The 57,671-nt window shown below is 62.1% G+C and carries 47 protein-coding genes and 1 pseudogene (1 of these 48 running past the window's edge); 17 read left to right on the forward strand and 31 right to left on the reverse strand.

Annotation, left to right across the window (positions count from 1 at the left end):
• Positions 1-12,711, reverse strand: a 12,711-nt coding sequence (locus A7D21_RS22005; RefSeq protein ID WP_069552686.1) for a non-ribosomal peptide synthase/polyketide synthase, incomplete at its 3' end; no start/stop codon positions are given.
• A gap of 210 nt (positions 12,712-12,921) precedes the next feature.
• Between A7D21_RS22005 and A7D21_RS22010 the strand changes: the two are divergent.
• Positions 12,922-13,172: pseudogene (locus A7D21_RS22010) on the forward strand (type II toxin-antitoxin system HicA family toxin).
• Positions 13,169-13,534 carry a type II toxin-antitoxin system HicB family antitoxin gene (locus A7D21_RS22015; RefSeq protein ID WP_053256595.1) on the forward strand — a complete coding sequence of 122 codons (366 nt, stop codon included), beginning with the start codon at positions 13,169-13,171 and terminating at the stop codon, positions 13,532-13,534. The pseudogene A7D21_RS22010 and the gene A7D21_RS22015 overlap by 4 nt, the downstream one beginning before the upstream one ends.
• On the opposite strand, the gene A7D21_RS22020 is transcribed toward A7D21_RS22015, so the two are convergent.
• Positions 13,517-14,707 (reverse strand): MFS transporter, encoded by a 1,191-nt coding sequence (locus tag A7D21_RS22020; protein WP_069552687.1) that lies wholly within the window; start codon positions 14,705-14,707, stop codon positions 13,517-13,519. The two genes, A7D21_RS22015 and A7D21_RS22020, sit on opposite strands and share 18 nt — an antisense overlap.
• 142 nt (positions 14,708-14,849) lie before the next feature.
• Here A7D21_RS22020 and A7D21_RS22025 point away from each other — a divergent pair, with 142 nt between their 5' ends.
• The gene (locus A7D21_RS22025; protein ID WP_069552688.1) at positions 14,850-15,443 is read left to right on the forward strand and encodes a TetR/AcrR family transcriptional regulator; all 594 of its coding nucleotides are present in this window, start codon (positions 14,850-14,852) and stop codon (positions 15,441-15,443) included.
• Here the strand turns inward: A7D21_RS22025 and A7D21_RS22030 are convergent.
• The 11 genes from A7D21_RS22030 to urtA all read right to left on the reverse strand — a co-directional run bounded on the left by A7D21_RS22030 (position 15,427) and on the right by urtA (position 26,153).
• Positions 15,427-16,782, reverse strand: coding sequence for an MATE family efflux transporter (locus A7D21_RS22030; protein WP_053256598.1), 1,356 nt, complete (start codon positions 16,780-16,782; stop codon positions 15,427-15,429). The two genes, A7D21_RS22025 and A7D21_RS22030, sit on opposite strands and share 17 nt — an antisense overlap.
• A gap of 25 nt (positions 16,783-16,807) precedes the next feature.
• Positions 16,808-17,380 carry a DUF2239 family protein gene (locus A7D21_RS22035; RefSeq protein ID WP_053256599.1) on the reverse strand — a complete coding sequence of 191 codons (573 nt, stop codon included), beginning with the start codon at positions 17,378-17,380 and terminating at the stop codon, positions 16,808-16,810.
• A gap of 40 nt (positions 17,381-17,420) precedes the next feature.
• Entirely contained in the window at positions 17,421-18,404 is a 984-nt protein-coding gene (locus A7D21_RS22040) for an AAA family ATPase (RefSeq protein WP_069552689.1), read from the reverse strand.
• A 3-nt stretch (positions 18,405-18,407) separates the two neighbouring features.
• A complete protein-coding gene (locus A7D21_RS22045) occupies positions 18,408-19,451 on the reverse strand; it encodes an aliphatic amidase (RefSeq protein ID WP_069552690.1) in 1,044 nt (347 codons plus the stop codon).
• Positions 19,452-19,466: 15 nt separating this feature from the next.
• A complete protein-coding gene (locus tag A7D21_RS22050; protein WP_069552691.1) occupies positions 19,467-19,814 on the reverse strand; it encodes a zinc ribbon domain-containing protein in 348 nt (115 codons plus the stop codon).
• Positions 19,815-19,816: 2 nt separating this feature from the next.
• Positions 19,817-21,046: a formamidase gene (gene fmdA, locus A7D21_RS22055; protein WP_069552692.1), complete on the reverse strand. Its 1,230-nt coding sequence runs from the start codon at positions 21,044-21,046 to the stop codon at positions 19,817-19,819.
• Positions 21,047-21,264: 218 nt separating this feature from the next.
• Positions 21,265-21,954, reverse strand: a complete 690-nt coding sequence (urtE, locus tag A7D21_RS22060) for an urea ABC transporter ATP-binding subunit UrtE (protein ID WP_069552693.1) — start codon at positions 21,952-21,954, stop codon at positions 21,265-21,267.
• A 10-nt stretch (positions 21,955-21,964) separates the two neighbouring features.
• On the reverse strand, positions 21,965-22,723 hold the full coding sequence (gene urtD, locus A7D21_RS22065) for an urea ABC transporter ATP-binding protein UrtD (protein ID WP_053256605.1): 759 nt from the start codon (positions 22,721-22,723) through the stop codon (positions 21,965-21,967).
• A complete protein-coding gene (gene urtC / locus A7D21_RS22070; RefSeq protein ID WP_069552694.1) occupies positions 22,720-23,880 on the reverse strand; it encodes an urea ABC transporter permease subunit UrtC in 1,161 nt (386 codons plus the stop codon). Before urtC ends, urtD begins: the two co-directional genes overlap by 4 nt.
• Before the next feature lie 10 nt (positions 23,881-23,890).
• Entirely contained in the window at positions 23,891-24,808 is a 918-nt protein-coding gene (urtB, locus tag A7D21_RS22075) for an urea ABC transporter permease subunit UrtB (protein ID WP_069552695.1), read from the reverse strand.
• Between the two features lie 136 nt (positions 24,809-24,944).
• Positions 24,945-26,153 carry an urea ABC transporter substrate-binding protein gene (gene urtA / locus A7D21_RS22080; protein WP_069552696.1) on the reverse strand — a complete coding sequence of 403 codons (1,209 nt, stop codon included), beginning with the start codon at positions 26,151-26,153 and terminating at the stop codon, positions 24,945-24,947.
• A 303-nt stretch (positions 26,154-26,456) separates the two neighbouring features.
• Here urtA and A7D21_RS22085 point away from each other — a divergent pair, with 303 nt between their 5' ends.
• Complete coding sequence (locus tag A7D21_RS22085; protein WP_069552697.1) at positions 26,457-29,840, forward strand: ATP-binding protein; 3,384 nt, start codon at positions 26,457-26,459, stop codon at positions 29,838-29,840.
• A complete protein-coding gene (locus A7D21_RS22090; protein WP_053256610.1) occupies positions 29,815-30,480 on the forward strand; it encodes a response regulator in 666 nt (221 codons plus the stop codon). Before A7D21_RS22085 ends, A7D21_RS22090 begins: the two co-directional genes overlap by 26 nt.
• Positions 30,481-30,600: 120 nt before the next feature.
• On the opposite strand, the gene A7D21_RS22095 is transcribed toward A7D21_RS22090, so the two are convergent.
• The gene (locus A7D21_RS22095; protein WP_069552698.1) at positions 30,601-31,431 is read right to left on the reverse strand and encodes an IclR family transcriptional regulator; all 831 of its coding nucleotides are present in this window, start codon (positions 31,429-31,431) and stop codon (positions 30,601-30,603) included.
• Positions 31,432-31,673: 242 nt separating this feature from the next.
• Here A7D21_RS22095 and A7D21_RS22100 point away from each other — a divergent pair, with 242 nt between their 5' ends.
• The 7 genes from A7D21_RS22100 to A7D21_RS22130 are packed head-to-tail and all read left to right on the forward strand — an operon-like array spanning position 31,674 to position 38,112.
• Positions 31,674-32,702, forward strand: coding sequence for an ABC transporter ATP-binding protein (locus A7D21_RS22100; protein WP_069552699.1), 1,029 nt, complete (start codon positions 31,674-31,676; stop codon positions 32,700-32,702).
• A complete protein-coding gene (locus A7D21_RS22105; protein WP_053256613.1) occupies positions 32,699-33,544 on the forward strand; it encodes an ABC transporter permease in 846 nt (281 codons plus the stop codon). The genes A7D21_RS22100 and A7D21_RS22105 overlap by 4 nt, the downstream gene beginning before the upstream one ends.
• Before the next feature lie 4 nt (positions 33,545-33,548).
• Positions 33,549-34,343 carry an ABC transporter permease gene (locus A7D21_RS22110; protein WP_069552700.1) on the forward strand — a complete coding sequence of 265 codons (795 nt, stop codon included), beginning with the start codon at positions 33,549-33,551 and terminating at the stop codon, positions 34,341-34,343.
• Positions 34,343-34,633 (forward strand): (2Fe-2S)-binding protein, encoded by a 291-nt coding sequence (locus tag A7D21_RS22115; protein WP_069552701.1) that lies wholly within the window; start codon positions 34,343-34,345, stop codon positions 34,631-34,633. The genes A7D21_RS22110 and A7D21_RS22115 overlap by 1 nt, the downstream gene beginning before the upstream one ends.
• The gene (locus A7D21_RS22120; RefSeq protein WP_069552702.1) at positions 34,630-35,973 is read left to right on the forward strand and encodes an NAD(P)/FAD-dependent oxidoreductase; all 1,344 of its coding nucleotides are present in this window, start codon (positions 34,630-34,632) and stop codon (positions 35,971-35,973) included. The genes A7D21_RS22115 and A7D21_RS22120 overlap by 4 nt, the downstream gene beginning before the upstream one ends.
• Positions 35,970-37,067 (forward strand): FAD-binding oxidoreductase, encoded by a 1,098-nt coding sequence (locus A7D21_RS22125; protein WP_069552703.1) that lies wholly within the window; start codon positions 35,970-35,972, stop codon positions 37,065-37,067. The genes A7D21_RS22120 and A7D21_RS22125 overlap by 4 nt, the downstream gene beginning before the upstream one ends.
• Before the next feature lie 13 nt (positions 37,068-37,080).
• Positions 37,081-38,112 carry an ABC transporter substrate-binding protein gene (locus tag A7D21_RS22130; RefSeq protein WP_069552704.1) on the forward strand — a complete coding sequence of 344 codons (1,032 nt, stop codon included), beginning with the start codon at positions 37,081-37,083 and terminating at the stop codon, positions 38,110-38,112.
• Positions 38,113-38,151: 39 nt separating this feature from the next.
• Here A7D21_RS22130 and A7D21_RS22135 read toward each other — a convergent pair whose 3' ends face one another.
• The 4 genes from A7D21_RS22135 to A7D21_RS22150 all read right to left on the reverse strand — a co-directional run bounded on the left by A7D21_RS22135 (position 38,152) and on the right by A7D21_RS22150 (position 41,455).
• Positions 38,152-38,637, reverse strand: a complete 486-nt coding sequence (locus tag A7D21_RS22135) for a hypothetical protein (RefSeq protein ID WP_141718255.1) — start codon at positions 38,635-38,637, stop codon at positions 38,152-38,154.
• A gap of 100 nt (positions 38,638-38,737) precedes the next feature.
• The gene (gene nadE / locus A7D21_RS22140) at positions 38,738-39,577 is read right to left on the reverse strand and encodes an ammonia-dependent NAD(+) synthetase (protein ID WP_069552705.1); all 840 of its coding nucleotides are present in this window, start codon (positions 39,575-39,577) and stop codon (positions 38,738-38,740) included.
• Position 39,578: 1 nt separating this feature from the next.
• Entirely contained in the window at positions 39,579-40,796 is a 1,218-nt protein-coding gene (gene pncB, locus A7D21_RS22145; RefSeq protein WP_053256621.1) for a nicotinate phosphoribosyltransferase, read from the reverse strand.
• An 11-nt stretch (positions 40,797-40,807) separates the two neighbouring features.
• Complete coding sequence (locus A7D21_RS22150; RefSeq protein ID WP_053256622.1) at positions 40,808-41,455, reverse strand: nicotinamidase; 648 nt, start codon at positions 41,453-41,455, stop codon at positions 40,808-40,810.
• Positions 41,456-41,601: 146 nt separating this feature from the next.
• On the opposite strand from A7D21_RS22150, the gene A7D21_RS22155 reads away from it, so the two are divergent.
• The gene (locus A7D21_RS22155) at positions 41,602-42,294 is read left to right on the forward strand and encodes an NUDIX hydrolase (RefSeq protein ID WP_053256623.1); all 693 of its coding nucleotides are present in this window, start codon (positions 41,602-41,604) and stop codon (positions 42,292-42,294) included.
• A gap of 139 nt (positions 42,295-42,433) precedes the next feature.
• Here A7D21_RS22155 and A7D21_RS22160 read toward each other — a convergent pair whose 3' ends face one another.
• Positions 42,434-43,207 carry an L-iditol 2-dehydrogenase gene (locus tag A7D21_RS22160; RefSeq protein ID WP_069552706.1) on the reverse strand — a complete coding sequence of 258 codons (774 nt, stop codon included), beginning with the start codon at positions 43,205-43,207 and terminating at the stop codon, positions 42,434-42,436.
• 21 nt (positions 43,208-43,228) lie between these two features.
• The gene (locus tag A7D21_RS22165) at positions 43,229-44,509 is read right to left on the reverse strand and encodes a sugar ABC transporter substrate-binding protein (protein WP_171902628.1); all 1,281 of its coding nucleotides are present in this window, start codon (positions 44,507-44,509) and stop codon (positions 43,229-43,231) included.
• Positions 44,510-44,765: 256 nt separating this feature from the next.
• On the opposite strand from A7D21_RS22165, the gene A7D21_RS22170 reads away from it, so the two are divergent.
• Positions 44,766-45,713 (forward strand): AraC family transcriptional regulator, encoded by a 948-nt coding sequence (locus A7D21_RS22170; RefSeq protein ID WP_053256626.1) that lies wholly within the window; start codon positions 44,766-44,768, stop codon positions 45,711-45,713.
• Here A7D21_RS22170 and A7D21_RS22175 read toward each other — a convergent pair.
• Positions 45,695-46,507, reverse strand: a complete 813-nt coding sequence (locus A7D21_RS22175; RefSeq protein ID WP_069552708.1) for an aminoglycoside phosphotransferase family protein — start codon at positions 46,505-46,507, stop codon at positions 45,695-45,697. The genes A7D21_RS22170 and A7D21_RS22175 overlap by 19 nt on opposite strands.
• Positions 46,508-46,713: 206 nt before the next feature.
• Between A7D21_RS22175 and A7D21_RS22180 the strand changes: the two genes are divergently transcribed.
• Both A7D21_RS22180 and A7D21_RS22185 read left to right on the forward strand, forming a co-directional pair.
• Positions 46,714-47,676: a nucleoside-specific channel-forming protein Tsx gene (locus A7D21_RS22180; protein WP_053256628.1), complete on the forward strand. Its 963-nt coding sequence runs from the start codon at positions 46,714-46,716 to the stop codon at positions 47,674-47,676.
• Between the two features lie 14 nt (positions 47,677-47,690).
• Positions 47,691-48,722, forward strand: a complete 1,032-nt coding sequence (locus A7D21_RS22185; RefSeq protein WP_069552709.1) for a purine nucleoside permease — start codon at positions 47,691-47,693, stop codon at positions 48,720-48,722.
• A 120-nt stretch (positions 48,723-48,842) separates the two neighbouring features.
• On the opposite strand, the gene A7D21_RS22190 is transcribed toward A7D21_RS22185, so the two are convergent.
• The 8 genes from A7D21_RS22190 to A7D21_RS22215 form a co-directional block, all read right to left on the reverse strand.
• Complete coding sequence (locus A7D21_RS22190; protein WP_069552710.1) at positions 48,843-49,178, reverse strand: DUF6124 family protein; 336 nt, start codon at positions 49,176-49,178, stop codon at positions 48,843-48,845.
• A 449-nt stretch (positions 49,179-49,627) separates the two neighbouring features.
• Positions 49,628-49,963, reverse strand: coding sequence for a DUF6124 family protein (locus tag A7D21_RS22195; RefSeq protein WP_053256630.1), 336 nt, complete (start codon positions 49,961-49,963; stop codon positions 49,628-49,630).
• A gap of 435 nt (positions 49,964-50,398) precedes the next feature.
• Positions 50,399-51,358, reverse strand: coding sequence for a zinc-binding alcohol dehydrogenase family protein (locus A7D21_RS22200; protein WP_069552711.1), 960 nt, complete (start codon positions 51,356-51,358; stop codon positions 50,399-50,401).
• A 30-nt stretch (positions 51,359-51,388) separates the two neighbouring features.
• Positions 51,389-51,562, reverse strand: a complete 174-nt coding sequence (locus A7D21_RS34610) for a DUF1427 family protein (RefSeq protein WP_073637754.1) — start codon at positions 51,560-51,562, stop codon at positions 51,389-51,391.
• Between the two features lie 88 nt (positions 51,563-51,650).
• Positions 51,651-52,415: a helix-turn-helix domain-containing protein gene (locus A7D21_RS22205; RefSeq protein WP_069552712.1), complete on the reverse strand. Its 765-nt coding sequence runs from the start codon at positions 52,413-52,415 to the stop codon at positions 51,651-51,653.
• A gap of 76 nt (positions 52,416-52,491) precedes the next feature.
• Positions 52,492-52,662, reverse strand: coding sequence for a metallothionein (locus A7D21_RS34615; RefSeq protein ID WP_073637756.1), 171 nt, complete (start codon positions 52,660-52,662; stop codon positions 52,492-52,494).
• An 89-nt stretch (positions 52,663-52,751) separates the two neighbouring features.
• On the reverse strand, positions 52,752-53,207 hold the full coding sequence (locus tag A7D21_RS22210; RefSeq protein ID WP_053256633.1) for a DMT family transporter: 456 nt from the start codon (positions 53,205-53,207) through the stop codon (positions 52,752-52,754).
• A gap of 4 nt (positions 53,208-53,211) precedes the next feature.
• On the reverse strand, positions 53,212-53,700 hold the full coding sequence (locus A7D21_RS22215; RefSeq protein ID WP_053256634.1) for a DMT family transporter: 489 nt from the start codon (positions 53,698-53,700) through the stop codon (positions 53,212-53,214).
• Positions 53,701-53,817: 117 nt separating this feature from the next.
• Here A7D21_RS22215 and A7D21_RS22220 point away from each other — a divergent pair, with 117 nt between their 5' ends.
• Entirely contained in the window at positions 53,818-54,750 is a 933-nt protein-coding gene (locus A7D21_RS22220) for a LysR family transcriptional regulator (RefSeq protein ID WP_053256635.1), read from the forward strand.
• A gap of 93 nt (positions 54,751-54,843) precedes the next feature.
• Here A7D21_RS22220 and A7D21_RS22225 read toward each other — a convergent pair whose 3' ends face one another.
• Positions 54,844-56,163: an Nramp family divalent metal transporter gene (locus tag A7D21_RS22225; protein WP_069552713.1), complete on the reverse strand. Its 1,320-nt coding sequence runs from the start codon at positions 56,161-56,163 to the stop codon at positions 54,844-54,846.
• Between the two features lie 41 nt (positions 56,164-56,204).
• A protein-coding gene (locus A7D21_RS22230; RefSeq protein ID WP_069552714.1) for a DUF726 domain-containing protein crosses the window boundary here: on the reverse strand, positions 56,205-57,671 show its 3' portion. The gene runs 87 nt beyond the window's last position; 1,467 of the gene's 1,554 nt are visible here — the last part of the coding sequence; its start codon lies beyond the right edge, outside the window — the gene reads right to left on this strand; the stop codon is at positions 56,205-56,207.

Below are 57,671 nucleotides of genomic sequence, written 5' to 3' on the forward strand. Positions count from 1 at the left end.
CACACCCTTGGGCAGGCCGGTGGAGCCGGAGGTGTAGATCACGTAGGCGAGGTTGTCACCGTCGAGTGCGACCGAGGGTGCGGTGTCGCTGTACTCGGCCCAGTCCTCGCTGCGGTCTATCGCCAAGGTGTTCAGCCCTTCAGGGATCGGCAATTGCTGCAACACGCGGGTGTGCGTGAGCAGCAGTTGCGCGCGGCTGTCTTGCATCATGTACAGCAAGCGATCACGCGGGTATTCCACGTCCAGCGGCACATACACGCCGCCGGCTTTGAGCACTGCGAGGAACGCCACCATGATCTCGGCACTGCGCGGCATGGCGATGGCCACGCGCACTTCCGGGCCCACGCCACGGGCGATCAGCGCATGCGCAAGGCGATTGGCCTGGCCATCGAGTTCCCCGTACGTCAGCGTTTGCGCAGCGAATTTTACCGCCACTGCATTCGGGTTTTCCCGGGCACGGTCGGCGACCAACTCGTGCACCAGGCGCTTGGCCGAGTAGCCCGAATCGGTGCCATTCCAGAGCTGCAGAATGTGTTGTTGCTCATCAAGGTTGAGCAGGTTCAGTTGCCCGATGGCCTGCTGCTGATCGTCTACCATGCTCTGCAACAGGTTCTGCCAATGCTCGGCCATGCGTTCGATGGTGCGGTGCGCAAACAGATCGGTGGCGTAACTCAGGGATGCACGCAGCGCGTCGCGGGATTCCTCCACATCCAGCGCCAGGTCGAACTGAGCAACGCCTTCATCCCCGCTCAACACCTCGACCTGCAGCCCCGGCAACCGCTGCAAATGATTGCCCGCCGAGGTCACGCGGTGGTTGAACAGCACTTGGAACAAGGGGCTCAGGCTCATGCTGCGTTCCGGCTGCAACGCCTCCACCAGTTGCTCGAACGGCAGGTCTTGATGAGCCTGCGCCTCCAACGACCGCTGGCGCACCTGGCGCAACAGTTGCGCCACGCTCATCTGGCCGTTGAGGTCGGCCTTGAGCACCTGAGTGTTGACGAAGAAGCCAATCAGCCCCTCGGTTTCAAGGCGGTTGCGGTTGGCGATCGGCACCCCGACGCGCACGTCTTCCTGGCCGCTGTAGCGATGCAGCAAGACCTGGTACGCCGCCAGCAACACCATCGGCAAGGTGACGCCGGCTTTGTTCGCAAGGTTGCGCAAGCCGGCCAGCAGCGGAGCTGCCAGTTCAACGCCAAGGCGCGCACCGCGATGGCTTGGCAACGCCGGGCGCTGGTAATCGAACGGTAACTCCAGCACGGGCTGCTCGCCGCCCAACTGCTCACGCCAGTAGGTCAATTGCCGCGCGGTCTCGCCGGCTTCCATCCAGTTGCGCTGCCACAGCGCGTAGTCGGCGTACTGAATCGGCAATGCCGGCAGTTGTGGCGTGCGGCCGACGCTGAAGGCTGCGTACAGTTGCACCAACTCCTCGACCATTAACTGCATCGACCAGCCATCGGAAACGATGTGGTGCTGCACCAGCACCACGACGTGATCGTCCTCGGCCAGGCGCAACAACTTGACCCGTAGCAACGGCCCGCGCAGCAGGTCGAACGGCTGCGCAACCGCCTCGGCGATGTGCACCTTGAGCGCGGCCTCATCAGCGTCGACCCGTTCGATTTCGATCAGGCCCAGGTCTTCGATCACTTGCACGGCGCCGCTGGCGTCCTGGCGCACATGTGTGCGCAGGCTTTCATGGCGCGCCAGCAACGTGTCGAAACTGCGTTGCAGCGCCGCCACGTCCAACGCGCCTTTCAAACGCAGGGCACTGGGGATGTGGTACGCCGAGCTTTGCGGGTCGAGTTGCCAGAGGAACCACTGGCGTTCCTGGGCGTAGGACAGTGGCAAGGGTTGCGTGCGATCGGCCTTGAGCAGCGCCGGCGCCGTGACGCCCGCCGCGCCCAACGCGCGCACGAAATCACCCAGCACGGGCTGTTCGAACAGGGTCTTGAGCGCAACCTCCAGCGCCAGTGCCTGACGTACCCGCGACACCACTCGCGTGGCCAGCAGCGAATGCCCGCCCAGCTCAAAGAAGTGATCGTCCAGGCCCACCTGCGGCAGCTCCAGCACCTGCGCCCAGATGGCCGCGACCTGTTGCTCTCGCTGGCTGACCGGGGCCACCGGCGCTTTCTGCAACACACCGGCATCCAGCTTGGGCAGCGCCTTGCGGTCGAGCTTGCCATTGGGCGTCAAGGGCAGGCTATCAAGGAATACCAAGTGCGCCGGCACCATGTAGTCCGGCAGGCGCTCGCGCAATGCCGCCTTGTACTGGTCACGCAAGCTCGCCTGCTGTTCGGCGGCGAAGGTCACCAGGTAGGCGATCAGGCGGTCGTTGTGGGCCAGCACCACAGCTTCACGCACCGCCACGAGCTCACGCAGGCACGCCTCGATTTCACCCAGCTCGATACGGAAACCACGCACCTTGACCTGCTGATCGACCCGGCCGATGTACTCAACCACACCGTCGGGGCGATAGCGTGCCAGGTCGCCGCTGCGGTACAGGCGTTCACCCGGTGCACCATACGGGTTGGGCACAAAGCGCTCTGCGGTCAGCGCTGGCCGTTCGTGATAACCACGCGCCAGGCCCGCGCCGCCGATCAACAATTCACCGGCCGCGCCCTGCGGGCAAGGCGTTAGCCCGGCGTTGAGAATAAACAACGACGTGTTGGCAATCGGTCGCCCGACAAAAGGCTGCGCCGCTGACAGACGATGGGCAGCCGACCAGATCGTGGTTTCCGTCGGACCATAGAGATTCCACACGGGGCCCTGCAGATCGAGCAGGCCTTGGGCCAGGTCAACCGGCAGCGCTTCGCCGCCACACAGGCACTTGATGCCCTGCAACCAATGGGCGCGCGGGCTTTCCAGCAACATGCGCCAGGTCGATGGGGTGGCTTGCAGCACGCGGGCGGATTGGTTATGCACCAGATCAATAATCGCCTCCGGGTCGAGGGCCAGTTCCTGGCCGCTCAGCAGCACCGTACCGCCGACGCTCAGCGGCACGTACAGTTCCAGGGCGAAGATGTCGAACGAGAAGGTGGTCAGCGACAGCACCCGCGCGTCGGAGCCAAATTCCAGGCTAGCGGCCATGCCGCAGGCAAAGCTGCACAGCGCCTGATGACGGACCATCACGCCTTTGGGCCTGCCGGTGGAGCCGGAGGTGTAGATCACGTAAGCCAAATGCTCCGGCGTGATAGTCACCTGCGGATCATGCTCGGCACCGCTGGCGTCGACCGCGTCCACCAACAGCACCTGCAGACCGTCCGGTTGCGCCAGGCGACCGTTCAGGTGTGGTTGGGTCAGCAACACCTGGGCGCGGCTGTCTTCCAGCATGAAGGCCAGTCGATCGGCCGGGAACTGCGGGTCGAGCGGCACATAAGCGCCACCGGCCTTGAGGGTCGCCAACAGACCGACCACCATGTCCAGCGAGCGCTCGACATGCACCGCCACCAGCACGTCAGGGCCGACGCCCGCCGCAATCAGGCGATGGGCCAGGCGGTTGGCGCGGCGGTTGAGTTCGCGATAGCTGAGGGCGTCGCCATTGAATTGCAGCGCACTCGCGTCCGGTTGCGCGCGTACTTGGGCCTCGAACAACTGGTGCACGCCGCGCGTGTGCGGGTAATCGACGTGGCTGGCGTTCCAGCTGTGTACGGTCTGTTGCCATTGCTGCGCGCTGAGCATCGGCAGCTCATCCAACGCTTGCGCGGCGTCACTCACCACCGCACGTAACAGGTTCTGCCAATGCTGCGCCAGGCGCTCCACAGTTGCGGGCTCGAACAGGTCGGTCGCGTAGGTCAGTGAGGCCCACAGGCCTTCGGCGGACTCTTCGGTTTCGAGGCTCAAGTCAACCTGTGTGGTGTGGCCTGCCCAATCCAGCGGCTGCAACGCCAGGCCTGGCAAGTGCACAGGGCCGGCACGCAGCGTGTCCTGGTGGTTGAACATCACTTGGAACAGCGGGTTATGGCTGAGGCTGCGTTCCGGTTGCAGCGCTTCGACCAACTGCTCGAAGGGCAGATCCTGATGGGCCTGCGCTTCCAGGGCGCGCTGCTTGACCTGAGCGAGCAATTGGCTGAAGAGCATCTGCCCGTCGACGTCGGCCTGATGCACTTGGGTATTGACGAAGAAGCCGATCAGCCGCTCGGTTTCAAGGCGGTTGCGGTTGGCGATCGGCACGCCGACGCGCAGCCTGGACTGGCCGCTGTAGCGATGCAGCAGGGTCTGGAACGAGGCCAGCAAGAGCATGAACAGTGTCACGCCCTCGCGCTGGGCCAGCGCCTTGAGGTCGTTGACCAGCGCAGGCTCAAGCTGGACCTGCTGCCGCGCGCCGCGATAACGCTGCACCGCCGGGCGCGGGTGGTCCAGCGGCAGCTCCAGCAGCGGATGCTCATCGCCCAGGCGCTGTTGCCAGTAATCGAGCTGGCGTTGTTTTTCACCTGCCGCCATCCAGTTGCGTTGCCACACGGCATAGTCGGCGTACTGGATCGGCAGCGCCGGCAATTGAGCCTGGCCCTGATACAGCGCCACCAGCTCATCCACCATCACGCGCATCGACCAACCGTCGGAGATGATGTGGTGTTGCGTGATGACCAGCACATGGTGATCGGGCGCAATCACCAACAGTTTGACGCGCATCAGCGGGCCGCTGCGCAGGTCGAATGGGCGCTGGATTTCTTGCTCCACACACTGCTGGATCGCAGCGGCCTCTACCCTCGCCTGCTCGACAGGCATGACCAGGGCGGGATGGATCACCTGCCAGGTCTGCTCAGCGTCTTCAACAAACGTGCTGCGCAAAGGTTCATGGCGCAACACCAGCGCCTGGAACGCATGCTCCAGCGCGCGGATATCCAGGTCGCCGCGCAGATGCAGGGCCGTGGGGAGGTGATACGCCGCGCTGGCAGGGTCCAATTGCCACAAAAACCATTGGCGTTCCTGGGCGAACGACAGCGCCATCGGCTGCCCACGCTCCAGGGCCACCAGCGGTGGCGCGCTCTGTTGATGCACACCTGAACACAGCGTGGCGAATGCCTCCAGCGTCGGTTGCTCAAAGAGTGCGCGCAGCGGGACTTCGCACTTCAACGCGTGACGCACCCGGGAAATCACCTGGGTGGCCAACAACGAATGGCCACCGCGTTCGAAGAAGTGGTCCGTGAGGCCCACCTGCTCGACCTGCAACACCGCTTGCCAGATCGTCGCCAGCTGCTTTTGCAGCGGGCTTTGTGGCGCCACATACGCCTGTTGACGCAGGTTCAGGTCGGGCGCGGGCAGCGCACGGCGGTCAAGCTTGCCGTTAGAGTTCAACGGCAACGCGGCGAGCAACACCCAATGGCTTGGCACCATGTAGTCCGGCAGCGCTTGGCGCAGGGTTGCCGCCAGCGATTGCGCATCCAGAGTCTGCCCATGGGCAGGCACTGCATAGGCGACCAATTGCATACCGAGCGCACTCGGCTGGGCGATGACAGCGGCTTCACGCACTTGCGGCAAGGCTTGCAGGCAGGCTTCGATTTCGCCCATTTCGATGCGGTAGCCGCGAATTTTCACCTGATGGTCGCTACGCCCGACGTACTCCAGCGCTCCCGCCTCGTTGTAACGCGCGAGGTCGCCGCTGCGGTACAGCCGCGCGCCCGGCACACGCGAAAAAGGGTCCGGCAGGAAGCGTTCAGCGGTCAATGCCGGACGGTCGAAATAACGCTGGGCCAGGCCCGCCTCGGCGCCAATGCACAATTCGCCGACACCGTCGGTGGCCAGCAGCTCGAACCCGCTGTCGAGCACATACAGCGAGCGACCGGCGATCGCCTGACCAATCGGCACACCGAACGCATCACTGGCATCCGCCAGTTGGCACTCGTGCACGCTGGACACCACGGTTGCCTCGGTCGGCCCGTAGGTGTTGACCAGCCGCACCTCGCCCAACCCCGCCGCGTGCCAGGCGCGCACGCCCTCCACCGACATGGCCTCGCCGCCCACATGCACTTGGCGCAGGTTGCCCAAGGTGCGGCGGTCGAGCGCACATTCCTTGGCCAGCAGGTACCAGTAGGCGGCCGGCAAGTCGGCCAGGGTCACGCCCTGCTCAACGATCTCTTCGGCCAATTGCCCAACGTCCCACAGCTCATCGCCGCGCATGATCACGGCGGCGCCCACACACAGCGGCGGGTAGCACTGTTCGACAAACCCGTCGAAGCTGAACGTCGCAAATTGCAGCACGCGGTCTTCGGCACACAGGCGGCTGTACGCCTCGGCGCTGTCGCAGAACTGGCCGAGGGCAGCATGGTCGATGGCCACGCCTTTGGGCTGGCCGGTAGACCCGGAGGTATAGATCACGTAGGCCAGGTCGGCCGCCGCCGCCGAGTTGGCTGGATTGGTCGCAGGGTAGCCGTCCAGCTCTTCACCGGACGCACTGAACGCCACGCGCAGCAGCCCTTGCGGCAGTGCCAGTTCGGTGAGCAAACCGGTTTGGCTGAGCAACAGGTCGAGGCGACTGTCCGCCAGCATGTAGGCCAAGCGTTCGGTCGGGTATGTGGGGTCCAGCGGCACATAGGCCGCGCCGGTTTTGAGTACCGCCAGCAGGCTGACGATCAACTGCGGGCCACGCCGACTGGCCAGGCCTACCCGTTGGCCCGGCCCGACGCCGAGTTCCACCAGGCGGTGGGCCAGGCGGTTGGCGCGGGCGTTGAGCTGGGCATAGCTCAGCCGTTCACTGCCCGCCTGCACCGCGAGTGCGTCGGGTGTGGCATGGGCCTGCGCGGCGATGCGCTCGTGCACCCGTTGATGACGCTGGGCGCCGCAGACCGATTGGCTAAGTGTGAGCACCTGCTGCTGTGTGGCGGCGTCCAACAGCTGCAGGTTGCCTAGCGGTACGTGCGCGTCCGCCACCAGTTGCGTCAACAGATGACGCAGGTTAGCGCCCAACCGCATGACTTGTTGCTGGCTGAAGTGGGCGCGATCGTAGCTGAATTCCAAACGCAAGCTGGCCCCCAGCTCGACGCCCAGGGTCAGCGGGTAGTGAGTGCGCTCATGGTTGTGCAGCCGGCCGAAGGTCAGGCCTGCGGGCGCGCCTTGCTTGAGTGCTTCGGCCACCGGGAAGTTTTCAAACACCAGCAAGGTGTCGAACAACGCCGCGCCTTGCTGACCGGCCCACGCCTGGATGTCGTAGAGCGGCACATGCTCATGGTCGCGCAAGCTGAGGTTCAGGGCTTGCAACTCACTCAGCCAGGCGCTCGCCGATTGGGCCGGCGAGGCGGCACTGATGATGGGCAAGGTGTTAATGAACAAGCCCAGTTGCTGTTCAATGCCCGGCAACGGCGCTGAACGCCCGGCGACGGTGGCGCCGAACGCTACGCAATCCTGGCCGGTGTAGCGTTGCAGCAACAGGCTCCAGGCCCCTTGCAGCACGGTATTGAGGGTAACTTTTTGGTGGCGGGCAAACTCGCCGAGGGCCTGGGTAAAATCGTTGCCCACTGACACTTGATAGTCAGCCATGCCCACACCGTCGACCGGCGTGCGCAGGGCTTGGGCCAGCAAGGTTGGCGCTTGCAACGGCGCCAGCGCATGTTTCCAGAATGTCTCGCCGCTGGGTTGCTGTTGCAGCCAGCCCAGGTAATCGCGGAACTGCCCCAGCGGCGCCGGCAACGCCTGGCCTGCATAGTGGGCAATGACTTCAGCGAGCAACTGCGCGTTACTCCAGCCGTCCATCAGGATGTGATGACTGGTGAAGATGAAGTGCCAGCCGGACCCGGCGCCGCGTACCAACATCAAGCGAAACAGCGGCGCGGCGTTTAACTCAAAACCGCGTGAGCGCTCGGCATCGGCCAGTGCATCGACGTCGGCAGCCACGTCTTCGATCACTTGCAATTGCACGTCGACCTGACGCTGGATCACCTGATGGGCACTGTCCAGGCCCAGCCAGTGGAAGCTGCTGCGCAAGATGTCATGCCGGTCCAGCGCCGCTTGCCAGGCACGGCCGAAGGTCAGCAGATCGAGGCCCTCAATATCCAGGCGAAGCTGGTTGATATAGGCCTGCGCCTCGGGCGCATACAACGTGTGGAACAGCATGCCCTGCTGCATCGGCGACAACGGGTAGAGATCAGCGATATCCGGCCCGGCCACGGGCAGCGCATCCAGTTGCTGCTGGGTGAGGCGAGCCAGCGCGAAGTCCGAGGGCGTCACCTGCCCTGCCGGCGTTGCGCAGCAGTGTTCGATCAACGCCTTGAGTTCCGCCGCGTATTCATCCGCCAGATGCTGAATGGTCGCCGGCGTGAACATCTCCCGGCTGAAGCCCCATTGCAGGGACAGCTCCCCGCCGTACACCTGCCCTTCCACCGTCAGCCAATTGGCCAACGGCGCTTCCGGATCCTGAGCCTGGCCGCTGCTTTGCGCGGCCGGTACGAACAGTGCCGAGTCATTGAACTGGCGGTCGAACTGCCCCAGGTAGTTGAAGGTGATACGCGGCGCGGCCAGGCCTGCCAGGGTGTCGCGCGATTGCGCGTCGCTCAGGTAACGCAGCAGGCCGTAGCCCATACCCTTGTCCGGGACCGCACGCAGTTGCTCCTTGATCGACTTGATCGCGCTCGACAGATCGCCATGGGCCTGCAAACGCACAGGGAACAAACTGGTAAACCAACCGACAGTGCGGCTCAGGTCGAGGGTGTCGAACAGGTCTTCGCGACCATGGCCTTCGAGCTGGATCAATGCGCCGGCCTGGCCGCTCCAACGGCTGATCACCCGCACTAATGCGGTCAGTAACAGGTCGTTGACCTGGGTGCGATAGGCCGCCGGTGCATCCTGCAGCAGTTGGCGAGTGTGTTCGGCATCAAGGCGGGTTTCGAGCGTGGCGCCGAGGCGATTTTGCAGGCCACCTTGAGGGTTGTCGCACGGCAGCTCAGCCTCGCAGGCCTGCGCCTGCCAAAACGGCAGTTGGCCCTGGAGGGTACGCGCATGGGCCTGCAACTGCTGCGCCCACTGTTGGTAGCTGCTGGTCTTGGCCGGCAATGCAGCTTGGCGATAAGCCTGTTGCAGGTCTTCGAGCAGGATGCGCCAGGACACGCCGTCGACTGCCAGGTGATGGACCACCAGCAGCAGGCGCTGGGTGCCATCGGCCATCTGCACCAAGGCTGCGCGCAACAGCGGGCCTTGCTCCAGGTCCAGGCTGCGCTGGGCTTCATCACACAGCGCAGCCAGTTCAGCGTCGGTGCTGAGGTTGGCTTGCCACACTGCTGATTGCGTGCTCGGAGCGCCGTGGGCTTGTTGCCAGCCATCGGCGTGCTGCGTAAACCGCAGGCGCAACGCATCGTGATGGTTGACCAGTTGCGCCAGGGCTGCATCCAGCCGAGCAGGCTCCAGCGCCTCGCGCGGGGTGAGCAGCAATGACTGGTTCCAATGGTGGCGGGCCGGGATTGCCTGGGCGAAAAAGCTGTGCTGCACGGGGGTCAGGAGCACTTCGCCGGTCACCGGGCCTTGATCGATAACGCTCGCCTGTTCAAAGCTCGCCACCAGCGCCAGGCTGCGCACGCTCTGGTACTGAAACAGGTCGCGCGGGCTGAGGCGAACCCCCGCTTGCCGGGCGCGGCTGACCACCTGGATGGAGATGATCGAATCGCCACCCAGCTCAAAGAAGTTGTCATCCAGGCCGACTTGCGGCACACCGAGCACATCGCGCCAGATGGCCGACAGGGCTTTTTGCAGTGCGTTCTCAGGGGCGACAAACGCTTGCTGCGGGGCAGCCTCCGGCAGCGGCAGCGCTTTGCGGTCGAGCTTGCCGTTGGCGGTCACCGGCAGTTTGGCCAGGGGCACGAAGTGCGACGGCACCATGTACTCCGGCAAACTGCTGAGCAGCCAGGCCTTGAGGTCCGCGGGTTGTTCGTTCTCGAGTACCAGGTAGGCCACCAATTGTTTACCGCCCGGCACCAGCACCACCGCCTCACGCACCGAGGGATGCTGGATCAAGCGTGTTTCAATTTCGCCCAACTCGATACGCAAGCCGCGCAGCTTGACCTGATGATCAAGACGGCCGAGGTATTCGATCACCCCATCGGCTCGTTGACGCACGCGGTCGCCACTGCGGTAAAGACGCTCACCGTTGACGAACGGGCTCGGCACAAAACGCTCGGACGTCAGCGCCGCGCGGCGGTGATAACTGCGCGCCAGGCCAGTGCCACCCAGGTACAGCTCGCCGGACACACCGGCGGGCACCGGGTTGAGCTCGGCGTCGAGCACATAGGTGGCGAGATTGGCGATCGGGCGGCCGATGGGCACGCTGTCGGCACCTTCGTCGACACAGTTCCAGTGGGTGACGTCAATGGCGGCTTCGGTGGGGCCATAAAGGTTGAACAAGCCGGCGTTTGGCAGCTTGGCGAACACCTGCACTTGCGCATCCAGCGGCAAGGCTTCGCCACTGCACACGATACGTTTGAGGCAGGTGCAGGCATGTACGTCTGGCTCGTGGATAAACGCCTGGAGCATCGACGGCACAAAATGCACGGTGGTGATGCCGTGACGGCCAATGGTGTCGATCAGGCGCGCCGGTTCGCGATGTTCGCCAGGCGCAGCGACGACCAGGCGCGCACCCGTCATCAGCGGCCAGAAGAATTCCCAGACCGAGACGTCAAAGCTGAACGGGGTCTTCTGCAGGACCGCGTCGCTGGCATTCAGGCCATAGGCCTGTTGCATCCAGCACAGGCGGTTGACCAAGCCGCGATGGCTGTTGCCGGCCCCCTTGGGTTTGCCGGTGGAGCCGGAGGTGTAGATCACGTAGGCCAGGTTGAGCGCGTGGCTATCCACGGTGGGCGATTCGAGGCTGTAGCCCTCGAGCCAGCCCGGCGCTTGGTCCAGGGCAATCACCTGGAGGCCTGCAGCGGGCAGCACCGCCAACAGGCTGTGCTGGCTGAGCAGCAGCGTGATGCCGCTGTCTTCGATCATGTAGGCGAGGCGTTCCGGCGGGTATTCCGGGTCCAGCGGCACGTAGGCGCCACCCGCCTTGAGGATCGCAAGCAAGCCCACCACCATTTCAACGGAACGCTCGACGCAAACCCCCACCAGCACGTCCGGGCCAACCCCCCGCTCACGCAAGGCATGGGCCAACTGGTTGGCGCGGCCGTCGAGCTGGGCGTAGGTCAACGTGGTGGCGCCAAAGACCAACGCTGGCGCGTGCGGAGTACGCTGCACCTGGTCTTCGATCAGTTGATGAATACCCACGTCGGTCGGGTACGTCTCAGCGGTCTGGTTCCAGTGATGCACCAACCTGTGCCGCTCATCGCCATCCAGCATCGGCAGCTCGCCGATACGTTGTTCACCGTCGGCCACCATGGCCTGCAACAGGCTGATCCAGTGCCGGGCCATGCGCGCAATGGAGGGTGCGTCGAACAGGTCGTTCGCGTAGGTCAGCGCGGCGTGCAGGGTGCCGGATTTTTCATAAGTGTCGAGGGTCAGGTCGAACTGCGTGGTACGGCCCTGCCACTCCACAAGTGCCAGCTCCAGGCCGGAAGCGGTACGCACTGAAGCGATGTCCGCGACCACCGGCTGATGGTTGTACATCACCTGGAACAGCGGCGTATGGCTGAGGCTGCGCTCGACTTTCAGCGCTTCCACCAGGCGCTCGAATGGCAGCTCCTGATGGTCCTGCGCGCCCAGCGCGTGCGCCTTGATGCTTTGCAATAAGTGGGCAACACGGGTCTGCCCGGTCAGCTGCGTGCGCAGCACCTGGGTGTTGACGAAGAAACCGATCAGCCCTTCGACTTCACTGCGGTTACGGTTGGCAATCGGCACGCCAACCCGTATGTCGCTCTGCCCGGTGTAGCGATGCAACAGCACATTGAAGGCGCCCAGCAGCAGCATGAACAGGGTGACGTTATGCTGTTGCGCGCAGCTGCGCAGTTGCGCAGCCAGGCCCGCGTCGATCGCGAAATTATGCCGCGTGCCCTGGTAGCTGGGCATCGCCGGGCGCGAGCGGTCCGTCGGCAACTCCAGCACCGGATGTTCATCACCAAGACGCGCCTGCCAGTATTCCAGCTGACGCGCCTGCTCGCCTGCCTCCAGCCAGCGACGCTGCCACAGCGCATAGTCGCTGTACTGGATCGGCAACGCCGGCAATTGCGGCGCCTCATTGCGCGCGTGGGCGTCATAGCAACGGATGAATTCGTCGATCAGTACATTCATCGACCAACCGTCGGAGACGATGTGGTGCAGGGTCAGCAGCAGCACGTGTTCCTGCGCGTCGAGCTTGAGCAATTGCACACGCAGCAGCGGACCGTGCTCCAGATCGAAGGGCAGCAGCGATTGACGCGTTGCCGCCTCGTTGACGGCCTGCTCGCGCTGATCGGCGGCCAGGCTGCTGAAGTCCAGAGGTTCGACGGCCAGCGACGGCGTTATCGCCACCTGAGCCAGGCGTCCATCGGCCTGGCGCTGGAACACCGTGCGCAAGGTTTCATGCCGCGCCACCAGGCTGGCGAACGCTTGCTCCAGCGCCCCCAGGTTGAGTTCACCCTTTAGCCGCACGGCCCCGGGCAAGTTGTAGGCAGCGCTGGCCGGGTCCAGTTGCCACAGAAACCACATGCGCTGCTGCGCGTAGGACAGCGCCTGGCGATCCTCCACTGCCACCCCAGCCGGTATCGGAAACCGGGAAAAATCCACGCCTTCTTTCTGCAGGGCTTGCAGGAAAACCTGGCGTTTTTCCAGGGGCAACCCGATAAACCGGCGAGCAAGTTTCAAGGAGTCTTCAGCATTCATTTCTTGGAGTCCGGAGCAATAGGCAGGAAGCACAAAGGCACGTCGTCCCTATAAAACGAACCGGGCGGGGAAAAATTAGCGGGGGGTGGGGGGGCGTGGAGCGAGGTGTCATCAGGGGTTACATCAATCCTGGGAAAGCGACACAAAACCGAGCTAGCATTGACGGACACCACTTTTTGCAACTACATTTAGTTACACGCAGGGATCGCCGTGTCAAAAAATGAAAAGCTGCTCGCCAAACTGCTCAACGAGCACATGGCCTTTACTGGCCAGAGCTCGTAACGCTGCTGCATCGCTTGGGCTACACACAGATTGAAGGGGCTGGAAGCCGCGTCAAGTTCGACATCGGCGACCCCAGTGCAATGATCAGCTTGCACAAGCCTCACCCCGGCAACGAACTGAAACACTACATTCGGCGCCAGATCATCGAACAATTGAAATCAGGAGAACTGATTCAGTGAACAACCAACTGAAATACAACGGCTACATCGGCTCTATCGAAGCCAGCCTCGAAGACAACTGCCTGTTCGGCAAGATTCTGTTTATCAAGGCGCTGGTCAGTTACGAAGGGAAAACCGTCGCAGAGTTGGACGCTGCGTTCCGTGAGGCCGTCGATGACTACCTCGCGACATGCCACGCGCTGGGGCAAACGCCAGAGAAGCCTTGCAAGGGCTCATTCAACGTACGGGTCGGCCATGACCTGCACTTGGCAGCGGCACTGGCGGCCACACGTAAAAAAGTCACGCTCAATGACCTGACACGCCAGGCGTTGAATGAGTTTTTGCAACATCACTGCGCAGAACCGCTATCGGTGCTCGGTTGACGGTCCCAACCGCCGATACCCCAGCGCAGCGGCGCCCAACACAATTGCACCGGCCGCCAACGCCACCCAAAACCCGCTGGTAGCGCCGAAATGATCAATCATCCAACCGGAGCTGGCAGCGCCAATGGCCACGCCGATGCTCAGGCCGGTGATCAGCCAGGTCATGCCTTCGGTCAGGCGGCTGGGTGGCACGACCTGCTCGACCAGGGCCATGGAGACGATCAGGGTCGGGGCGAAGAACAAACCGGAAACAAAGATCGCTACCGCCAACCCGGTGATATTGGTCACCAGCAGTAACGGTAAAGTGGTCAACGCGGTTGCCACGCCGCAGAACAGAAACTGGCGGGGCAACGGCGCCTTGAGCTTGAGGGTGCCAAATGCCAAGCCCGCCAGACACGAACCGATGGCATATACCGACAGCACGATGCTTGCCGCCGCCGGTTGGCCCTGGTGCTGGGCGAACGCCACGCTGACCACGTCCACGACGCCGACGATCACGCCCATGGCCAGCAGCAGGATCATCAGGATCAGCACCGAAGGCGAAGCGATCAGCCAACCGCCGTGATGCGTGGTGTGCGCATGCACAGGGGGTTCTGTCGCGCGTTGCAGCACGAAGGTCGTGACCCCCACGGCCAGCAACACGGCTGCGGCCAACGGCCCGGCCTCCGGAAAAAGCACGACACACAGGCCTACCGAGATCGGCGGGCCGATGATAAAGCACACCTCATCCAGCACCGACTCCAGGGCAAACGCGGTTTGCAGCCTCGGCTGACCGCGCAACAACGCGGTCCAACGTGCCCGCACCATGGCCGACATGTTCGGCATACAGCCGGCCAGGGCGGCGAACAGGAACAAGGTCCAGTTCGGCGCCTGCAAGCGCGTGCACAGCAACAACAGCAACAACGCCCCGCCACCGATCATTGCGGCGATCGGCAGTACCTTGCCCTGGCTGTGCCGGTCTACCAGCCGCGACACCTGCGGCGCGCAAAACGCCGTTGCCAGGGCGAACACCGCCGCCACCGCGCCCGCCAGGCCATAGCCACCCCGTACTTGCGAAAGCATGGTAATCAGACCGATACCGGTCATCGATATCGGCATGCGCGCCAGCATGCCCGCCAAGACAAAAGCCCTGCTACCTGGGACCTGGAATAACTCGGCATAGGGATTTGCCATCCTGCTTAACCTCTTCCTTTGCGCCTTCAAACTTGCTATCTGCAGTGATCGAGGCAAAATACATACGGTGCGTATGTGGCAGAGCATGCGTAACATACGCAGCGTATGTCAATCACTCAACAGCCCAAGGCGAGCCTTATCGATGAGCCGAGCCCGTACCGAAATGATCGAAGAAACCCGCGCCCGGCTGATCGCCAGTGCCCGCGAGGCCTTCGCCACGCAAGGGTACGCCAACACGTCGATGGATGATTTTACCGCGCGCGCCGGCCTGACTCGCGGCGCGTTGTACCACCACTTCGGTGACAAGAAAGGTGTGTTGGCCGCGGTGGTCGCGCAACTCGACAGTGAGATGGACGCACGCTTGCAGCACATCACCGAACAGGCCCAGGACCCCTGGCGCGGTTTTTGTGATCGCTGCCAAGCCTATCTGCGCATGGCCCAGGAGGGCGAGATCCAACGCATTGTGTTGCAGGATGCGCCCGCCGTATTAGGCGACACCGGGTCCCAACACCATTGTGTGGAGTCGTTGCGCCAATTGCTGGAGGCGTTGATGCAGACCGGTGCCATCCTGCAAGCCCCCAGCGTCGCGCTGGCTCAATTGATCAATGGCAGCCTGGTCAATACCGCGTTGTGGATCGCCCGCGATGAACACCCGGGCGAACGCCTGGAAGAAGGCCTGCTGGGCCTGGAGCTTTTGCTGCAAGGCCTGAGGCAGCCGATCAGACCAACCGTTTGATCTGCTTGTGCCGCCATACCAGCCGATAATAGGCGGTCTGCAGCACGAGCATCGCCAGATACGTCACCGGAAACGCCATCCATACCCCTTCGAGTCCGAAGTGCGCATTGAACAGGTACGCCATCGGCAGCTCCACGCAGAGTACGCAAAAGATCGAAATCGCGACCGGCATCAACACCACGCCGCTGGCGCGCATGATCCCGCCGATCACGGCCTGGAACCCAAACACCAGAACGCTCCACAGCATGATATGCAGCAAGTGCTCAGCCTTGATCCGCGCTGCGTCGTCAGTGATGAACAGGCCCAGCAGCCAGTGCGACAGCAGGTAACCGAGCAGAATCAGGCCGCCGGTGAGGCAAATGTTGATCAACAACCCGGTGCGCAGGATCGGCCCGATGCGCTCCAGGCGCCCGGCGCCAATCGCCTGTGCGCCGAGGATCGATGCCGTTATGGCAATCGACAGCGCCGGGAATTGCACATAGTTGACGATCTGCGTCACCGCACCATAGGCCGCTGTAGCCTGGGAGCCATGACTGTTGACCAAGGCCAGAATGACCAGCTCCGACAGCGACAGCACCACCATCTGTAAACCGGTCGGTAAGCCGATACGCAGGACTTTGCCGAGGATGACCCGGTCCAGGCGCAATGCCGCAAACAGTTCACGGTCCGGCGCCATCACATGGTGTTTATGGCGCAGGCGCAGGATCAGAAACAGCATGGCCAAGGCATTACCGACCAGGCCCGCATACACCGCACTCTGGATGCCCATGGGCGGCAGGCCGATCCAGCCGCGAATCAGCGCCGGCGTCAGCAGCAGGCCGACCAGGGTCGAGACCATCAGCGCCAGCAGCGGTGAAATCGTGTCGCTGACGCCGCGCAGTAGCTGGGTGTAGAGGATGAAGACCAACAGCAGCGGCATGATCAGCATCATTGCCTGGGCATAACCCACCGCATCGTCGAGTACGTCGACCGGTGTCCCTAACGCCTGCAATGCCGGGCGCGCGAACAAACTCCCGAGAACTGCCGCGATCAACCCCACCAGCGCTCCGAGTGTCAGGGTTGCACCGGTAATCACCTTGACCAGCCCCGTTTCCTGGGCGCCCCACGCCTGGCCGATCAGCACCGAAGCCCCTGCCCCGAGGCCTATCACCAAGGCAATAAAGAAAAACACGATGGGGAACATTCCCGACACCGCCGCCAACGCCTGGGTGCCCAGCATTTGCCCAACATAGATGCCGTTGAGGGTGCCGGAGAAGCTTTGCAGAAAGTTGGACAGCACCATCGGTGCCAGAAAAATCAGGTAGATCTGCCACAGCGGCCGTTGTTGAGTAACTTGCATGGTGGTTCGAGTCCCGGAATTATTGTTAGACGGGGAAAGCATTGCGCGACAGCCAGGCCAGGTAAGTCTGCACGTCTACCGGCCAATGCGCGACCTTGCGCGAAAAGTCGGCCGCATCCTCAGCGAACAGCGCGCGTGAAGCGTCTTCAAAACCCGGCAAGTTACCGCCGATGGCGCTCATGAAACGGTAGCTGGCCTCTTTGGCCTGGCGCAGTTGATCACGGGAGGCGCTGGCGGTGCGCGCCTCATCCACCAACCGGCGTAAGGCCGCTGAAGCGCCACCGCGTTGCTCGCCCAGCCACGCCCAATGGCGAGGCAGCAAAGTGACCTCCCGCGCGACCACGCCCAGCTTTGGGCGACCGACCGAGGGGGCGGTGGGCGGCTCGTCATCGGTTTCAGCCTGGGCCGGTTGCTCTGGCGCGTAACCGAGTGGCCACGGGTAATCGACCTGGGTGCCGGTAGCGTCGTCGAACACCAGGAAGCTGCCCATCGGCAGATCAAGGCCTGCCAAAACAGTCGCCACCTCGGGATAACTACCGGTGGCCACGCGCTGCTGGCGGACAAAAGCGGTGCAACGGGGAGTGTTTTGCGTCGACATCAATTATTATCCGGGTGTTATTTGTTTTACCCGGATCATATTAGGCGTCATTTTCCAGCGTGCAAGGCGATTGTCGTGAAACATGCAAACGCTCGCCGTGCAGCGTCGCGCGCATCCTTTGCACCGTGGGGTCACTGAGCAAGCACTCGGCAATCGCCGGTTCCAGTTCTACCCGCAGGCGTCGGCCCAGCGCGCGTGCGCCAAACCGTGCATCGTGCCGGCGACACAGCCACATTCTCGCCGGCGCATCCACGCTTAACGAGCGCTGATGCGCCGCCAAGCGTTGGTTGAGTTTCTCAAGCTCCACCTCCAACAGCGCGTCCAGCCAGCGGCTGTCGATAGGTTCGAACATCAGGATGCGGTCGATACGGTTGAGAAACTCGGGTTCGAAGTGGCTGTGCAACGCGTCTTCCAGCACCGCCGCCTCATTCCGCACAAAGACGCGCAGCAAGCGCCGCCAGCCCTGGGCAAACCGCTGACGATGACGACGTGCCTGTTGCGCGCCGATATTGCTGGTCATGAAGATCAGGCTGTTGCGAAAGTCCAGGGTGCGCGTGCCACCGGCCAACGTCAGCTGGCCGTTTTCCAGAATGCCGAGCAAGCTGCGCACCACTTCCTGGCTGGCTTTCTCCAGTTCATCGAACAACACGATACCAGGGCGACTGTAGGTGCCTTGGATCAACTCGCTGTTGAACAGGCTGATGCCTTCCTTGCTGCCTACATACCCCGGTGGCGCGCCAGTGAGCGCGGCGGCGTAATGTTCCTGGGCCAGGGTGTGCATGTCGATCCGGCAAAAGCCGTCGGTGCGACCGTGCAACGCCTGGGCAAGCAGGCGCACGATTTCAGTTTTGCCGACGCCGGTCGGCCCCATGAACAAGTTGACGCTCAAGGGGCGGTCACGCTCACCGATATCGGCCTTGACCACCCTGAGCAAGCGCTCAACCTCGGCCAGCGCGGCCTCCTGCCCAACAATACGGCTACGCAGCAACGCCATCACCTGGGCCGGTTCAAAGGTAAAGCGCATGCCCTACCCCGCTGTTTTTTCTGTCCCGCCATGGGGCAACTGCCCCACCGGGCACTCGGCGACGCCCACCGTGCTGCGGGTGATTTTCTCGACGTTCTCCTGGGCTTTTTGCGCGTCCAGCACCCAGGTGCGGTAGAACTCGAAGGGGCAGTCGGCCACCCCCTTGTCGCCATCGCCAGAGGCATGCATACCGGTGTAGCCACGGTGCAACAGCTTGAACAAGTGATTCTGCGACTGGTCGTTGGCCCGCGCATCACGGATCTGTGACACAGAAAGCTGGGCGTACTGAATGCCCATCTCTTCCTCGCCGCACTCGCCCAATGTGCGCCCATCAAAGCCGATGATCGCCGAGTGACCGAAGTACGAATACACCCCGTCGAACCCTGCCGCATTCGCCACCGCCACGTAGCAGTTATTCGCCCAGGCCATGCTCTTGGACATCTGCACCTGCTGCTCCTTGGCCGGGTACATGTAGCCCTGGCAGCGCACGATCAATTCGGCGCCCTTCATCGCACAGTCGCGCCAGATCTCCGGGTAATTGCCGTCGTCGCAGATGATCAGGCTGATCTTCATGCCTTTGGGTCCCTCGCACACATAGGTGCGATCCCCCGGATACCAGCCTTCGATAGGGCACCAGGGAATGCACTTGCGGTAACGCTGCACGATTTCGCCGAGGTTATTGATCAGCACCAAGGTGTTGTAAGGCGCCTTGCGGGGGTGTTCTTCGTGACGCTCACCGGTCAGGGAAAACACGCCCCACGTATTGGCCTGACGGCACGCCGCCGAGAAAATCGCCGTCTCTTCGCCGGGAATACTCGCGGCGGTGGCCATCATCTCGTCGTGGTCGTACATGATGCCCATGGTGCTGTATTCCGGGAACACCACCAGGTCCATGCCTGGCAGGCCCTGCTTCATGCCGAGAATAATCTCGGCAATTTTCTGCGCGTTATCGATCACCTCGGCCTTGGCGTGCAGGCGCGGCATCTTGTAGTTCACCACCGCGACACCGACGGTGTCCGGGCTGCTGGAAATATCGCCATGACGCATAACAACACTCCTGGTCTAGTGACTGATCATCCACGGCCGTGGCCCGGTCCGGGTCTTGAGGCCCAACGGGTTAGCCTTACTCGGTTCCACCGGCTCGCTGGTGCCGCAGCAGCTGCAACCCGCGGGGTGCCGTCGGCTTTCCTGGTACTCACCGACGGTTTGCGGCGCGTGGGCGCTGCGTTCGTTGCCGGCGATCGCCTTGCGCTGGTTGGCCGACAGGGTCTGCAACGCCGGCGCCGACACCCTCAGTTGCCCGCCCGGCCCGTCACAGTAGGGGCACTGGCTGGGTGCGTGGCGCTGGGCGATTGGCCGCAGCAGGGTGAACGTGCCGCACGCTGGGCAGGCGTATTCGTAGGTCGGCATGGCTACAGGTCCGGAGCGATGGGCAGGTCGATACTGCCGTCGAGGAATTTCGTCGGCCCGTTGGCGTTGGGGTTGATGTCGAACTCGAAGATTTCCGTCGGCAACCACAAGGTGGCGCATGCGTTTGGAATGTCCACCACGCCGCTGATGTGCCCCTGCACCGGCGCCGATCCGAGCAGTGCGTAACCCTGGGCCGGCGAGTAGCCGAACTTGGTCAGGTAGTTGATCGCATTCAGGCAGGCCTGACGGTAGGCGACGTTGACGTCCAGGTAGTGCTGCTGGCCTTGCTCGTCCACCGAGATGCCTTCGAAGATCAGATAGTTCTTGTAGTTCGGAGTGACCGGGCTCGGTTTGAATACCGGGTTCTTGATCCCGTACTTGGCCATGCCGCCCTTGATCAGCTCGACTTTCATATGCACCCAGCCGGCCATTTCGATGGCGCCGCAAAAGGTGATTTCGCCGTCGCCCTGGCTGAAGTGCAAGTCACCCACCGATAGCCCGGCACCGTTGACATAGACCGGAAAGAAGATCTTCGAACCGCGGGACAAATCCTTGATATCGCAGTTACCGCCATGTTCACGCGGCGGCACGGTGCGTGCGCCGGTCGCAGCGGCGGCATCGCGCGCCGGGCCCTTGAGCTTGCCCATATGCGCGGTGGCCGCCAGCGGCGCATTCGCCAGCGGCGGCACGCGGGTCGGGTCGGTGTCGATCAATTGCTGTTCGCGGCGGTTCCAGTCGGCGAGCATCACCGGGTCGGGCAGGCACCCGATCAGGCCGGGATGGATCAGGCCGGCAAAGTTAACCCCCGGAATGTGCCGCGAGCTAGTGAACATGCCCTTGAAATCCCAGATGGCTTTTTGCGCGCTGGGGAAATGATCGGTGAGGAAACCACCGCCGTTCTGCCGCGAGAAGAAACCGTTGAAGCCCCACTGCGAATCGGCCTTGGCGCCGATGTCGAGCAAGTCCACCACCAGCAGGTCGCCCGGCTCGGCGCCGTGCACACCCACCGGGCCGGAGAGGTAATGCACGGTGGACAGGTCCACATCACGCACATCGCTGGCGTCGTCGTTGTTCTTGATCGCACCGGCGGTCCAGTCGTAGGTCTCCAGGATGAAGTCATCGCCGGGCTTGACCCAACAGGCCATCGGGATATCCGGGTGCCAGCGGTTATGGATATTTTCGTTTTCGGTGACAGGCTGGTTGAGGTCGACTTTGATCAGCGTTTCGGTCATGGACTGGCTCCTGGACGGATGGCGTGGTGCGTTCGATCCAGTCTCAGGGAGCCAGGTAAAACGGGGAATACGTTGGATGACGTATGAGTTTTTCAGAGCGGACGCAGAACGACTGTGGGAGCGGGCTTGCTCGCGAATACGGTGTGTCAGTTAACAGAGATGTCGACTGGCACACCCTATTCGCGGGCTTGCTCGCTCCCACATTTGATCGGTATTGATTAGACGGACAGGTAGCGGCTGATGGTCGCCTCGTCCACCCGATCCCGGGTTTCTTCGATCACGAAGCGGCCCTTTTCAATCACCAGGAATCGGTCGGCGATTTCCAGGGTGAACGACAACACCTGCTCGGACACCACAATGGTCAAGTCCCGCAGGTTGCGAATCTCTTTCAACGTGCGCGCAATGTCCTTGATGATCGACGGCTGAATCCCCTCCGTAGGCTCATCCAGCAACAACACCTTGGGGTTGGTCGCCAGCGCCCGCGCAATCGCCAGCTGCTGTTGTTGCCCACCCGAGAGGTTGCCGCCTTTGCGCGACTGCATGTCATGCAACACCGGGAACAACGCATACAAGTCCTCTGGCACCCTGCCCCGCGCGGATGCCGGCAAACCGGTCTGGATATTTTCGAGCACCGTCATGCTCGGGAAAATCATGCGCCCCTGGGGCACATAGGCGATACCGCGCGCCACCCGCTCGTGGGTTTCCAGCGCCGACACATCGTGCCCGTCCACGCTGACCTGGCCTTTCCACTGCGGCAGGATGCCCATCAGGCTTTTGAACAGGGTGGTCTTGCCCATGCCGTTGCGGCCCATCACCGCGACGATTTCACGCTTGGCCACGTTCAGGTCCAGGTCGTGGAGGATCTGGCTCTGGCCGTAGCCGCAGGACAACTGGTCAATCTTGAACATGCCGGATTCCTCAGTGGCCCAAATACACTTCGATAACTTTAGGGTTGTTTTGCACCGACTCCATGCTGCCCTCGGCCAGCACCTTGCCCTGGTGCAGCACCGTGACTTTGTGGGCAATGCTTTTGACGAATTCCATGTCGTGCTCGATCACCAGCACCGAACGCCCCTGGCTGATGCGTTTGAGCAGCTCGGCGGTTTGCGCGCGCTCGTTGACGCTCATGCCCGCCACCGGCTCATCGAGCATCAACAACTCGGGGTCTTGCATCAGCAGCATGCCGATTTCCAGCCACTGCTTTTGCCCATGGGACAAGAGGTCGGCCTGTTGCTGCAGCAAATCGCCAAGGAAGATCTCCCGCGCCACCTCTTCCACCCGCGCGATCACTTGCGCGTTGCGCTTGAAAAACAGTGCGCCCCAAACCTTGCGGCCGGCGGGATAAGACATCTCAAGGTTTTCAAACACCGTGAGGTTTTCGTAGATCGACGGGTTCTGAAATTTACGCCCCACCCCAGCGCGCACAATGTTGTACTCGCGCATCCTGGTCAGTTCCTGGCCGTCAAACTGGATGCTGCCGCTGGTGGCGCGGGTCTTGCCGCAGATCAGGTCCAGCACGGTGGTTTTGCCGGCGCCATTGGGGCCGATCACCACGCGCACTTCGTTACGGTCGATATACAGGTTGAGGTTGTCGACCGCCTTGAAGCCGTCGAACGACACCGTGAGGCCTTCAATAGCCAGCACCGGTTTATTCATTTCAAAGCCGACGGCGGTCATGGCTGGGTCTCCAGGATTTTGCTTTCGGTCTTGGGTTTGGCCACGGCTGCGGCGGCTTTCACCACCGGTTTGCGCCGTAGTAATGTCGCCAGGGCCTGGCGTCCATGGCTCTCCCACAATCCGGCCAAACCGTTGGGAAAGTACATGACCACGGCGATAAACAGCCCGCCCATCAGGTACAGCCACAGTTCCGGGAAGGACTCGGAAAAGTAGGTCTTGCCGTAGTTCACCAAGAGCGCGCCATACACCGCGCCGAGCAACGACATGCGCCCGCCCACAGCAGCGAAGATCACCATCTCGATCGACGGCACGATGCCGACGAACGACGGCGACATAAAGCCCACCTGCAAGGCAAACATCGCCCCGCCAATCGCCGAGAACGCGGCAGCCACACAGAACACGAAGATCTTGAAGCTGGCCACGTCATAGCCGGAGAAGCGCACACGCTCCTCTTTGTCGCGCATGGCCATCAGCAGCCGGCCGAGCTTGGACGCCAGAATGAAGCGGCCCATAAAGATGCAGCCGAACAGCAAACCGGCGTTGATGAAATACAGGATCATTTTCGCGCTGTCGGTGCGCAGGTCCCAGCCGAGCAGGGTCTTGAGGTCGGTGATGCCGTTGACGCCGCCCGTCAGGCCTTGCTGGCCGACGATCAGCACCGTGAGGATCAGCGCAATCGCCTGGGTAACGATGGAAAAATACACATCGCCCACGCGGCGCTTGAACAGCGCCATGCCGATAATGAAGGCCAGCAGCACCGGCACCGCAATCACCGTCACCAGGGTAAAGCTGAAACTGTGGAACGGCTGCCACAGCCAAGGCAACTCGGTGATCTGGTTCCAGTCCATGAAGTCCGGAATGCCCGGCGTGGATTGGATCTTGGTGCTTTCGGGGTCCGAGGCTTCCAGCTTGAGGAACATCGCCATGCAGTAGCCACCCACTCCGAAGAACACGCCCTGCCCCAGGCTGAGAATCCCGCCATAGCCCCAGCACAGCACCAGCCCCACCGCGACGAACGCGTAGGTCAGGTACTTGCCGACCATGTTCAGGCGAAACGCATCCAGGGTCAGGGGAAATACCACCAGGATCAGCAGCGCCAACAGCACAATGCCGATCAGGTTTTGCTGGCCGCCCAGCAGCTTGTCTAAAGCCTTCATCTGCTCGCCTCTACTTGCGCACTTTGATGGAGAACAACCCTTGCGGGCGCAGCATCAGGATCAGAATCACCGACGACAAGGTCAGCACCTTGGCCATCGAGCCACTGAGGAAAAACTCCGACAGCGATTGGGTCTGGGCAATCACGAACGCCGAGGCGATGGTGCCGAACAGGCTTTGCGCGCCGCCGAACACCACTACCAGGAAGGTATCGACGATGTATTGCGAACCCGCCGTCGGCCCGGTGGAGCCGATGGTGGTGAAGGCCGCGCCCGCCACACCGGCGACGCCGCAACCGAGGGCGAATGTCATGCGGTCGACCTTGCGCGTATTGATGCCCACGGCGCGGCTCATCAGGCGGTTCTGTACCGTGGCGCGCACCTGCAAGCCCCAGCGCGAGCGGTACAGCATGAGGAAGATTGCGGCGGTCAGCAGCAAGGTCAGGCCCATCATGAACAGGCCGTTGCGCGGGATTTCGATGGCGTCGGTGAAGTTCACCGAGCCCATCAGCCAGGCCGGTGGTTCGGCGCTGACTTCACGGGCGCCAAACACCGAACGGAAGGTTTGCTGCATCACCAGCGACAAGCCCCACGTGGCGAGCAAGGTGTCCAGCGGCCGCTTGTACAAACGGCTGATCATCGCCCACTCCACCAGCCAGCCGATGGCGCCGGCGAAGAGGAATGACAGGGCGATGGCGAAGAAGAAGTAATAGGGTTGGAAGCTCGGCGCAAAGTGTGCGGTGAGGCTGGAGCACACGTAGGTGGTGTAGGCGCCGATGGTCAGGAATTCACCGTGAGCCATGTTGATCACGCCCATCTGGCCAAAGATGATTGCCAGCCCCAATGCCATCAGCAACAGCACGCAGAACACGGACAGGCCGTTGAACCCCTGCATTGCCGCGATGGCCCCAAATTCCGATAGCCATTCCATGATGATGGTCTCCTGAGCGGGAGGTTGAGATGCATTCTGCTGTTGATTTATGTGGAAGCTGGCTGGCCTGCGATGCAGGCCAGCCAGCTCCCACATAAAGCCAGTTGCCACAGTTGGATCAGTGCCAGCCCCGGTGTTATTGATAGCCTTTGGGGAACGGGTTCGGCTCAATCAGATCCGACTCGTAGATCACTTTGAACTGGCCGTTGGGCTGCACTTCACCGATACGCGACTTGCTCCACAGGTGATGGTTCTCGTGGATCTTCACGTAGCCTTCCGGCGCGGTTTTCAGCTCGATGCCCGGCGAGGCGGCCACGACTTTATCCACGTCGAAACTGCCGGCCTTCTCCACCGCGGCTTTCCACAACCATGGGCCGAGGTAGGCCGCCTGGGTCACGTCGCCGATCACCGCATCCTTGCCGTACTTGGCCTTGAAGGCTTCGACGAAGGCTTTGTTGTTGGGGTTGTCCAGGATCTGGAAGTACTTCATCGAGGCGTAGAAACCGGCCATGTTTTCGCCGCCAATGCCGAGCAATTCATCCTCGGTCACCGACAGGGTCAGCAAGGTTTGCTTGGCGGCGTTCACACCCGCCGCATTCAGTTGTTTGTAGAACGCCACGTTGGAACCACCGACCACGGCCGCGAACACCACGTCCGGTTTCTTCAGCTTGACCTTGTTGATCAGCGAGCCGAACTGGGTATTGCCCAGCGGGTAGTAATCTTCGCCGACCACGGTGCCGTGCAGTACGTTTTCGATGTGCTTGCGCGCGATCTTCATCGAGGTGCGCGGCCAGATGTAGTCCGAGCCGACCAGGTAGAAGGTCTTGGCACCTTTGGTCTTGGCGATCCAGTCGAGGCTGGCGAGGATTTGCTGGGTAGCTTCCTGGCCGGTGTAGATCACGTTTTTCGACTGTTCCAGGCCTTCATAGAAGGTCGGGTAGTAGAGCAAGCCGTTTTCTTTCTCGAAGATCGGCAGCACGGCTTTGCGCGAAGCCGAGGTCCAGCAGCCGAATACGGCGGCGACTTTATCGTTGACCAGCAGCTTCTTGGCTTTTTCAGCGAAGGTCGGCCAGTCGGAGGCGCCGTCTTCCTGGATGACCTTGATCTGCCGTCCCAGAATCCCGCCTGAGGCGTTGATCTGCTCGATAGCCAGACGCTCGGCCTGAATCGAGCCGGTTTCGGAAATCGCCATGGTGCCGGTGGCCGAGTGCAACTGGCCGACGGTCACTTCGGTAGGGGTCACGGCCAGGCCTTCGTTATCAGCCAGCACGCCCTGGCTGAACAGCGCGGCCGCCAGCAATGACAAGGCCAAGAGGGGTTTGGAGCGGATCAATCGTGGTGCCATGGGGCGACTCCTCTGCAATGAGGGTTCCAGCATGGCGGCAGCGCGCCAGCGCGGGTATACGCAGCCTGACGTAACGGTGTACGTCATTTGACGTATGCCGCTGCGCACTATTTTCGAGCAGGATCCCGACCGCCCGGACACCCTCGATCAATGCGGGAGCCGGCTTGCCTGCGATGGCGGTGTATCAGGCTGCATCTGCAGGGGTTGACCCAGCGCTGTCGCAGGCAAGCCAGTGCCTACATTTTGAATCGGGGGCATGGAACTTGCTCATTTAAACTTGCCCACTCTGCGGAGCCTCCCACCGTGCACCCCACCCCTGGCACTCAGCGCATCGTCAAGATCCGCCGCGACTACAACACCTGGGTCGCCGACGAGACCATGGAAGACTATGCTCTGCGCTACACGCCAAAATCCTTTCGCAAATGGTCGGAACTGCGCATCGCCAACACCGCCCTGGGCGCCGTGTCGTTCCTGGCGCTGGAAGCCATCGGCGGTGTCCTGGCCTTGAGTTACGGCTTCACCAACACCTTTTGGGCGATCCTCGCGATCAGCCTGGTGATCTTCCTCACCGGCCTGCCCATCAGCTATTACGCGGCGCGTTACGGCGTGGACATGGACCTGCTGACCCGCGGCGCCGGCTTCGGCTACATCGGCTCAACCATCACCTCGCTGATCTACGCCAGCTTCACCTTCCTGTTCTTCGCCCTGGAAGCGGCGATCATGGCCCTGGCGCTGGAGTTGTATTTTCATATCCCGTTGGCCATCGCCTATGTCATTTGCTCGCTGCTGGTGATTCCGCTGGTGGCCTACGGCGTCACCCTGATCAGCCGCCTGCAACTGTGGACGCAACCGGTCTGGCTGCTGTTGCTGGTGCTGCCCTACGGCTTCGTGTGGTGGAAGAACCCCGATGCCTTCAGCGACTGGACCAGTTTCGTCGGGCGCAGTGGCGACGGCGGTGGTTTCAACCTGTTGGCGTTCTGCGCCGCCTGCACGGTGGCGCTGTCGCTGGTGACGCAGATTGGCGAACAGGTCGACTACCTGCGCTTTCTGCCGGAAAAAACCGCCGCCAACCGCAAACGCTGGTGGGCCGCGCTGCTCTGTGCCGGGCCCGGCTGGATCATCCCCGGGGCGTTAAAAATGTTTGCGGGCGCCTTCCTGGCCTTCCTTGCCCTGCAACATGAAATCCCCATGGAACGCGCCGCCGAGCCGACCCAGATGTACCTCGTCGCGTTCCGCTACGTGTTCAGCTCGCCGGAATGGGCGCTCGGCGCGATGGTGCTGTTCGTGTTCATCTCCCAGATGAAGATCAACCTGACCAACGCTTACGCCGGCTCCCTGGCCTGGTCGAACTTCTTCGCCCGCGTGACCCACAGCCATCCCGGCCGCGTGGTGTGGCTGGTGTTCAACGTGGCGATTGCACTGATGCTGATGGAGCTCGGCGTGTTCGATGTCATCGACCAGGTGCTGGGGCTCTACGCCAATATCGCGATTGCCTGGATCGGCACGCTGGTGGCCGACCTGGTCATCAACAAGCCCTTGGGCCTGTCGCCCCAACACATCGAGTTCAAGCGCGCCCACCTCTATGACATCAACCCGGTGGGCGTCGGCTCAATGCTGATCGCTTCATTGCTGTCGATCCTCGCCCACTTCGGTGTGTTCGGCGCACTCGCCCAGGCCGCGCCGCCCTTCGTCGCGCTGGGCACTGCGCTGATCATGGCGCCGCTGTTGGCCTGGCTGACCCGAGGCAAGTACTACATCGCCCGCACCAGTGATGTCCAACTGATTCATCCGGTGGCGCCTGCCACCCACGCGGTCTGCGGCCTGTGCAGCAACCCGTTCGAAACCGCCGACATGGCGTTCTGCCCGGCCTACAGCACGCCCATCTGCTCACTGTGCTGCTCGCTGGATGCTCGTTGCGGTGATCGCTGCAAGCCCCACGCCCGGCTGGTCAGCCAGTTTGAAAGCGCATTGCGCTGGCTGTTGCCGAACACGTTGATGCCCCGCCTGCATACCCGGCTGGCACATTATCTGGGGTTGTTATTGGTTCTGGTGCTGCTGCTCGCGGGGGCCCTGGCCCTGATCTACGTTCAGGCTGCCAAGGGGGTGCCGCATTCAGAGACGCTGTATCAGGCGTTCTTCAAGGCGTTTCTCACGCTCTCGGTACTCGCTGCCGTACTCGCCTGGTGGGTGGTGCTGACCCGCGAAAGCCGGCGTGTCGCCCAGGAAGAATCCGACCGCCAGACCCTGCTTTTGATGCAGGAAATCGACGCCCACAGCCTCACCGACCAAGCCCTGCAACAGGCCAAGGAAGCCTCCGAAGCGGCAAATGCCGCCAAGAGCCGCTACGTCACCGGGCTGTCCCACGAACTGCGCACGCCGCTCAACAGCATCCTCGGTTTTACCCAAATACTGCAGCGCGACAACGCTATGCCCGAGCAGCATCAGGACGCCCTGGCGACCATCCTGCGCAGCGGCTCGCACCTGTTGTCGCTGATCGACGGCCTGCTCGACGTGGCCAAGATCGAGGCCGGCAAGCTGCGCCTGGAACTCACCGAAATCCCCTTCCCGGAGCTGATTCACGACCTGGAGCAGATGTTTACTCCGCAGGCGCAGGACAAGGGCCTGCGCTTTCGCCTCGACTGCGTGGGCAAGATCCCGGCCGTGGTGCGTGGCGATGAAAAGCGCGTGCGGCAGATCCTGATCAACCTGCTGGGCAACGCGGTGAATTTTACCGACAGCGGTGAGGTGTGCCTGCGGGTCAGCTACATGCGCGAGACCGCCAATTTTGAAATCATCGACACCGGCATCGGGATTGATCCGGAGCAGATCGAACGGATTTTCCAGCCGTTCGAACGCGGCGATTTAATGCGCCAGGACAAGGGCGTGGGCCTCGGGCTGACCATCACACGCATGCTCACCTCGTTAATGGGCGGTGAACTGCGGGTCTCCAGCGAACTCGACAAGGGCACGTGCTTCCAGGTGCGGCTGTTTCTTTCCCAGGTGCGCGCGCCGCAAGCGGTGGTGCATGTGGAGCACGACATCATCGGCTATCAGGGTGCGCGCCGACGCATCCTGGTGGTGGACGACCACGTCGACCATCGCAAGGTGCTGAGCGGCATGCTCACCCCCTTGGGTTTTGAAGTGATCCAGGCCAGTAACGGCCAGGAGGCGATTCGCCAGGTGGCGTTGCTGGCACCGGACTTGATCCTGATGGACTTGTCGATGCCGACGCTGGATGGCTTGGAAACCAGCCGTTTGATCCGCCGCAACGCGCTGTCCAGCGCGCCGATTATTGTGATCTCGGCCAACGCCTTTACCGACGACCGCGAACGCAGCATCGCCGCCGCCTGCAATGACTACCTGGCCAAGCCGGTGCGCACCCCGGAGCTGCTGGGGCGCCTGCAACAGCATCTGCAGTTGCAGTGGTTACGCCGCACCAAGACCTCCAGGGCGCCGGCGCCGCCCAGGGTCCTGCCCAGCCCTGAAGACCTCGCCGCGCTCGCCGAACTCAGCGCCATCGGCTATGTGCGCGGCCTACACGACAAACTCGACAAGATCCTTGAACACCGCCCGGACACTGAAGCATTCATCAGCAAAGTGCGCGGTTTGCTCAAGGGTTTCCGCCTGGATGAACTCAACCGAACCCTCAAGGAGGCCGAAGATGAATGCACTCACCCGCAGCACTGAACCCGGCGTGGTGCTGATCGTCGACGACACCCCGGACAACCTCGCCATGCTCTCCGATGCACTCGACGACGCCGGCTACATGGTGCTGGTCGCCCTCGACGGCCTCAGCGCACTGAACCGCGTGCAACGACGGCGCCCGGACCTGATCCTGCTGGACGCGATGATGCCCGGCCTGGATGGCTTCGAAACCTGCCGGCGGCTCAAGGCGCAGCCCGCCAGCGCCGACATCCCGGTGGTGTTCATGACCGGGCTGACCGACAGCAAGCATGTGGTGCAGGGCTTTGAAGTGGGCGGCAGCGACTATGTGACCAAGCCGATCCAGACCGACGAAGTATTGGCACGGGTGGCAGCGCATTTGCGCACCTCACGCATCTTGCTCTCGGCACGGGCGGCGACGCAGCCGAGTGTGCTGACCCTGGAAGACGCGCCGGCGCAGCGGCTGTTGTCGGCCAGGTTCCAACTGACCGAGCGCGAGGTGGAAGTGCTGCGCTGGGTGGCGTGCGGCAAGACCAATCGGGATATCGGCGATATTTTGGGGTTGAGCCCCAGGACGGTGAACAAGCACCTGGAGCATGTGTACGTGAAGTTGGGGGTGGAGACTCGCACGGCCGCGACGTCCGTGGCCCTAGCGGCGATCTGAACACGGTGGGAGCGGGCTTGCTCGCGAAAGCGGTGTGTCAGTTGACCTATCCATAACTGATCTATCGCATTCGCGAGCAAACCCGCTCCCACACGGGTGCTTCATCGTGGCGCAGATAGGTTACCCACCGAAGGTCTGCGACGGCCTGCGCAGGGTCGGATCAAACGGGTTGATCCTCGGCCCAATCGCCGCCGCTTCGCGCTTGAGCAACTCAACCACCATTGGCAAGCGGCTCGGCCCCAACCGATCACTGATGGTCGCCACACTCAGCGCCGCCACCGCATGCCCGTCCCGATTCAGAATCGGCACCGCCACCCCCGCCATGCCTTCCAACACCCCGGTATTGCGCGCTGCATAGCCCAGGCGCCGTACGTTCTCGACCTCCGAGCGCAGCAGCACTTCGTCATACAGGTGAAAGTCCTTGAGGCGTGGCAGGTTGTAGCGAATCACCGTCTCACGCTCTTCCTCCGGCAAGAACGCCAGAATCGCCAAGCTGCCCTGCCCCACGCCCAACGCCACGCGCCCACCGATATCGCCGGTAAACGTACGGATCGGATAGGGCCCCTCGCTGCGGTCCAGGCAGATCGCATCAAAGCCGCTGCGCGCGAGCAGGAACAGCGAATCGCCGAGGGAAGCACTCAGGCGCAACATGCTCGGCCGTACCAGGTCGCGCAGGTTGCCGGTCTTGCCCGCGTTGGCTGCCAGCGCGAAAAACTCCAGGCTCAGGCGATAGCGTTTGCTGCGTGCGTCCTGCTCGACCATGCCTTCGTCCATCAGGCTGCGCAGCAGGCGGTGGGTGGTGGGTTGGGACAAGCCGACCTGTTGCGCGAGTTGGGTCACCCGTTCGCCGCCTTCCGGCACCTCGCCCAAGGTGCGCAGCAGCGCGAACAGCCGAGACACGCCGCCCGCACCGACTTCTTTACTGGTTTCATTCCGCTCAGTGGAATCCATAAGGCTAAACCCAGGCATAAATTCTAGTGAATGAATAAAACTGAAAATAATAGTCCATTCAGTGAAATTCCATCTTTCGCCCATCCTAGTCTTCGTCCTAATCTGCGTCCACAGGGGCGAAATGAACAACAAATGGCAGCCGACTCGAGATCGAGCGCCAACGCACCCGCAACACTCTTTTCGCATCTGCCCAAAACAAAAAAGCGCGTTTCGACGCGACTCAAAAAAGGTGGAACGCAGACATGGCATTTCTCCAACTCAACGCCTTGAGCAAACGCTACGGCGCCGTCGACGCGGTGGTCGCTACCGACCTTGCGGTGGAAAAAGGCGAGTTCGTTTCCCTGCTCGGCCCCTCGGGATGCGGCAAGACCACCACCCTGCAAATGATCGCCGGTTTCGTCGACGTGAGCGGCGGGCAGATTCTGCTCGACGGGCGTGACATCACCCACGCTAAGCCCGCCAGCCGTGGCCTGGGTGTGGTGTTCCAAAGCTACGCGCTGTTCCCGCACATGACCGTGCGCGACAACGTCGCCTTCGGCCTGAAGATGCGCAAAGTGCCGGTCGCCGAGATCGCCAGCAAAGTCAAAACCGTGCTCGAACTGGTGCGCCTGGCGCCCCACGCCGAGCGCTACCCGCGTGAACTGTCCGGCGGCCAACGCCAGCGTGTGGCCCTGGCCCGCGCCTTGGTGATCGAGCCGCCGGTGTTGCTGCTCGACGAACCGCTGTCCAACCTTGACGCCAACTTGCGCGAAGAAATGCAGTTTGAAATTCGCCGCATCCAGTGCGCCGTGGGCATCACCACCTTGATGGTCACCCACGACCAGGCCGAAGCGCTGTCCATCAGCGACCGCGTGGTGGTGATGCAGGCCGGGCGCGTGACCCAGATCGACGCGCCGTACAACCTGTATGAGCACCCGCGCACGCGCTTCATCTCGGATTTTGTCGGCAAAGCCAACCTGCTGCCGGGCGACTATGACGAACTCGGCGCCCCCCAGGTGCGTTGCATCAGCGGCGCAGGTGAACTGACCCTGAGCCTGCGCCCGGAAAAAATCACCCTGGTGGACGCCGGCGCCGGGCGCGTGCAAGGCAAGGTCCTCGACAGTTACTTCTTCGGCAGCCAATGGCTGTACCGCGTCCATACCCCTCTGGGTGAAATCACCGTGGTGCGCAGCAACGACGGCAGCGCGCCGCTCGCTTGCGGCGCGGCGGTGGGCCTGGACTGGCACGCCGGCCTGCTGCGCTTGTTGGCGGCGGATGAGGTGCGCGCATGAGTCGGGGTTATGTGTTGTCGTTACCGGCCCTGGTGCTGTTTACCGGGCTGTTGATCCTGCCGCTGCTGATGACGCTGGTGCTGTCGTTCAACGTGTTCGACTACCAGGTCGGCGTGAAGGCCGATGAGTGGACCTTCGCGCATTACCTGTCGCTGTTCAGTGACTCGTACTTTTACGAGATCTTCTGGCGCACCTTCTGGATCAGTGCCTTGGTGACCTTGTTGTGCGTGGTCATCGGCGTGCCCGAGGCCTACATCCTCAGCCGCATGGGCACCCCGTGGCGCTCGATCTTCCTGATCCTGATCCTCACGCCGCTGTTGATTTCGGTGGTGGTGCGCGCCTTCGGCTGGAGCCTGCTGCTCGGTGCCGACGGGCTGGTGAACCAGGTGATCCAGGCGCTCGGCGGGCGCCCGGTGAAACTGCTGTATACGCCGTTTGCGGTGATCATCGCGCTGGTGCACGTGATGCTGCCGTTCATGATCATTCCGGTGTGGACCTCGCTGCAAAAGCTCGACCCGTCGGCCGAACAGGCCGCCCTGTCGCTGGGTGCGAGCCAGGCCACGGTCATGCGCAAGATCGTGTTGCCGCAGGTCATGCCCGGCGTGCTCTCGGGCACCCTGATCGTGTTCGGCCTGGCCGCCAGTTCGTTTGCGATCCCCGGCCTGCTTGGCGGGCGCCGCCTGAAAATGGTCGCCACCGTGGTGTATGACCAGTACCTCTCGGAACTCAACTGGCCCATGGGCGCGACCATCGCGGTGGTGCTGCTGTTGGTCAATCTGCTGATCATGCTGAGCTGGAACCGCATGGTCGAAAGCCGCTACAAAAAGTCCCTGGGGGTTTAAGCGCATGTCCAGAAACGGTCCTTTGGCCCTGGGTTTCCACGGTTTGGTGGTGCTGTTCATGATGGCGCCGCTGGTGGTGGTGTGCCTGGTGGCCTTCACCCCCGAAAACACCTTGAGCCTGCCGACGTCGGGCTTCTCCCTGCGCTGGTTTCGCGCGGTGTTCGAGCGTGCCGACTTCATCCAGGCGTTCTATAACAGCCTGATCCTGGCGTTCACCGCCGCGACCCTGGCCACACTGATCGCAGTGCCGGCGGCCTTGGCGATCAGCCGGTATCAATTCCCGGGGCGCAATTTTTTCAGTGCGCTGTTCCTGTCGCCGATCATCATCCCGCACCTGGTGCTGGGGGTGGCGATGCTGCGGCTGTTTGCCTTGATGGGCGTGAATGGCAGCTTCACCTGGCTGATGCTCGCCCACGTGGTGATCATCACGCCGTATGTGCTGCGCCTGGTGCTGGCCGCGGCGATCGGCATTGATCGCAGTGCCGAGCAGGCGGCGGATTCGCTGGGTGCGAGCCGCTTTACGCTGTTTCGTCAGATTACCTTGCCGATGATTTTGCCCGGTGTAGCCGGCGGCTGGTTGCTGGCGTTTATCAACAGCTTCGATGAAGTGACCCTGTCGATCTTCGTCAGCTCGCCGGCCACGCAAACCTTGCCGGTGCGCATGTACGTGTACGCCACGGAGTCCATCGACCCAATGATGGCGGCGGTCTCGGCACTGGTGATTGCGCTGACCGCAGCGACCATGATCCTGCTCGACCGGGTCTACGGCCTGGACCGCGTGCTGGTGGGGAAACATTGATGGCATTGTTCAAACGATTGGCCGAAACCGCGCGCCCTGCCCTGGCCTTCACCCTGGATGGGCAGCCGGCCACGGGCTTGCTGGGCGACACGCTGCTGACCGCCATGCTGACCTGCGCCGATCACCTGCGCGGCAGCGATTTCAGTGCCGAGCGGCGTGCCGGTTTCTGCCTGATGGGCGCCTGCCAGGATTGCTGGGTGCGGCTGGGCGACGGGCGCCGTGTGCGGGCGTGTTCGACGCTGTTGGAAGAAGGCCAGGCGATCAGCCGCGATCCGGGGCGCCAGGCATGAAACCCATCGTGATTGTCGGCGCCGGCCCGGCAGGTATCAGCGCGGCGCGTACCCTGCTCGACCATGGCATCCAGCCTTGTCTGGTGGATGAAAGCCTGCGCGGTGGCGGGCAGATCTATCGGCGCCAACCGGCGAACTTCCAGCGCTCGCCCAAGCAACTTTATGGGTTTGAAGCGCGCAAGGCCGAGGCCGTGCACCGCACCCTGGATGAGCTGGCGCCATTGATCGACTACCGACCGCAAACCCTGGTCTGGAACGCCGAGGACGGTCGGCTGGACATGTTGAATAACCACCGTGCGCAGAGCATCGAGTATGCCCGGATCATTGTCGCGACCGGCGCCACGGACCGTATCCTGCCGGTGCCCGGCTGGACCTTGCCGGGGGTCTACAGCCTGGGCGCGGCGCAAATCGCCTTGAAATATCAAGGCTGCGCCATCGGTGAACGGGTCGCATTGTGTGGCAGCGGGCCGTTGCTGTACCTGGTGGCTTACCAATACGCCAAGGCCGGCGCCAAGGTAGTCGCAGTGCTCGACAGCGCGCCGTTCAGCGCACAGTGCCGTGCATTACCGGCGTTACTCGGGCAACCGGCGACCCTGGCCAAAGGTTTGTATTATCGCGCCTGGCTGACAGCCCATGGCATTCCCGTGCATCAGGGCGCAACGCTCACGCAGATTGACGGCGAACTGCGGGTCACCGGGATTCGCTGGGGTGAGCACCGGTTGGACTGCGACGCCGTGGCCTTCGCCCATGCCTTGCGCAGCGAGACACAATTGGCGGACCTGCTCGGCTGTGACTTTGCCTGGAGCAGCTTGAACCGTGCCTGGTTGCCGCAGCGCGACAGCGCCGGGCGCAGCAGCGTAAACAACGTGTACCTGGCGGGCGACGGGGCCGGCATCATGGGCGCCGACGCCGCGCAAATCGCCGGTGAACGCGCGGCATTGGCCGTGCTGGAAGATTCAGGCAGCACCATCGATCAGCGCCGCGCTGCCCAACTGGAGCAGCAACTGGCAGGCATCCAGCGCTTTCGCCATGGCCTGGAAACCGCCTTCCCCTTTCCTCAACAGTGGGCTGCGCAGGCGCCGGATGCACTGATCCTGTGCCGCTGCGAAGAGGTAAGCGTCGGCGAGGTGCGCGCGGTGGTGGATGAAGGCCATTGGGAACTCAACCGCGTCAAGGCCCATTGCCGGGTCGGCATGGGCCGTTGCCAGGGCCGCATGTGCGGGCTGGCCGCAGCCGAGATTGTGGCCGAGCGCAGTGGTCGAGGGATTGAAAGCGTAGGCCGCCTGCGTGGCCAGGCACCGATCAAGCCGCTGCCGTTTGGCGTGGAGGTGCAACCATGATCGATGTCATCGTACTGGGCGGCGGCATCGTCGGTGCTTCGGCGGCGCGGACGCTGGCACACAAAGGCCAGCGTGTGGCCCTGGTAGAGCGAGATTTCTGTGGCTCTCATTCCAGCGGCGTCAACTATGGTGGCGTGCGGCGCCAGGGGCGGCCGGTGCATCAGTTGCCGTTGTCGCAACGCGCCCATCAGTTGTGGGCCGACTTGCCGGGGTTGATCGGCATTGACGGCGAGTACGTGCGCTGCGGGCATTTGAAATTGGCGCGCAGCCAGGCGGATTTCGCCGCGCTGCAGGCGTATGCCGAGCAAACCCGGGACTTTGACCTGGGCTTGCAACTGCTGGATTACGCGCAATTGCGCGCACGCTTTCCCTGGGTCGGCGATGTGGCGGTCGGCGCGTCACTGTGCCCTGAAGACGGCCATGCCAACCCGCGCCTGGTCTCGCCCGCCTTCGCCCGTGCAGCGCAGCGCCTCGGCGCCTCGGTGTACGAGCAGGCCGAAGTGATTCGCATCGAACATGACGGCCAACGCTTCCACGTGCACTGCGCCAACGGCCTGCACCTGCAAGCAGCCTGGCTGCTCAACTGCGCCGGCGCCTGGGCCGGTCACGTCGCCGAACAGTTCAGCGAGCCGGTGCCGATCACCGCGGCGCACCCGGCCATGCTGGTCACCGAGCCGCTGCCGGTGGTGATGAACGTCAGTACCGGGGTTGAAGGCGGTGGGATATACGCGCGTCAGGTCGCCCGGGGCAATTGCATCCTTGGCGGCGGCCGCGGGTTTGCGCTGGGCCCGCAAACGGCGCGCCCGGGGCAAGCGGCAGTGCTGGAGATTTTGCGCAATGCCGGCGAGTTGTACCCGTTCCTCAAGGGCGCCCAGGCGATCCGCACCTGGAGCGGCACCGAAGGTTACCTCCCCGATCATGAGCCGGTGATCGGCCCAAGCAGCACCCAACCTGGCCTGCTCCACGGTTTCGGCTTTGCCGGCGCCGGGTTCCAGCTCGGCCCCGCCGTCGGTGAAGCCCTGGCAGAGATCGTCTGCGTCGGGGCCAGCCGCCAACCCATCGAAGCGTTTTCCATCCGTCGTTTCCAAGCCTGAGAGGAAAAACTCAATGAACACACGTATCGCGCTGTCCTGCTTGCCCCTCGCACTGCTCGCCTCCATCGCCCATGCTGCGCCGACGCTGTACCTGGGCATGAACGGCGGCACCATGGAACGGGTGTACGCCGACAAGGTGCTGCCCGCCTTCGAAAAAGCCAATAACGTCAAGGTGGTGATCGTGCCCGGCACCTCGTCGGACATCCTCGCCAAGGTCCAGGCCAATAAAGACAACCCGCAGATGCACGTGATGTTCCTCGACGACGGCATCATGTACCGCGCCATCGCCATGGGCCTGTGCGACAAGCTGGCGCCGAGCCCGTCGCTGGAGCAGATCCCGGCCAAGGCGAAAATCAAGCAAGAGGCTGTGGCCGTGACGCTGGGCGTTACCGGCCTGGGCTACAACGCCAAGATGTTCAAGGAAAAAGGCTGGGCCGCACCCACCTCGTGGATGGACCTGGCCGACCCGCGCTTCAAGGACAAAGTGGTGTTCCAGTCCCTCGCCTCCTCCACCTTCGGCCTGCACGGCTTTTTGATGTTCAACCGTATCCAGGGCGGCTCCGAAACCAACGTGGAACCGGGCTTCAAGGCCTGGCCGAAGACCATCGGCCTCAACGTGCTGGAATACATCGCCAGCTCCGCGAAGATCTCCGAGATGGTGCAAACCGATGAAGCCGCGATCTTCCCCCTGACCCCGACTCAAGTCACCACTCAGCAACTGCTGGGCATCCCGATGGAATATGCGCAACCGAAGGAAGGCGCGGTGGTGCTCAACGTGGCCGAATGCGTGATTGCCCGTAATGACCAACCGGAACTGGCGCAAAAACTCGCGGCGTTTTTGTTGACGGCACAAGCCCAGGCGCCGGCGTTGGAGGACGGCGACCAGATTCCGTCGAACCCAACTACACCGACCACCGACAAAACCCGTGCGCGGGTGGAGGCAATGCAGGGTTACCTGCAGACGGCGATTTCAATTGATTGGGACCAGGTCAATCAGGCGCGGCCGGAGTGGAATGCGCGGTGGAGCCGCTCGATCGAACGCTAACCGCAAAGCCAGCAGCGCTCGCGTGATCTTGCGCGAGCGTTACGGGCGGCTCGTGTGGCGCGATTCGGTGGTTGGGTTATGTGAGTACTTCTTCAAGAGCGCTTGAGTGGCAGTTTTGCGCACGCGAATTTCCGCCAGTTTCAGTTGCATGTCTTGATAACGCTGCGTGCTCATCAGAATCAGGCCCAGCAGCGGAAGCACGATACCCAATGCGTAAACCAGCGCGTGGGGCCGGTATTGCAGGGTCGGTGTCACCAGCAGCAGGCAGAAAATGAAATACCCCAGCTGCAAGCCGGTTGCGCAGCTGCGCCCGCGCGCCAGCATCCAATGGGCAAACGCAGAAAAAGCCGTCAAGCCGACAAAGAGGCCCAGGCAGCCTCCGGTTTGCAGCGGCGCGTCCACAGAACACAGGTAGGTCGTTTTAGTCAGCAACGTAACGGTGGCCGCTGAGAACTGGGCCATGAACACCATGGCGGTCATTTCCGGCAAGCATTGGGCAAGACGGTTAATGGTTGACTCCCTCACTCTCTGGCCTCCCCAGTCAAGCCGTGGCACGGACCGAAGCCGCGGGTGTAAAAAACCCAGAGAGTAGTGAGTCGCGTCCTGCAAAAATGTAAGAAAGTTCTTATTTTTTGACGCAGTGGGTGTTGCCGATCGAGTCGGGAACCACCGGCAATGCGCGTTTATGCGCCGTATTGGCATAAGCCCGTTCGACAATCGCCCTCACCCGCGCACTCACCGGTTCGCCCATCAGGTACGCGTCAATCTCTGCATAGGTGCAGCCATACGCCTGCTCATCCGCCTTGCCTGGCGCCAGGTCTTCGAGGTCGGCGGTGGGTTGTTTGTGGATCAGCTCAGCGGGCGCGCCCAGGGCGCTGGCAAGCAGGCGTACCTGGGTTTTGGTCAGGCCTGACAGCGGTGCGAGGTCGCAGGCACCGTCACCGAATTTGGTGAAGAACCCCATCAGTGCTTCAGCGCCGTGGTCGGTGCCGACCACCAGCCCGTTGTGCAGATTGGCCACGGCGTATTGCGCGATCATCCGCGTGCGGGCCTTGACGTTGCCTTTGATGAAGTCGACCTGAGCGGCGCCAGCCTCGGTGGCGGTGAGGCTGGCCATCAGGCCGTCGACACTGGCGGCGATGTTCAACGTGTCGACGTGGTCCGCTGTGATGAAGTTCAGCGAGGCCTGGGCATCACGCTCGTCGGCCTGGGTTTTATAGGGCAGCCGCATCGCGATAAAGCGCGCGGCGTAGCCTTCGCTACGCAATTGCTCCACCGCCAATTGGCACAGACGGCCCGCGGTCAGCGAATCGACGCCGCCGCTGATGCCCAGCACCAGAGCCTTACAGCCGGAGCTGCGCAAGGTGGCCTTGATGAAATCGATGCGCCGCTGGATTTCCCGAGGCTCACCGCCACTGACCAACGCGCGGTTGATGTTCAGTTCCTCAGCGATACGTGCTTGCATGTCACACCTCCACACTGCCCACGTTGAACACCTTCGCCGCGTACTGCAAGAACGAGGCGTCTTCACAGACGTTCTTGATCGGATCATCGGAAAATTTCACCACCGGCTCGCCGTGCACCCGCACCAGCTTCATGACGATGCTCAGCGGTTGCACGCCCTCGACATCGCAGGCCAGGCTGGTGCCCATACCGAAACCGAACCGGGCCTTGCCACGCACGTGCCGCAGGATCGGCAGGCATTTTTCGAAGTTCAGGCCGTCGGAAAACATCAGGTCCTTGGTCATCGGGTCGATGCCCAGTGCTTTGTAGCGCGCCAGGACTTTGTCAGCCCATACGATCGGGTCACCGGAGTCCTGGCGCAGACCGTCGTAAAGCTTGGCGAAGTACAGGTCGAAGTCCTTGAGGAAAAAATCGGTGCTGATGCAGTCGGTCAAGGCGATGCCGAGGCGGCCGCGGTATTCACGCACCCAGTTTTCCAGCGCGGCGTTCTGACTCTCGCGCAAGCGGCCCAGTTGCTGGTGCACCATCAGCCACTGGTGCGCCATGGTGCCGATCAGCGGCAGGTCAAACTCATAGGCCAGGTGCGCGTTGCTGGTGCCGACAAATTGGCCAGGGAAGTCACGGCGCATGATATCGACCACTTCGCGCTGGGCCTTGAATGACAGCCGCCGGCGCGTTGAAAAGTCGGAGACACGCAAGTCGGCCAGCTCATCGCGGCTGAGGTTTTTCTCCAGCCAGTCGAACTTCTGGTAAAGCTTGCGGGTGACGTCTTCGAGGCTTACGTCGGGGTACTTGTCGCGGTTGCGCAGTTCGCTGACCAGCGCCAAAACCGGCTGTTCGAACATGATGCAGTGCAGCATCGGGCCCACCACGCGGATGTTCAGTTGGCCGTCAACCTCGCTGACGTGGATATAGCGCAGATTAAAGCGGAACAACCCCAGAAAACGCTCGTAATCCGCAGTGAGGTATTCGCGAAAGCGTGGGTTGAACAGAAAGCGCAGCTCGCCTTCGCGCATGTGCAGGCCGGCGAGCTTTTCCAGCTCGTCACGCAGTGCCGGGATCAAGTGGCCAAGCTTTTCCGGCGAGCGGACGATGAAGTTGTATTCCACATCGACATTCGGGTGCTGGTGCAATACCGCCTGCATCATGGTGAAGGTGTAGTAATCAGTGTCGAGCAAGCCCTGGATCACCGGGGATTCATAGTCGTACGCACTTTCCATGGTGGTTCTCCTTAACGCGTGGCCATCGCGGCCAGTTCTTCGCGGGTGTTGCTGATCACGGCACCGGCCTTTTGCAATTCACCAACGGCCTGCACGCCGCCCTCCTCGCTGATTGCTCGACACGCAGGCAAGTGCAGGATCACCTCCAGGCCGGCCTTGAGCAGTTGCAACGCGGTGGTCTTGACGCAGTAATCCAGGGCCAGGCCGCCGACGATCACCCGGGTGACGCCGTGGGCGTTCAGATACTCGATAACGCCGGTGGACAGCTTGTCGTGCAAGTCGTGGTAGCAGGCACCGTAGGGGTGCAGATCGGGTTCGACGCCTTTCCAGATGAAGTAGTCGTAGTCATACGGAACGGGTAATTCATCCAGCAATGTAAAACCGTCGGTGCCCGGTACGCAGTGGCTGACCCAGGTGACATCCGCGTGGGCCAGGCCGGTGGGTTGCAGCATCTCGCTGTGCTGCGTGACCACCCAGGGCGCGTGCGGGGTGTGCGCGTCTTTGCTGCCGACACGACGGCCGGCCAGGCTGGCCATGTAGTTGAGTTCAGCGCCGATCTGGTCGCCGCCGGCCACAGGCAATTCGTTGGGGCACAGTGGCGTGAAGCTTTTCTGGGCATCGACGTCGAATGAAGCAATGGCAGTTTTCGAAAGGGGCATGGCAGTTCTCCTGTGGCCTGCAAACAAAAGTACACGTCGTGTACTTTCATTGCAAGAAACATTTATTTGACTAGGCTTTATTCAGTACATGACATGGCTGTTCGATGGGTTAGACTGTGCTCCACCGCTGTCTACAAGGATTTCACATGCCACTTAGCGCTTACCTCCATACCGTCGACCTGTGCGTGCTGTTCTACTGCCGTGCTGCCGGGGAATTGAAGCTGCTGCTGAATAAGCGCGAAGCCGAGCCTTTTGCCGGGCACTGGGCATTACCGGGCGTGGTGGTGAACGGCGGCGTGCAAGATCTGAGCCTCAAGGATGCGGTAGAACGCTTGCGGGCGAGTGACAAGGTAGGTTTCAACCTGGCCTTGAGTGAACAGGTCGGGACGGTGGGCGATGCGTTTCGTGACCCACGCTGCTGGTCATCCTCCACTTACTACCTGGCCATCGTCGCCGATGAGGTGAGCCTGGGTGAGCATCAAGGCTGGTTTTCGCTGAACGCAGTGGCCGCTGGCAGTATCAAGCTGCCATTCGATCACAACCTGATCGTGGCGGCGGTGCAGGAGCGGCTGTTGTCCAAGTCGCTGTACAGCAACCTGCCGCTGATGTTCCTGGGCAATGAATTCAGCGCGCCGGAAGCCACCACGATTTTCTCGCTGGTGCTTTCACGGCCGGTACTGAAGACCAGTATTCGCCAGCGCTTGTTGAAGCTGACGGAGGCGGGATATCTGCGCGAGACCGGGCGCAAGAAGCACGGCAATGGCGGCAGGCCGCAGGCGACGGTGCAGAACCTGAAGCCTGGAGAGATTTACTTCTTTGATCGCAGTTTTGCCGAGTAACTCGCTATTCACCCACAATGAAAATCAACGGTGGGAGCGGGCTTGCTGCCGAAAGCGGCGGGTCAGCCACTGCATTTGCTGACGGTCATACCGCAATCGGGCGCAAGCCCCCTCCCACACGGTTGATGGGTGCTCGGCTTCAGTTCATCCAATTGCCGCCATCGACGTTGTAGGTTTGGGCAACCACATAGTCGGCCTCTTTCGACGCCAGAAAAATCGCCATCCCGGTCAAATCCTCCGCCGTGCCCATCCGTCCATAAGGCACCTCGGCGCCGACCCGCGCTTTTTTCTCACCGGGCGCCAGGCCTTCATGCCTGGCAAACAGTGCATCCACACCGTCCCAATGCTCACCGTCGACTACACCGGGGGCGATGGCGTTGACATTGATGCCCTGCTTGATCAGGTTCAACCCCGCCGATTGCGTAAGGCTGATCACTGCGGCCTTGGTCGCGCAATAGATGGCCACCAACGGCTCACCCCGCCGCCCGGCCTGACTGGCCATGTTGATGATCTTGCCGCCATGGCCCTGGCTGATCATTTGCCGCGCCGCCGCCTGCAAGGTGAACAGCGTGCCGGCCACGTTGATCGTGAACAGCCGGTCATAGCTGTCGCGGGTGATGTCGACGATGGGTGCGAGGTCGAACAGCGCGGCGTTGTTGATCAGAATATCGAGCTTGCCGGCGTGGGCGACCACGGCGGCAAGCGCGCCGTCGATGGAGGCTTGGTCGGTGACGTCCATCGCCACCGCATAAGCCTGTGGGCCCAGCTCTGCCGCCGTGGCTTGGGCGCGTTGCAGGTTGATGTCGGCGATGGCAACCGTGGCGCCTTCGGCGATATAGGCCTGGGCAAAGGCGCGGCCAATACCGCGCGCCGATCCAGTGATCAGCGCGCTCTTACCTTCCAGTCGTTTCATGGGGTACGTGTCCGTTAACAATTATTTGGGATAACCGGCGCGTTTCATTTCGCGCTCGGTGGTGGCCTGCGCTTCGAGCAGCGCCTGGTCAACCGTCATGCCGCCGGTGAGCGCTGCCGAAAACAGCTTGCCGACCGAGGTGCCGATGGCCTGGAACTCAGGGATGGTCACGTACTGGATGCCCACGTAGGGCACCGGTTTGGCCGACGGGTGCGCGGGGTCCGCGTGTTTCATCATTTCCAGCGTCACCTGGGCAAACGGTGCGGCCTGCAAATACGCCGCACTGTAGGTGGACTGGCGAGTGCCCGGCGGTACATTGGTGATGCCTTCTTTATCGGCGACCAGTTGGATGTAATCCTTGGAAGTTGCCCAGCTGATGAAGGCTTTGGCGGCTTCCTTATGCTTGGACGTGGCCGGGATTGCCAGGGACCAGGCGTAGAGCCAAGAAGAGCCTTTGTCGGTGACTTCCGTTGGGGCGGCGGCAAAGCCTACATCATCCGCAACCTTGCTCTGGCGCTTGTCGGTGGTGAAAGAGCCGGCGACGCTGGCATCCACCCAGATCGCACATTTGCCGCTGTTGAACAGCGCCAGGGTTTCGTTGAAACCGTTACTGGAGACGCCCGGCGGGGCATAGTGCTTCAGGGTGTTGACGTAATAGTTGGCTGCTGCGGTCCACTCGGGGCTGGTCAACTCGGGCTTCCACTGTTCGTCGAACCAGCGCGCGCCAAAGGCGTTGGCCATGGTACTGAGCAGCGCAATGTTTTCACCCCAGCCAGCCTTGCCACGCAGGCACATGCCGTATTGGCCTTGATCTTTTGCGGTGAGCTTGGCGGCGAATTCACCAAGCTGGGTCCAGGTCGGGTGCGCGGGCATGCTCAGGCCGGCTTGCTTGAACAGGTCGGTGCGGTAGTAAGTGACCGTGCTTTCGCCGTAGAACGGCAAGGCATACAGGGTGTTATTGACCGACAGGCCCTGGCGCACCGAAGGGAAGATATCGTCAGCGTCATAGTCAGCCGGCAATTGGCTCAGCGGTTCCAGCCAGTGTTTGGCGCCCCACAGCGGGGTTTCGTAGGTGCCAATCGTCAGCACATCGAATTGCCCACCTTGGGTGGCGATGTCGGTGGTGAGGCGCTGGCGCAATACGTTTTCTTCGAGCACCACCCAATTGAGCTTGATGTCCGGGTGCTGCTGCTCGAACACCTTGGACAGGCGCTGCATGCGGATCATGTCACTGTTGTTGACCGTGGCGATGGTGACGGTGTCGGCGGCGTAGCTGGGCATGGCCAGCGCCAGGCCGGTCATCAGGAACAGCGCTTGCGCAAGCGTGGCGTTGCGGGTCGGGAGCATGGCGGTTTCCACCTGTTGTTTTTGTTGTTGAGGGTCGATTACAGCAGCTCGCTCAAGCCCTCACAAACGCATGGCGAATGCCTGGCTGGTACTTTTTTAACCCCGCCCACAGGCGCAAAAAAGTATCAGTGCCAGGCGAAACCGGGGGTAGCGTATTGCTCGCGAGTGCGCGTATTTTGGGGGCGACTCAACCACTAAAAGAGGCATCGCCATGCCCGTCAGTCGCGCCGAGCTGTTCGAGCACCGCCCCGCCGAACTGGAAGTCATCCTGCCCGAGCCGGACCACTGCTTTCGCTGGTTCGAACATGACTACCCGTATGACCTGGCACGCTGGAACCACCACCCTGAATTCGAAATCCACCTGATCCGCCGAGGCAGCGGCAAATTGGTGGCGGGCGACTATATCGGTGCGTTCAGTGCCGGGCATGTTGCGCTGATCGGTCCAGACCTGCCCCATGACTGGATCGGTGACCTGGCGCCCGGCGAATACCTGACCGGCCGCGACGTGGTGCTGCAGTTCGACGGCGCCGCCCTCCTCGCCCTGCGCAAGACCCTGCCGGAACTCGGCGACCTGCAGCCGCTGTTCGAACAGGCCCGGCGCGGCCTGCAGTTCAGCGGTGACACGGCCGTGCAGGCGGCAGGCTTGATGGAAAACATCGGCAACGCCCACGGCCTGCAACGGTTGATCCTGTTCCTGCAACTGCTCGACACCCTGAAAACCGCCCCGCCACCACAGGTGCAGGCCCTGGCCAGCCCCTGCTATGCCCCCACTCTCGACGCACGCAGCGCCGAGCGCATCAATAAAGCCTTCGACTACCTGATGCGCGAGCTGACCGGCGACTTGCGCCTGTCGGTCATCGCGCGACAGCTGGAGATGAGCGAGCCGGGCTTCTCACGCTTCTTCAAGCGCAACACCGGCCACGGTTTTATCGACCTGATGCGCAAATTCCGCGTGCAACGCGCCTGCCGGCTGCTGCTGCAAAGCGAGATGTCGGTGGCGGCTATCTGTTTCGAAGTGGGCTACGCCAACCTGTCCAACTTCAACCGGCACTTTCGGATCGAAATGAACCAGACACCGAGTGAGTATCGGCGCGAAACCGCGATGCATCTGTTCAACCGCACCGCCGATCAGCCATTGCCCTACACCCTCGGCCATTGAGCCAACGCCCGTTGCGCCAGGCGCGCGACTTCAAGGTCAATGGCTGCGCGCTGGCGCTCTCCATCCTCAAGGAACCACGCTGCGGACAGACCTGCATGGGCCACGACCCATTGCAGCAGGCGCGGGCGTGCGAGGTTGGCCGCCTGGGCAATCACCGCGACCTGCCGATTGAACCGCACCGGATCGTGGCAGGTCGGCAAATCCGGGTTGCAGAGCAGGTTGGCGTAATCGTAACCACGCTCGCCGATGACCCGCTTTGGGTCAATCGCCAGCCAACCCCGAGCACCGAAGTCGAGAATGTTGTCGTGATGGATATCACCGTGCAGCACCACCACGTCCTGTGGCGCCGCCAGCAGTGCATGCGCCATCGCTGCGCAGTCGCGCAACACGCCGCCTGTGTCCTCAGCGGCCGTCCACAATGACTGAAACCAGGTGTGCAGGGGCAGTAACCCTTGCGGTGGCGATGGCCGTGGCGCATGCAGCCGGGCCACCGTGGCGCAGGCAATCCGGCTGGCTTGATCATCCTGCCCATTGAGGGCCATGCGCATCAGGGAACCCGGGCCGGTGGCCCGCTCCATCAACAACGCCACGTCGTCATGGGCATACACCTGGGCGGCACCCTCGCCCGACCACCAGCTCATCAACTGCCCGCCGAGCTGCTCTTCTGAAGTGTGAGCAATTTTCAACATCGCCGGCTGGCCTTGCCAGCGCACGGGCAACAGGTGACTGCCGGGCGTCACGACGGGGACGCCATCAACCTTCAGGTTCCAGGATTGCAAATAGCGCTCGAACATGTGAGTGGATCCTCGTAGTGGCCTGCAAAAATGACACCCAGTCATTTTTGATCAAAAGGTCGACTAATTCCGATTTTTTTCATTTTATTCAAGCCATTGAGCAAAGTTGGTACAGCCTGTGCAAACGTTTGCGGAACGAACTTGGCTGCCAAGTTCACCGTTACCCGAGGTATCGGGTTCAAACCGCGTACGAATAGGGACTTTCAATGCACCCCACCTCAAGGCGTCCTGCTTCCTTTGGTGTTTCCTTGCTACTGGCTGCCGTTACGGGAGTACTCAGCGCCCCCATTTTGGCGCAGGAAAAACTTGCTGATGATTCAGCACAGGGCGAAACCCTCAGCCCTGAGACCAAGCGCCCCGACGTCAGCCCCACGAAAAAAGGCGTTTATCTGTCGGAATGGTTCAACCAGGACCTGACTCTGATCGGCAGCAAAGACATCAGCTTCGGCCCCAAGCCGCAGGATGACGTTTATCTGGAATACGAATACTTCGGCCGCAAAGGCCCGTTCGAATTGTACGGCTATATCGACGTGCCGAAGATTCTCGGTATCGGTAACAGTAATGACAAAGGCGCGTGGGACCATGGCTCGCCGGTATTCATGGAGCACGAGCCGCGCATCTCCATCGACTACTTGGCCGGCCGCAGCCTGGCCATCGGTCCGTTCAAGGAATGGTATGTAGCGTTTGACTGGATCTACGACCATGGCAGCAATAAATCCAACCGCGCCAACACCCTGTACAGCGGCCTCGGCACCGACATCGACACGCACTCGCGGGTCAACCTGTCGGCCAACTTCTATGGGCGCTACCAGTGGGAAAACTATGGCGCGAGCAATGAATATTCGTGGGACGGCTACCGTGCACAAATGAAGTACATCGTGCCTATCAGCAGTTTCGATAACGGTGCGTCGCTGACCTATATCGGCTTCACCAACTACGATTTCGGCTCGGACCTGCACAAGGACAACCCGGCGCGCACCGCCAACTCGTTGGTGGCGACCAACGTGCTGCTGTATTCGTTTACCCACCTGCGCTTTACCCTGGTCGGCCGTTACTTTCACAACGGCGGCAACTGGGAGGACGGCAGCGAGCTGAACTTCGGCGAAGGCAACTTCCGCGCCCGCTCCGATGGCTGGGGCTACTACGCCGGTGTCGGCTACCAATTCTGATAAAGGAGCATTAGATGAAAGCGTTTACCCGTCTCTCGCTGGCCGTTGGCCTGGCCCTGCTGCCTCACGTGGTGCTGGCGGATGCCCCCGCGCCGATCAAACCCAAAGTGATGCTGATCACCATGTTCGCCCCCGAGGCGCAAACCTGGATCGACCGCCTGGCGCTCAAGCAGGAAGTCCGCGTGCCGGGCCTGTCGGCTGAATACCCAGTGATTCGCTGCAACACCCAGGATGTATGCCTGCTGGTGACCGGCATGGGCCAGACCAACGCCGCCGCGTCGACCCTGGCCTTGGCCTTGTCGCCCAAGTTCGACCTGCGCCAGAGCTATTTCCTGATCGCCGGGATTGCCGGTATCAGTCCCAAACACGGCACCATCGGCACGGCTGCCTGGGCCCATTACCTGGTGGAATTCGGCACCCAATGGGAGCTGGACTCGCGGGATGCGCCCAAGGATTGGCCAACCGGTTACATCGGCATCAACACCAAAGGCCCCAACGAAAAACCGCCGCTGGACTACAAGACCGAAGTGTTTGAGCTGAACCCCAAGCTACAAGCCAAGGCGTATGACTTGTCGCACAAGGTTGAGCTGACGGAAAGCAAGGAATCCAGCGCCTGGCGCAAACACTACCCGGCCGTCCCTGCCAACCAGCCGCCGCAAGTCACCCGCTGTGACACGCTGGCAGGCAACACCTGGTTCTCGGGCACACGCCTGAGCGAGCGCGCCGAGGTCTGGACCAAATTGCTCACCGACAACAAAGGCGAGTACTGCACCACCCAGCAGGAAGACAACTCCACCTACGAAGCCTTGCTGCGCGCCAGCCGTGAAGGCCTGGTGGATATCCAGCGTTTGGCCGTGGTGCGTGCAGGTTCCGATTTCGACCGGCCGTACCCTGGCTACAGCGAAGTCGATAACCTGCTCAAATACGCCGACCAGGGTGGGTTTGTTCCGGCGCTGGAGAACCTGTACCGCACGGGCAACCCGCTGGTACAGGCGATTCTGAAGAACTGGTCAGCCTGGGAAAAAGGCGTTCCCGACGCCCAATAAATATCAACCTGTGGGAGCGGGCTTGCTCGCGAATGCGGTGTTTCAGTCAACCTTTCTGTGACTGACCTACCGCTTTCGCGAGCAAGCCCGCTCCCACATTTTTTGACCGCGCTAAAATCGTTATGCCGCCGGATGGGCCACATTCAGTGCCTTATCGACCAACAACTGCACGCCCTCCAGCATTCGGCAGATACCCAGCGCGACATTGCGTTGAGTCCCGTCGATTTCAAACGCCAGGTGGTTGGCGATCTCACTGATGGACGCCAAATCCTGGGAAGCATTCACCAGCAAGGTTTCCATGCACAGCTCGGCGCGCACGGTGAAGAGCCCGTCGGTGGGTTCGGGGATGGGCTTGCCGGGGTTGAGGTAATGGTTGATCGCGCGGTAGGCCACGTCGTGCAAGGTGCTGGTATCGAAGTCTTGCTGGCCTGGGGGGTTTGGGCTGTCTTTAATCATGGTGGAACTCCGTCGACAAGTGGAGCCGCCAACGCTCGCGGTCAAACGAGGTGAAGGTGGCAGCTGTACGCGGGTTGACCGACCGGTTGTCAACGAACCCGGCATACCCAAAGGTATCCCGCGCACAACTGCCGCGACACAATACCTCAGGCACAGAAAAAGCGCCTGAGATTGGTACAGGGCGTAGCGTTTCGTTAACAAGGCCGGACGGTCAAATCCGATCGCTGAATTGGCAGCGACGGCAGTGAGGTTAGTCAGCGCCCTTCCGAACGACAACCTGAAACCTGTGTGGGAAAGGTCCGGGCGACCTGGATTACTAATGCCCAGTGGAGATCAAACTGTGGGAGCGGGCTTGCTCGCGAATGCGGTGTTTGCGTCAACCTTTGCTTGACCGACCTACCGCTTTCGCGAGCAAGCCCGCTCCCACATTGTTGACCGCGTTACAATCTTTAGGCGGTCGGATGAGCCACGTTCAGTGCCTTATCGACCAACAACTGCACGCCCTCCAGCATTCGGCAGATACCCAGCGCGACATTGCGTTGAGCCCCGTCGATTTCAAACGCCAGGTGGTTGGCGATCTCACTGATGGACGCCAAATCCTGGGAAGCATTGACCAGCAAGGTTTCCGTGCCCAGCTCGGCGCGCACGGTGAAGAGCCCGTCGGTGGGTTCGGGGATGGGCTTGCCGGGGTTGAGGTAATGGTTGATCGCGCGGTAGGCCACGTCGTGCAAGGTGCTGGTATCGAAGTCTTGCTGGCCTGGGGGGTTTGGGCTGTCTTTAATCATGGTGGAACTCCTGGTAGTGGAGCCGCCATCACTCGCGGTCAAACAAAGTGGGGTGGCAGCTGAACGCGGGTTGACCGACCGGAACCAGGGATCCGGCATACCCGAAGGTATCCCGCGCACGGCTGCCACGACACGATACATCAAGCGTAGAAAAAACGCCTGATGTAGGTCTTGGGTGCTGTAGCGCACTGGTTTAGTCGGACGGTCAAATCCGATCGCTGAATTGGCAGCGACGGCAGTGAGGTTAGTCAGCGCCCTTCCGAACGACAACCTGAAACCTGTGTGGGAAAGGTCCGAGCGACCTGGATTACTAATGCCCAGTGGAGATCAAACTGTGGGAGTGGGCTTGACCGCGATGAGGGCCTGTCAGTCAGAGAGGTGTTGGCTGACACACCGCTATCGCAGGCAAGCGCGCTCCCAGATTTTTTAACCGCATTAAGGCAGGAAGATGATCTTGTCAGCACTGCCCTGGTTCACTTCTTCATAGCACTGCACCCCGTCCGCCAGCGCCACTTCACGCAACCCGGTCGGCAGTGGCAGCAGCCCTTCATCGAAGAAGCGCCCGAACTGTTCCAGCATCACCGCGCACTGCTCACAGGTGTAGAGCAACGAGTTGATACCCACCACCGAGCCGCCCTTGCGATACAAGGCCAGCGCCGGCAGTTGCACATGGCCGTCGACCGGTGCGGCGATGATTGCGATGCGCCCGAATGGAGCCAACCCTGCGACAGCGGCCGGCAGCCAGAAGCCGGTCGTGTCGAAGATCACATCGGCGCCGCCCTTGAACACCGCGTTCACCTGCGCACCCAGCGCGTCCGGCTGGCCCAGTGCAATTGCGTCAAACCCTTGCGCCTGCAACGCCTCAACCTGGTCGGGTTTACGCACCGCCGCCAACACCTGGGCACCCCGAATTTTGCCCAGGGCCAGCGCTGCACTGCCCACGGCACCATTGGCACCGATCACTAACAAACGCGTGCCCTTCGCGACACCGCTACGCGCCAGGGCATCCCAGGCGGTGGTGTAGGGCACGCCAAGGCTGGCGGCCTGAGCAAAACTCAGGTGCGTTGGCTTGTGCGCCACGCCTTTGGCTGACACGGTGAGGTATTGGGCGTGGGAGCCATCGGCGAAAAACCCGAGGTCACGGCCGGTGCCCCACACCTCCTGCCCCACCAACGCTGGCGGGCCTTGCACCACCACACCGGCAAAGTCTCGCCCGGGAATCCGCGGCAGCGTGGTGTAGGGAAAGCGGCCGAGCACGTTTTTAACATCGCTGGGGTTCAAACCCGCAGCCTTGATCTGTACCAGCACTTCACCAGCAGCCGGTGCCGGCGTGGCGACCTCGACGACACGCAGGGCGGCGAGGTCGTCAGTGGCGGAAAATTGCAGCGCTTTCATGGCTAATATCCATCGAAGGGAAAAGAATACTCAGGACAACCAACCACTGACCAACTGCCGCCCCATGGGCCAGAGCTGCTCACCGAGCAACATGCCCATCAGGCCGACCAGCGCAATCGCGGGCGGCGCGGGCGAGCGGAAGTCCAGCGCACCGTAGAGCACGCCGACAAACAGGCCAATGGCAAGGGAAATCAGGTAATTCATGGAGGTGGCGCCTGGTGGTTGATGGGCTCAGTGTAGTGAGCCCATCACCCAAGCATCGGCCAAGTGCTTCTGGATTTCGGCCAACCCTTCAAACGCGGTAGTGCGATGGCGCCACGCCGAGTTCGCGCCGGAACATGTCACTGAAGCTGCTGGGCGAATAGCCTAAAGAGCGGGCAATGCCGCTGACCGACTGGCCCTGGATCAGCGCCGCCACCGCCGTGGCCAATTGCACCTGACGGCGCCACTCGGCAAAGCCCATGCCGAGGTTATGCTGGAACAGCCGCGCCAGCGTGCGCACGCTGGCACCGGCCGTCTCGGCGTGTTGCTCAAAGGGGATATCCAGGGAAGGCGCCGCCATCACCGCCTGGCAGGCGCTGGTCAAGCGGCGGTCCGCTGCCACCGGCATGGCAATGCGGATTTGCGAGCGGCGCGCACGTTGCAGTTCCAACAGGGCCAGGCCGACCACGGCGTCGTAGTACGCCGAATCGCCGGTATCGCCATGATCGACCAACGTGACAATCAGTTCGCGCAGCAGCCCGCCCACTTCAATCACCTGCACCTGGCTGTCCAGCGTTGCCGCCAATGCCGGGCGCAGGTAGATATTGCGCATCTGTAGATCGGAAACCACGCGAATCCCATGCTCCACCCCCGGCGGCAGCCACACCGCGCGTTGCGGCGGCACGACCAAGGCTTCGCGCGGCGTTTCGACCCACATCACACCGCTCATGGCGTACAGCAACTGGCCCCAGTCATGGCGATGGGGTTCAACATACAACCCACGCGGGTAGGTACGCGCCAAGGGTTGCACGGGGACGGCATGATCACTGAGGTCGGGAGGTGCGGCCAGGGCCATGAGAGCGCATCGGACAAGGGTGAACGGCCATGGTAATGACCGTCACCCGATAATCCGAGCGGATTTTCAGGGTTTTTTAGCCGTGGGCCGACTTGGCACACTCGCAACCCGTCGACGAAGCACACGGCTCGCCATGCGCATGGTGCTCGGCGCAGCCCTGGCAGCAGTAGCCCTTACCGTCTTTCATCACCGCCTCTTTGCCCAGTACGCATTTGCAATGTGGGCAAGCACAGGTTTGATCAGCCATGGTCAGACTCCTTTTTTATGGTCGTCCAGGTGCGGCGGGCGCTGCACCTTAAGCAGTGACTCTCGGCAAGACGCCAAGGTTCAGCGCCGTTAATCGGCCTGACGGGTATTGCTGCGGTACATGAACACCAGCGCCAGGGCCAGACAGAGCATCGCCACGATGCGACTGCCCGAGAGTTCGATGGCGGGGTTGCCGAGCCAGCCGAAGTTGTCGATCAGCATGCCCATGCCCAATTGCCCGACGATCACCGCCACCGTTGCCACTGCCGTGCCGACGATGGGCACCGCGCCGACCATGACCATCATGTACACCACGCCGAACAGCGCGCCGGTCAGTTGCCACTTCGGCACATCCAACAGGCTGACAGCCTGCGCGGGCTCGAAGAAAAAAATCAACAGCGCGGTGCTGAGGGCTCCGACTGCAAAGGTCAGCAAGCTGCTACGCAACACGCCCACCGTCTGCCCCAGGCGACCATTGATCGCCGCCTGCACACTCAACACCGCACCGGCGGCAATCACCAGTACCAATAACAGAATCAGATTCATCGCCTTACCCTCGAGCAATCAAAACAAGTGCCGCCACAATCAACGCCAGGGCAATCCAGCGCTCGCCATTGACCCGCTTGCGTGCCGTGCCAAACCAGCCGAAATGGTCGATCAACACGCTCTTGCCCACCTGCCCCGACAGGATCGCGATCATCGTCATGGCGATACCGATATGCGGGGTGGCGAGTGTCAGCACCACCACGTACATCGGCCCGAGGAACCCGCCGATCAACTGCCAGCGGGGCAAATCGGTGAGGGCCGGGCCCTTTTGTGGGCCGCTGAACAGCAGCAGCAAGAACAGGATGGCGGTGCCGACGCCAAAGATGCTCAACGTCGCCCACAAATGCCCGACCTGCACACCCAATGGGCCGAGCAAACCGGCCTCCACCGACAAGCCCATGCCCGCCAGAATCACCAACGGCAACAACAGCAACCGTAGAAGGTTGTTTTTCGGCCTGGCCTGCGCCACGCCCTCGATCGAACTTGCCTGCATAGATCACCTGCACAACTGGAAAGGAAACATGGCGCGCATTATCCGGTCGCCGCGCTGTGCGATAAATGGGATCATGCGGATAACACCTTTGCGAAATACGCACAACTCGGAGGCACGATGCAGGGTTTGAATGAGTTGAGTTTCAAAGCGTTGCGGCTGTTCGTGGCCGTGCTGGACCACGGCAGCTTCTCCGAAGTAGCGCGCCGCGAGAGCCTGGCGCCCTCCTCCATCTCGCGGCAGATCCAGCTGATGGAACAGGCCCTCGGCCAACAGTTGCTCTACCGCCATACTCGTGCGGTCAGCCCCACGGAGGCCGGGCGCCTGCTCGGGCATCACGCCCGGGTGATGCTGGAACAACTGGAAACGGCCGGCCAGGCCCTGCAGGAACAGGAAAGCGAACCCAGCGGCCTGGTGCGGATCAATGCGCCGATGGTGTTCGGCCAGCGTCACCTTTCACCCTGGCTGGGCGAGTTGTGCCGGCGCTACCCGAAGTTGCAACTGGATATCCAGCAAACCGACACGTTCGTCGACCCGCTGCAAGATGGCACCGACCTGCTGTTTCGCATCGGCGTGCTGAACGACTCGGGCATGCAGGCGCGCATCTTCGCGCCCCAGCGCTTTCGTATCGCCGCGAGCCCTGCTTACCTGGCACGCCATGGCACACCGCGCCACCCCGATGAACTGGTCCATCACCAGTGCCTGGCCTACAAAGGCATCACCGGCCAGCAACGCTGGTTCTTCCGTCGCGACCAGGGCGACTGGACGCCGTACAGCGTCAAAGGCCCCATCACCGGCAACCACGCCGATACCCTCACCCACGCGGCAGAGCAAGGCCTTGGGCTGGTGGTGTTTCCGTCCTGGTTGATTGGCGAAGGGTTGCGCGCCGGTACCTTGCAGGCGGTGCTGACGGAGTACGAAGTGGCGACCACGCTGGAACCGCAGCAGATTGCCGCGTTGTGGCCGGGCAGTCGGCGGCTGTCGTTGAAGGTGCGCACGGTGATTGATTATTTTGTGGCGTGTTTCGGCACGGTGCCCTACTGGGATCGGTGAGCGCGCTGCGTTTACGGGTTGCTGCTGCGCCGGCCTGTTCTGCTCTGGAGTAGCGGTGCGGGTTTGGGTCGCCGCGCAGCACGCACGTTGGGATCAAAACAACCACTGCCCAATCAGCCACGCATTCGCGCCACTGATCAGCGCGAACAGAAACCACGCCAGCAACCGCGTCGGCAGTCGGTTTACGAATGGCCCCATCAGGTGTTTGTCGTCGGTCATGCGGATCAGTGGATAGAGCGCAAACGGCAACTGCAGGCTCAGCACCACCTGGCTGAGAATCAGCAGCTTGCCGATGGCATCGTCGCCCATCAACCACACCCCGAGAAACGCCGGTATCAGCGCAAGCCCGCGGGTTATCAGACGGCGCTGCCAGCACGGAATGCGCAGGTTGAGGTAACCCTCCATGATCACTTGCCCGGCAATCGTGCCGGTAAAGGTCGAACTCTGCCCCGAAGCCAGCAAGGCGATGCCGAACAGGATGCTGGCGAACGCACCACCCACCAGCGGATCAAGCAGGTGGTAGGCGTCCTGGATTTCGACCACATCGGTGTGACCGGTCTTGTAGAACGCCGCCGCTGCCAACACCAGGATCGCAGCGTTGACCAGCAACGCCAGGGCCAGGGAGCCGATGGTGTCGATACGCGCCAGCTTGACCGCGTCCTGCTTGCTGGCGAGGTCTTTGCCGATCAGGCGAGTCTGCACAATCGAGGTGTGCAGGTAGAGGTTATGCGGCATCACCGTGGCGCCGAGAATGCCGATGGCCAGGTACAACGGCGCCGCATCGCTGATCGCCGACAATGACGGGGTGAAGCCACTGAGTACGTCCGGCCAATACGGTTTGATCAGCACCAACTCGATAAAGAAGCACACGCCAATGGTCGCCACCAGCGCCAGCATGATCGCTTCAAGGCGGCGGAAGCCTCGGTTCTGCAGGGCCAGGATCAAGAGCGTGTCAAAGGCGGTGATCACGATGCCGGTGGTCAGTGACACGCCGAGCAGCAAGTGAAATGCCAGGGCGCAACCGAGCACTTCGGCGAGGTCGGTGGCGATGATGGAGATTTCCGCCAGCACCCACTGCGTGCGCGAGGCGCGCTGGCTGTAGCGCTCGCGGCACAGTTGCGCCAGGTCTTTGCCGGTGGCGATGCCCAGGCGCGAGCACAGGCACTGCACCGCCATCCCGGCCAGGCTGGCCAGCAGCACCACAAATAACAGGCTGTAGCCGTAACGTGAACCGGCTTCGATGGCCGTGGCCCAGTTGCCCGGGTCCATGTAGCCGATGGAGATCAGCAGGCCGGGGCCGGCGAACATCAGCGCCCGTTTGAAAAACGACGGCGTGGGGTCAACGACAACGGAGCCGGCCACTTCCGGCGGACAGAACGGGGCGGTAGCGATTTTCGGCAGGCTGAATTTCACGCGGTATCCCAGGCAAACACACAAGTCAGAACCGCAGCTTATCAGTCCGACGCGACCGTGCGCATCACCGTTTCCCGGGGCAAATCAAACGCTTCGACGACTTGCACCACCAGGTCCATCTCCTGGTTCAGCGCTTCGCGCTCCATGCGCTGGCGAATCACACCAATCACCAGTACCGCCAAGGTGGTGATCGAAAAAGCCGGGCCGGACAACGCCCGCACGCCCGTCACCAGCAACATCGCCGCCGCCAGCGCCTGGCCCACCACCGGAATCGCCGTGGCCGCGCCGCGGCGCAGGATAAACCCGGTCAACCCCGCCAACGCCGTGCCGCTCAACGCGGTGGTGGCCGAGCGGCCAATGTCGATTCGATTGAACAACCCCTGCTCTTTTTGCGCGGCGGCCTTGAGCTCGGCGTCGAAGGCCTGCCGGTCGGCGCTGCTGAGTTTGCGTTTGTATTGCTCGATCAGTTTTTCGGCGACCTGCGCCTCGATGTCTGCCAGCGCCACGGTTTCAAGCGGCGCGTCAAACTTGATTGCGAGCTTTTGCGCGACATCTTCGGCGATCTGCCGATAACTCACGCCATGGCCACGGGCGAGGTTCATGAAGCTGTCACCGCCCATACGCTGCAACTCGATGGCCAGCTTCAGCGGCTCGCGCACGCTGGCATCAATCGAGGCACTGCGCTTTTGCGCCATCAATTCGGCGAGAAACTTCAGCTCTTCCGGACGCGCCTGCATCAGTGCCGGGAACAGGTGCGCGTCTTCCTCGGCAAAACGCACTTCACTGCTGCGCAGATCAGAGCGAATCAGGCCGCGCCGTTCCTGCAACAGGTCGGTGTACTGCACCACCGTCTTCAATTGCGGCCAATAGGCGGCATGGTCAAAGGTGGCCAGGTGCACATTGGTGACCTTGGCCTTGAGCGCCGGCGTGACATCAATCGCATAACGGCCAATGCAGCGCTCGGTATCCGGCTTGATGGCCAGTGCCCAGTCCTTGCTGGAGTGGCAATTGATCACGCGCCCCTTGAGCGGCGCCGACACGTCATCCCACGGGCTGGACGTACAGATCGCGCCGCCCATCAGCAGCAAATTGTTCAATGGCAGTTCGCGGGCGATCTCGGGGCTGGCCAGCAGACTTTTGACCAGGATGCGTGCGCCGAGGGAATGGCCGATCAGGTTGATGCGCCTTACTTGCAGCGATTCGGCGTGCAGGTAACTGGCCAACTCCGGCAATAACGTCTTGGCCACTTCATCGACACGCGCCTCGACGCTTTTGTAATGATCAAGAAAGTACGCAATCGCCTTGCCCACGCCCACCGTCGCCGCGCCCAGGCCGCCACCACCGAGCATCGAGGTGATCACATCCTTGACGGGCGCGAACAGGTTTTCCAGAAAATGCCCCGCCGGCCAGAACAGCATCAGGTTGGTCGAGCCTTCGATACCTGCCAGTTGCGCCTTGAAATTGCCCAGTTGCTGGCGGTTGAAGAAGGCCGAGTAACCGTGAACATA

Origin of the sequence: Pseudomonas sp. AP19 (genome assembly GCF_001728855.1) — a bacterium.
In the GTDB taxonomy this organism is placed as follows: Bacteria; Pseudomonadota; Gammaproteobacteria; order Pseudomonadales; family Pseudomonadaceae; genus Aquipseudomonas; species Aquipseudomonas fluorescens.

Bases quoted from the DNA above. Each gene is read 5' to 3' on its own strand.
- A7D21_RS22020 (WP_069552687.1), bottom strand. From the start codon at position 14,707: ATGGCAAATCCCTATGCCGAGTTATTCCAGGTCCCAGGTAGCAGGGCT.
- A7D21_RS22025 (WP_069552688.1), top strand. From the start codon at position 14,850: ATGAGCCGAGCCCGTACCGAAATGATCGAAGAAACCCGCGCCCGGCTG.
- A7D21_RS22030 (WP_053256598.1), bottom strand. From the start codon at position 16,782: ATGCAAGTTACTCAACAACGGCCGCTGTGGCAGATCTACCTGATTTTT.
- A7D21_RS22035 (WP_053256599.1), bottom strand. From the start codon at position 17,380: ATGTCGACGCAAAACACTCCCCGTTGCACCGCTTTTGTCCGCCAGCAG.
- A7D21_RS22040 (WP_069552689.1), bottom strand. From the start codon at position 18,404: ATGCGCTTTACCTTTGAACCGGCCCAGGTGATGGCGTTGCTGCGTAGC.
- A7D21_RS22045 (WP_069552690.1), bottom strand. From the start codon at position 19,451: ATGCGTCATGGCGATATTTCCAGCAGCCCGGACACCGTCGGTGTCGCG.
- A7D21_RS22050 (WP_069552691.1), bottom strand. From the start codon at position 19,814: ATGCCGACCTACGAATACGCCTGCCCAGCGTGCGGCACGTTCACCCTG.
- fmdA (WP_069552692.1), bottom strand. From the start codon at position 21,046: ATGACCGAAACGCTGATCAAAGTCGACCTCAACCAGCCTGTCACCGAA.
- urtE (WP_069552693.1), bottom strand. From the start codon at position 21,954: ATGTTCAAGATTGACCAGTTGTCCTGCGGCTACGGCCAGAGCCAGATC.
- urtD (WP_053256605.1), bottom strand. From the start codon at position 22,723: ATGACCGCCGTCGGCTTTGAAATGAATAAACCGGTGCTGGCTATTGAA.
- urtC (WP_069552694.1), bottom strand. From the start codon at position 23,880: ATGAAGGCTTTAGACAAGCTGCTGGGCGGCCAGCAAAACCTGATCGGC.
- urtB (WP_069552695.1), bottom strand. From the start codon at position 24,808: ATGGAATGGCTATCGGAATTTGGGGCCATCGCGGCAATGCAGGGGTTC.
- urtA (WP_069552696.1), bottom strand. From the start codon at position 26,153: ATGGCACCACGATTGATCCGCTCCAAACCCCTCTTGGCCTTGTCATTG.
- A7D21_RS22090 (WP_053256610.1), top strand. From the start codon at position 29,815: ATGAATGCACTCACCCGCAGCACTGAACCCGGCGTGGTGCTGATCGTC.
- A7D21_RS22095 (WP_069552698.1), bottom strand. From the start codon at position 31,431: ATGGATTCCACTGAGCGGAATGAAACCAGTAAAGAAGTCGGTGCGGGC.
- A7D21_RS22100 (WP_069552699.1), top strand. From the start codon at position 31,674: ATGGCATTTCTCCAACTCAACGCCTTGAGCAAACGCTACGGCGCCGTC.
- A7D21_RS22105 (WP_053256613.1), top strand. From the start codon at position 32,699: ATGAGTCGGGGTTATGTGTTGTCGTTACCGGCCCTGGTGCTGTTTACC.
- A7D21_RS22110 (WP_069552700.1), top strand. From the start codon at position 33,549: ATGTCCAGAAACGGTCCTTTGGCCCTGGGTTTCCACGGTTTGGTGGTG.
- A7D21_RS22115 (WP_069552701.1), top strand. From the start codon at position 34,343: ATGGCATTGTTCAAACGATTGGCCGAAACCGCGCGCCCTGCCCTGGCC.
- A7D21_RS22120 (WP_069552702.1), top strand. From the start codon at position 34,630: ATGAAACCCATCGTGATTGTCGGCGCCGGCCCGGCAGGTATCAGCGCG.
- A7D21_RS22125 (WP_069552703.1), top strand. From the start codon at position 35,970: ATGATCGATGTCATCGTACTGGGCGGCGGCATCGTCGGTGCTTCGGCG.
- A7D21_RS22130 (WP_069552704.1), top strand. From the start codon at position 37,081: ATGAACACACGTATCGCGCTGTCCTGCTTGCCCCTCGCACTGCTCGCC.
- nadE (WP_069552705.1), bottom strand. From the start codon at position 39,577: ATGCAAGCACGTATCGCTGAGGAACTGAACATCAACCGCGCGTTGGTC.
- pncB (WP_053256621.1), bottom strand. From the start codon at position 40,796: ATGGAAAGTGCGTACGACTATGAATCCCCGGTGATCCAGGGCTTGCTC.
- A7D21_RS22150 (WP_053256622.1), bottom strand. From the start codon at position 41,455: ATGCCCCTTTCGAAAACTGCCATTGCTTCATTCGACGTCGATGCCCAG.
- A7D21_RS22155 (WP_053256623.1), top strand. From the start codon at position 41,602: ATGCCACTTAGCGCTTACCTCCATACCGTCGACCTGTGCGTGCTGTTC.
- A7D21_RS22160 (WP_069552706.1), bottom strand. From the start codon at position 43,207: ATGAAACGACTGGAAGGTAAGAGCGCGCTGATCACTGGATCGGCGCGC.
- A7D21_RS22165 (WP_171902628.1), bottom strand. From the start codon at position 44,509: ATGACCGGCCTGGCGCTGGCCATGCCCAGCTACGCCGCCGACACCGTC.
- A7D21_RS22170 (WP_053256626.1), top strand. From the start codon at position 44,766: ATGCCCGTCAGTCGCGCCGAGCTGTTCGAGCACCGCCCCGCCGAACTG.
- A7D21_RS22175 (WP_069552708.1), bottom strand. From the start codon at position 46,507: ATGTTCGAGCGCTATTTGCAATCCTGGAACCTGAAGGTTGATGGCGTC.
- A7D21_RS22180 (WP_053256628.1), top strand. From the start codon at position 46,714: ATGCACCCCACCTCAAGGCGTCCTGCTTCCTTTGGTGTTTCCTTGCTA.
- A7D21_RS22185 (WP_069552709.1), top strand. From the start codon at position 47,691: ATGAAAGCGTTTACCCGTCTCTCGCTGGCCGTTGGCCTGGCCCTGCTG.
- A7D21_RS22190 (WP_069552710.1), bottom strand. From the start codon at position 49,178: ATGATTAAAGACAGCCCAAACCCCCCAGGCCAGCAAGACTTCGATACC.
- A7D21_RS22195 (WP_053256630.1), bottom strand. From the start codon at position 49,963: ATGATTAAAGACAGCCCAAACCCCCCAGGCCAGCAAGACTTCGATACC.
- A7D21_RS22200 (WP_069552711.1), bottom strand. From the start codon at position 51,358: ATGAAAGCGCTGCAATTTTCCGCCACTGACGACCTCGCCGCCCTGCGT.
- A7D21_RS34610 (WP_073637754.1), bottom strand. From the start codon at position 51,562: ATGAATTACCTGATTTCCCTTGCCATTGGCCTGTTTGTCGGCGTGCTC.
- A7D21_RS22205 (WP_069552712.1), bottom strand. From the start codon at position 52,415: ATGGCCCTGGCCGCACCTCCCGACCTCAGTGATCATGCCGTCCCCGTG.
- A7D21_RS34615 (WP_073637756.1), bottom strand. From the start codon at position 52,662: ATGGCTGATCAAACCTGTGCTTGCCCACATTGCAAATGCGTACTGGGC.
- A7D21_RS22210 (WP_053256633.1), bottom strand. From the start codon at position 53,207: ATGAATCTGATTCTGTTATTGGTACTGGTGATTGCCGCCGGTGCGGTG.
- A7D21_RS22215 (WP_053256634.1), bottom strand. From the start codon at position 53,700: ATGCAGGCAAGTTCGATCGAGGGCGTGGCGCAGGCCAGGCCGAAAAAC.
- A7D21_RS22220 (WP_053256635.1), top strand. From the start codon at position 53,818: ATGCAGGGTTTGAATGAGTTGAGTTTCAAAGCGTTGCGGCTGTTCGTG.